41 protein-coding genes (1 of these 41 running past the window's edge) are annotated in these 57671 nt (G+C 72.4%); 30 read left to right on the forward strand and 11 right to left on the reverse strand.

All coding sequences use genetic code 11. The features are described 5' to 3' along the window. From ACIGXE_RS32115 to ACIGXE_RS32125, 3 genes are all read left to right on the forward strand, one after another. Positions 1-4820: type I polyketide synthase (locus tag ACIGXE_RS32115; protein ID WP_399752967.1), on the forward strand; the 4820-nt coding region annotated here is incomplete at its 5' end. 1 nt (position 4821) lies between these two features. Further along, positions 4822-11136, forward strand: coding sequence for a type I polyketide synthase (locus tag ACIGXE_RS32120; protein ID WP_399753162.1), 6315 nt, complete (start codon positions 4822-4824; stop codon positions 11134-11136). Positions 11137-11343: 207 nt separating this feature from the next. Continuing rightward, positions 11344-11982: a hypothetical protein gene (locus tag ACIGXE_RS32125; protein ID WP_399752969.1), complete on the forward strand. Its 639-nt coding sequence runs from the start codon at positions 11344-11346 to the stop codon at positions 11980-11982. A gap of 36 nt (positions 11983-12018) precedes the next feature. On the opposite strand, the gene ACIGXE_RS32130 is transcribed toward ACIGXE_RS32125, so the two are convergent. The 3 genes from ACIGXE_RS32130 to ACIGXE_RS32140 all read right to left on the reverse strand — a co-directional run bounded on the left by ACIGXE_RS32130 (position 12019) and on the right by ACIGXE_RS32140 (position 16399). Next, positions 12019-12738 (reverse strand): response regulator, encoded by a 720-nt coding sequence (locus ACIGXE_RS32130; protein ID WP_399752972.1) that lies wholly within the window; start codon positions 12736-12738, stop codon positions 12019-12021. Between the two features lie 212 nt (positions 12739-12950). Further along, complete coding sequence (locus tag ACIGXE_RS32135; RefSeq protein WP_399752974.1) at positions 12951-14696, reverse strand: fatty acyl-AMP ligase; 1746 nt, start codon at positions 14694-14696, stop codon at positions 12951-12953. A 17-nt stretch (positions 14697-14713) separates the two neighbouring features. After that, positions 14714-16399 (reverse strand): flavin monoamine oxidase family protein, encoded by a 1686-nt coding sequence (locus ACIGXE_RS32140; RefSeq protein WP_399752977.1) that lies wholly within the window; start codon positions 16397-16399, stop codon positions 14714-14716. 254 nt (positions 16400-16653) lie between these two features. Here ACIGXE_RS32140 and ACIGXE_RS32145 point away from each other — a divergent pair, with 254 nt between their 5' ends. From ACIGXE_RS32145 to ACIGXE_RS32185, 9 genes are all read left to right on the forward strand, one after another. Continuing rightward, entirely contained in the window at positions 16654-18501 is a 1848-nt protein-coding gene (locus ACIGXE_RS32145) for an MDR family MFS transporter (RefSeq protein WP_399752979.1), read from the forward strand. Continuing rightward, positions 18498-19538, forward strand: a complete 1041-nt coding sequence (locus ACIGXE_RS32150) for an aminoglycoside phosphotransferase family protein (RefSeq protein ID WP_399752981.1) — start codon at positions 18498-18500, stop codon at positions 19536-19538. The genes ACIGXE_RS32145 and ACIGXE_RS32150 overlap by 4 nt, the downstream gene beginning before the upstream one ends. 247 nt (positions 19539-19785) lie before the next feature. Continuing rightward, the gene (gene ccrA / locus ACIGXE_RS32155) at positions 19786-21048 is read left to right on the forward strand and encodes a crotonyl-CoA carboxylase/reductase (protein WP_399752984.1); all 1263 of its coding nucleotides are present in this window, start codon (positions 19786-19788) and stop codon (positions 21046-21048) included. Positions 21049-21098: 50 nt separating this feature from the next. Continuing rightward, on the forward strand, positions 21099-22334 hold the full coding sequence (locus ACIGXE_RS32160; RefSeq protein WP_399752986.1) for a glycosyltransferase: 1236 nt from the start codon (positions 21099-21101) through the stop codon (positions 22332-22334). Next, complete coding sequence (locus ACIGXE_RS32165; protein ID WP_399752988.1) at positions 22331-23074, forward strand: PIG-L deacetylase family protein; 744 nt, start codon at positions 22331-22333, stop codon at positions 23072-23074. Before ACIGXE_RS32160 ends, ACIGXE_RS32165 begins: the two co-directional genes overlap by 4 nt. Positions 23075-23126: 52 nt before the next feature. Next, positions 23127-24377 (forward strand): nucleotide sugar dehydrogenase, encoded by a 1251-nt coding sequence (locus tag ACIGXE_RS32170; protein WP_399752990.1) that lies wholly within the window; start codon positions 23127-23129, stop codon positions 24375-24377. A gap of 186 nt (positions 24378-24563) precedes the next feature. Beyond that, positions 24564-24851, forward strand: coding sequence for a hypothetical protein (locus tag ACIGXE_RS32175; RefSeq protein ID WP_399752992.1), 288 nt, complete (start codon positions 24564-24566; stop codon positions 24849-24851). After that, the gene (locus ACIGXE_RS32180) at positions 24851-25012 is read left to right on the forward strand and encodes a hypothetical protein (protein WP_399752995.1); all 162 of its coding nucleotides are present in this window, start codon (positions 24851-24853) and stop codon (positions 25010-25012) included. The genes ACIGXE_RS32175 and ACIGXE_RS32180 overlap by 1 nt, the downstream gene beginning before the upstream one ends. A 71-nt stretch (positions 25013-25083) precedes the next feature. Next, positions 25084-26235: a sensor histidine kinase gene (locus ACIGXE_RS32185; RefSeq protein WP_399752997.1), complete on the forward strand. Its 1152-nt coding sequence runs from the start codon at positions 25084-25086 to the stop codon at positions 26233-26235. Between the two features lie 19 nt (positions 26236-26254). Here the strand turns inward: ACIGXE_RS32185 and ACIGXE_RS32190 are convergent, their stop codons facing one another. Further along, positions 26255-26452, reverse strand: coding sequence for a hypothetical protein (locus tag ACIGXE_RS32190; protein ID WP_399752998.1), 198 nt, complete (start codon positions 26450-26452; stop codon positions 26255-26257). 247 nt (positions 26453-26699) lie between these two features. Here ACIGXE_RS32190 and ACIGXE_RS32195 point away from each other — a divergent pair, with 247 nt between their 5' ends. Continuing rightward, positions 26700-27845 carry a calcium-binding protein gene (locus tag ACIGXE_RS32195; RefSeq protein WP_399753000.1) on the forward strand — a complete coding sequence of 382 codons (1146 nt, stop codon included), beginning with the start codon at positions 26700-26702 and terminating at the stop codon, positions 27843-27845. A gap of 186 nt (positions 27846-28031) precedes the next feature. Here ACIGXE_RS32195 and ACIGXE_RS32200 read toward each other — a convergent pair whose 3' ends face one another. The 3 genes from ACIGXE_RS32200 to ACIGXE_RS32210 all read right to left on the reverse strand — a co-directional run bounded on the left by ACIGXE_RS32200 (position 28032) and on the right by ACIGXE_RS32210 (position 30901). After that, the gene (locus ACIGXE_RS32200) at positions 28032-29561 is read right to left on the reverse strand and encodes a helix-turn-helix domain-containing protein (protein WP_399753002.1); all 1530 of its coding nucleotides are present in this window, start codon (positions 29559-29561) and stop codon (positions 28032-28034) included. Between the two features lie 50 nt (positions 29562-29611). Next, the gene (locus ACIGXE_RS32205) at positions 29612-29968 is read right to left on the reverse strand and encodes a VOC family protein (RefSeq protein ID WP_399753004.1); all 357 of its coding nucleotides are present in this window, start codon (positions 29966-29968) and stop codon (positions 29612-29614) included. Between the two features lie 333 nt (positions 29969-30301). Beyond that, positions 30302-30901 (reverse strand): sigma-70 family RNA polymerase sigma factor, encoded by a 600-nt coding sequence (locus ACIGXE_RS32210; protein ID WP_399753006.1) that lies wholly within the window; start codon positions 30899-30901, stop codon positions 30302-30304. Between the two features lie 66 nt (positions 30902-30967). Here ACIGXE_RS32210 and ACIGXE_RS32215 point away from each other — a divergent pair, with 66 nt between their 5' ends. Beyond that, the gene (locus tag ACIGXE_RS32215; protein ID WP_399753008.1) at positions 30968-31810 is read left to right on the forward strand and encodes an alpha/beta fold hydrolase; all 843 of its coding nucleotides are present in this window, start codon (positions 30968-30970) and stop codon (positions 31808-31810) included. 163 nt (positions 31811-31973) lie between these two features. On the opposite strand, the gene ACIGXE_RS32220 is transcribed toward ACIGXE_RS32215, so the two are convergent. Together ACIGXE_RS32220 and ACIGXE_RS32225 are read right to left on the reverse strand one after the other, a co-directional pair. Further along, positions 31974-32129 (reverse strand): hypothetical protein, encoded by a 156-nt coding sequence (locus ACIGXE_RS32220; RefSeq protein ID WP_399753010.1) that lies wholly within the window; start codon positions 32127-32129, stop codon positions 31974-31976. Between the two features lie 64 nt (positions 32130-32193). Beyond that, complete coding sequence (locus tag ACIGXE_RS32225; RefSeq protein WP_399753012.1) at positions 32194-32478, reverse strand: DUF6193 family natural product biosynthesis protein; 285 nt, start codon at positions 32476-32478, stop codon at positions 32194-32196. Positions 32479-32876: 398 nt separating this feature from the next. On the opposite strand from ACIGXE_RS32225, the gene acnA reads away from it, so the two are divergent. From acnA to ACIGXE_RS32290, 13 genes are all read left to right on the forward strand, one after another. Next, complete coding sequence (acnA, locus tag ACIGXE_RS32230; protein WP_399753014.1) at positions 32877-35591, forward strand: aconitate hydratase AcnA; 2715 nt, start codon at positions 32877-32879, stop codon at positions 35589-35591. Positions 35592-36326: 735 nt separating this feature from the next. Continuing rightward, positions 36327-37628 carry a hypothetical protein gene (locus ACIGXE_RS32235; protein ID WP_399753016.1) on the forward strand — a complete coding sequence of 434 codons (1302 nt, stop codon included), beginning with the start codon at positions 36327-36329 and terminating at the stop codon, positions 37626-37628. A 372-nt stretch (positions 37629-38000) separates the two neighbouring features. Then, positions 38001-39335 carry an acetyl-CoA carboxylase biotin carboxylase subunit family protein gene (locus tag ACIGXE_RS32240; protein WP_399753018.1) on the forward strand — a complete coding sequence of 445 codons (1335 nt, stop codon included), beginning with the start codon at positions 38001-38003 and terminating at the stop codon, positions 39333-39335. Continuing rightward, positions 39332-40051, forward strand: a complete 720-nt coding sequence (locus ACIGXE_RS32245; protein WP_399753019.1) for a tryptophan 2,3-dioxygenase family protein — start codon at positions 39332-39334, stop codon at positions 40049-40051. The genes ACIGXE_RS32240 and ACIGXE_RS32245 overlap by 4 nt, the downstream gene beginning before the upstream one ends. Next, positions 40048-41190, forward strand: coding sequence for an aminotransferase class V-fold PLP-dependent enzyme (locus ACIGXE_RS32250; RefSeq protein WP_399753021.1), 1143 nt, complete (start codon positions 40048-40050; stop codon positions 41188-41190). The genes ACIGXE_RS32245 and ACIGXE_RS32250 overlap by 4 nt, the downstream gene beginning before the upstream one ends. Positions 41191-41325: 135 nt before the next feature. Beyond that, positions 41326-42588, forward strand: coding sequence for a tryptophan 2,3-dioxygenase (locus ACIGXE_RS32255; protein ID WP_399753023.1), 1263 nt, complete (start codon positions 41326-41328; stop codon positions 42586-42588). Further along, entirely contained in the window at positions 42585-44204 is a 1620-nt protein-coding gene (locus ACIGXE_RS32260) for an FAD-dependent monooxygenase (RefSeq protein ID WP_399753024.1), read from the forward strand. The genes ACIGXE_RS32255 and ACIGXE_RS32260 overlap by 4 nt, the downstream gene beginning before the upstream one ends. Further along, a complete protein-coding gene (gene ilvE, locus ACIGXE_RS32265) occupies positions 44204-45178 on the forward strand; it encodes a branched-chain-amino-acid transaminase (RefSeq protein WP_399753026.1) in 975 nt (324 codons plus the stop codon). Before ACIGXE_RS32260 ends, ilvE begins: the two co-directional genes overlap by 1 nt. Beyond that, on the forward strand, positions 45175-45948 hold the full coding sequence (locus ACIGXE_RS32270) for a cyclase family protein (RefSeq protein ID WP_399753028.1): 774 nt from the start codon (positions 45175-45177) through the stop codon (positions 45946-45948). The genes ilvE and ACIGXE_RS32270 overlap by 4 nt, the downstream gene beginning before the upstream one ends. Before the next feature lie 2 nt (positions 45949-45950). Next, positions 45951-46640: a methyltransferase gene (locus tag ACIGXE_RS32275; RefSeq protein WP_399753030.1), complete on the forward strand. Its 690-nt coding sequence runs from the start codon at positions 45951-45953 to the stop codon at positions 46638-46640. A gap of 31 nt (positions 46641-46671) precedes the next feature. After that, the gene (locus ACIGXE_RS32280) at positions 46672-47109 is read left to right on the forward strand and encodes a PPOX class F420-dependent oxidoreductase (RefSeq protein WP_399753032.1); all 438 of its coding nucleotides are present in this window, start codon (positions 46672-46674) and stop codon (positions 47107-47109) included. A 49-nt stretch (positions 47110-47158) separates the two neighbouring features. Then, on the forward strand, positions 47159-48406 hold the full coding sequence (locus tag ACIGXE_RS32285) for an ATP-grasp domain-containing protein (RefSeq protein WP_399753034.1): 1248 nt from the start codon (positions 47159-47161) through the stop codon (positions 48404-48406). Then, complete coding sequence (locus tag ACIGXE_RS32290; protein ID WP_399753035.1) at positions 48393-49631, forward strand: MFS transporter; 1239 nt, start codon at positions 48393-48395, stop codon at positions 49629-49631. The genes ACIGXE_RS32285 and ACIGXE_RS32290 overlap by 14 nt, the downstream gene beginning before the upstream one ends. A gap of 164 nt (positions 49632-49795) precedes the next feature. Here the strand turns inward: ACIGXE_RS32290 and ACIGXE_RS32295 are convergent, their stop codons facing one another. Then, entirely contained in the window at positions 49796-50269 is a 474-nt protein-coding gene (locus ACIGXE_RS32295) for a MarR family winged helix-turn-helix transcriptional regulator (protein WP_399753037.1), read from the reverse strand. 209 nt (positions 50270-50478) lie between these two features. Between ACIGXE_RS32295 and ACIGXE_RS32300 the strand changes: the two genes are divergently transcribed. After that, entirely contained in the window at positions 50479-51057 is a 579-nt protein-coding gene (locus ACIGXE_RS32300; RefSeq protein WP_399753039.1) for an NADPH-dependent FMN reductase, read from the forward strand. 197 nt (positions 51058-51254) lie between these two features. Here ACIGXE_RS32300 and ACIGXE_RS32305 read toward each other — a convergent pair whose 3' ends face one another. Next, the gene (locus ACIGXE_RS32305; RefSeq protein ID WP_399753041.1) at positions 51255-55073 is read right to left on the reverse strand and encodes a GH92 family glycosyl hydrolase; all 3819 of its coding nucleotides are present in this window, start codon (positions 55071-55073) and stop codon (positions 51255-51257) included. A 378-nt stretch (positions 55074-55451) separates the two neighbouring features. Between ACIGXE_RS32305 and ngcE the strand changes: the two genes are divergently transcribed. Further along, positions 55452-56891 (forward strand): N-acetylglucosamine/diacetylchitobiose ABC transporter substrate-binding protein, encoded by a 1440-nt coding sequence (gene ngcE / locus ACIGXE_RS32310; RefSeq protein ID WP_399753042.1) that lies wholly within the window; start codon positions 55452-55454, stop codon positions 56889-56891. A gap of 55 nt (positions 56892-56946) precedes the next feature. Then, positions 56947-57671 carry the 5' portion of a carbohydrate ABC transporter permease gene (locus ACIGXE_RS32315; protein WP_399753044.1) on the forward strand. Its footprint extends 205 nt past the window's final position, so the window shows 725 of its 930 coding nt (coding positions 1-725); the start codon lies at positions 56947-56949; its stop codon lies beyond the right edge, outside the window.

Here is a 57671-nt window from a genome sequence, read left to right on the forward strand (position 1 = left end):
CGGTCAACCAGGACGGTGCGTCGAACGGTCTGACGGCCCCGAACGGTCCCTCGCAGCAGCGGGTGATCCGCCAGGCCCTGGCGAACGCGGGCCTGACCACCTCCGATGTGGACGCGGTCGAGGCGCATGGCACGGGTACGACGCTCGGTGACCCGATCGAGGCGCAGTCCCTGCTGGCCACGTACGGTCAGGACCGTCCGGAGGGCGCGGACCCGCTGTGGCTGGGCTCGATCAAGTCGAACATCGGTCACACCCAGGCTGCCGCCGGCGTCGCGGGCATCATCAAGATGGTCATGGCCATGCGCCACGGCACCCTGCCCAAGACCCTCCACGTCGACGAGCCCACCCCGCACGTCGACTGGTCGGCCGGCGCCGTCGAGCTGCTCACCGAGCGCCGTGACTGGCCCGCGACAGGCCGCCCGCGTCGCGCGGGCGTCTCCTCCTTCGGCATCAGCGGCACCAACGCCCACGTCCTCATCGAGCAGGCCCCCGCGCCTGCGGCGGCCGTGACGGACGCCGTACCGCCGGTGGACACGCCGGTCGCGCCGGTCCTCGTGTCCGGCCGGACGTCGGAGGCCCTGCGCGGCCAGGCAGCGAGCCTTCTCTCGTACGTCCAGAACCACCCGGAGGCGGCCGTCGCCGACCTCGGGCTCGCCTCGGCGGTGACGCGTGCGCAGTTCCAGCACCGGGCGGGTGTCATCGCGGGCGACCGCGCCGAGCTGCTGCGCGGGCTGGCGGCGCTCGCCGCCGGCACGGCGGCTCCGGGTGTGGTGACCGGTCAGGCGGTCGGTGGTCGGACGGCGTTCCTGTTCACCGGTCAGGGTGCTCAGCGGGTCGGTATGGGTCGTGAACTGTATGCGGCTTTCCCGGTGTTCGCGGAGGCTTTGGACGAGGTCTGCGCGGTCTTGGACGAGTGGACCGAGTACCCGACGCGTGAGGTCGTGTTCGCTGAGCCGGGTAGCCCGCAGGCTGGCCTGATCGACCGTACGGGTTGCACGCAGGTGGCGTTGTTCGCTGTGGAGGTGGCGCTGTTCCGGCTGGTGGAGTCGTGGGGTCTGAGGCCGGACTTCGTGGCCGGTCACTCGGTGGGCGAGCTGGCCGCCGCGCATGTCGCGGGGGTGGTGTCGCTCGCGGATGCTGCGCGGCTGGTGGCGGCGCGGGGTCGGCTGATGGAGGCGTTGCCGGACGGTGGGGCGATGGCGGCGCTGGAGGCGACGGCCGAGGAGGCCCTGGAGCTGATCGGTGGCCGGGGCGAGGTGGTGTCGATCGCTGCGGTGAACGGTCCGACGTCGGTGGTGGTGTCGGGTGTCGAGTCGGTGGTGGAGGAGATCACGCAGGCCTGGAAGGCGGCCGGTCGCCGCGCCCGGCGGTTGACGGTCTCGCATGCTTTCCATTCGCCGTTGATGGAGCCGATGCTCGCGGAGTTCGCGCGGGTGGCGGAGCAACTGGAATACCGGAAGCCCCGCATTCCGGTGGTGTCGAACGTGTCGGGTGAGCTGGTGGTGTCGTTCGACGCCGGCTACTGGGTCCGTCATGTGCGTGAGGCCGTGCGTTTCGCCGACGGCGTCCAGTTCCTCGCCGGGCAGGGTGTGACGGCGTTCGTGGAGCTGGGTCCCGACGGGGTGTTGTCCGGCATGGGTCAGGGTTGCCTGCCGGAGGACGACCGGGTCTTGTTCGCCCCCGTCTTGCGCAAGGACCGCGATGAGGTCCGTACGCTCACTACGGCGCTCGCGCAAGCCCACACCCATGGTGTCGCTGTCGACTGGCAGGCGGTGTTCGCGGGGCGTGCCGCCCGGCGGGTCGACCTGCCGACCTACGCCTTCCAGCACGAACACCTCTGGCTGCTGTCGGGGACGAACCCCGGTGACCCGGCGAGCCTGGGCCTCGACGCCGCGGGCCATCCCCTTCTGGGCGCGGCGGTCGTCCTGCCGAACGGCGACGGCGCGGTGCTGACGGGGCGGCTGTCGCTGCGGTCGCACCCGTGGCTGGCGGACCACACCGTCATGGGCAACGTGCTCCTCCCGGGCACGGCGTTCGTGGAGCTCGCTTTGCGCGCGGGTGACGAAGTGGGCTGCGACCTGGTCGACGAGCTCACCCTCGCCGCCCCCCTGGTCCTGCCGGAGCAGGGCGCGGTCGACCTGCGGGTCGTCGTCGGCCCGGCCGACGAGGCCGACCGCCGCACCCTCACCGTCCATTCCCGCCGGGAAGGCTCCGAGGCCGACGCGCCCTGGGTCCTCCACGCGACCGGTCGCGTCTCCGAGGCCGGCGGCGGCCAGGCAGGGCTGCCCGAGGTGCTCACCGAGTGGCCGCCGGCCGGTGCGGTCGCGACCGAGGTCGAGGGCGTCTACGACGAGCTGGCCGGTGTCGGTCTCGACTACGGGCCGCTGTTCCAGGGCCTGCGGGCCGCCTGGCGCGGGACGGACGGTGCGGTGTTCGCCGAGGTCGCCCTCCCCGAGGGCACCGACGCGGCCGGCTCGTACGGCATCCACCCGGCGCTGCTCGACGCCGCGCTGCACGCGATCGGCCTCGGCGACCTCGTCGCGGCCGAGGGGGACGACGCGAAGCTGCCGTTCTCGTGGAGCGGCGTGTCTCTCCACGCCACCGGAGCGACGGCCCTGCGCGTACGGATCACCCGGGCCGGCAGCGACAGCGTCACGCTCGCCGTCGCCGACGCCGACGGCGCGCCGGTGGCCACCATCGGCGCCCTCGACCTCCGCACCGTCTCCGCCGAGCAACTCTCCGCGGCCGGCGACGACGGCTCCGCGCGCGACGACCTGTTCCGACTGGAATGGGAGCCGCTCCCGGTGGCACCCGCGTTCCCCTTCGGGCAGTGGGCGGTGCTCGGGGAGGACGGTCTCGGTCTGCTCCCCGCGCTCAAGGGCGTGGAGATCGAGGCCGTGGACCGGGCGACGATCGCCTCGCTCCGCGAGGGCATCGCCGCCGGCGCCCCCGTCCCGTCCGCGGTCCTCGTGCCGCTCGGACATCGTGACGGTCTCGGCGTCCCGGCGGACGCGGGTTCGGGCCCGGACGCGGACATGGACGCGGAGACGGCCGTCAGCGCCCGGTCCGCCGCGCACCACGTGCTCGGTCTCCTGCACGAGTGGCTCGCCGACGACACGTTCGCCGAGACGCCGCTGGTGTTCGTGACCTCGGGCGCGGTCGCGGCAGCGGCCGGCGAGAGCGTCACCGATCTGGTGCACGCCCCCGTCTGGGGTCTGGTCCGTTCGGCGCAGGCCGAGAACCCGGGGCGCTTCCTGCTCGTGGACATGGCCCTGGACATGGCCCTGGACGCGGCCGTGGACGTGGACGTGGACGTGGACGTGGATGCGGCCCTGGACGTCGCCGCCGACGACCTCGCCTCCGTCGACCTCGCCTCCGTCGCCGGGCTCGCCGCGGCGGTCGGTGGCGGTGAGCCGCAGCTGGCGCTCCGCGGTGGCCGAAGCCTCGCGCCGAGGCTCGTACGGGCGGCTGCCACCGGTGACCTGCCGGTGGAGTCCGCAACGGGAGCGTTCGGCGGGGGCACGGTCCTGGTGACGGGTGGTACGGGTGCGCTGGGTGCGCTGGTGGCTCGTCATCTGGTGGCCGAGCACGGGGTGCGGAGTCTGCTGCTGACCAGTCGCCGCGGCGCCGAGGCGCCGGGCGCGACGGAACTGGCCGAGGAGCTGCGGGAGTCGGGTGCGGAGGTCGCCGTCGTCGCCTGCGATGCCGCCGACCGTGAGGCGCTCGCGGCACTGCTCCGGGGAGTCGACCTGTCGGCGGTCGTCCACACCGCCGGCGTCCTCGACGACGGCGTGCTGTCGGCCATGACGCCGGAGCGCCTGGACGCGGTGATGCGTCCGAAGGTCGACGCGGCCCTGAACCTGCACGAGTTGACCCGCGACCTGGACCTGTCCGCCTTCGTCCTCTTCTCCTCCGCCGCCGGCGTGTTCGGCAACCCGGGGCAGTCCAACTACGCGGCCGCCAACACCTTCCTCGACGCCCTCGCCGCCCACCGCCAGTCCCTCGGCCTGCCCGGCCTCTCGCTCGCCTGGGGGCTGTGGGAGAAGGACAGCGGCATGACCACCGACCTGGGCGGCGGCGATGTGCGGCGGATGGCCAGGGACGGTGTGACCGCCCTGCCCGACCGCGACGGCCTCGCCCTCCTGGACGCCTCTCTCGCCGACTCCGGTGCGGCGGCGCTCGTCCCGATCCGGCTCGACCTCGCGGCGCTGCGTGCCGCGGGCGGCGCGGTGCCGCCGCTGCTCGGACGGCTCGTGAAGACCCGGGCCAAGCGCGTGGCGGGCGCGGCCGGCACCGGCGGGGCGGCGCTGCGGGAGCGGCTGGCCGGGCTCACCGGCCCCGAGCGGGAGGCGGTGCTGCTGGAGACGGTCACGTCGGAGGTGGCGGCCGTGCTCGGCTACGCCGGGGCCCAGGAGGTCCAGGCCGACCGGGCCTTCCGCGACCTCGGCTTCGACTCGCTGACGGCGGTGGAACTGCGCAACCGGCTCGGTGAGATCACCGGCCTGCGGCTGGCCGCGACGCTGGTCTTCGACCACCCGTCGCCGGCGGAGCTGGTCGCCCACATCGCGGCCGAACTGGACGAGGCGCAAGGCGAGTCCCCGGTGCTCGCCGACCTCGACCGGCTGGCCCGGACCCTCGAGGAGGCGCGGCCCGACAGCGGACAGCGGGCCCGCGTCACGGCCCGGCTGCGAGCCCTGCTCGTGAGCTGGTCCGAGGGCGGTGAGCCGGAGGACGCGGAGGGCGACATCAGCGGAACGATCGAGTCGGCGAGCGACGACGAGATCTTCGAGTTCATCGGCAAAGAGTTCGGTATCTCCTGACCTGCGAACGACGAGGACGAGACAGACCATGGCGAACGAAGAGAAACTGCGGCACTTCCTCAAGCAGGTCACGGCCGATCTGCACCAGACCCGCCGGCGGCTGGACGAGGAGGAGGCGAAGGCCCACGAGCCGATCGCGATCGTCGGCATCGGCTGCCGCTTCCCCGGCGGGGTCGAGTCGGCCGAGGACCTGTGGGAGCTGGTCGAGCAGGGGCGCGACGGCGTCGTGCCCTTCCCGACCGACCGCGGGTGGGACGTCGACAACGGCGTCCGGCCCCTGACCTGCCGCAGCGGCGGCTTCCTGGAGGACGTGGCCGGGTTCGACCCGGTGTTCTTCGGGATCTCGCCGCGCGAGGCGGCGGCGATGGACCCCCAGCACCGGCTGATGCTCGAAGTGGCCTGGGAGGCCTTCGAACACGCCGGCATCGACCCGACGTCGCTGCGCGGCAGCAGCACCGGCGTGTACGCCGGGCTGATGAACAACTCGGACTACGTGTCGGCGCTGACGACCGTCCCCGAGGGCGTCGAGGCCTTCCTCGGCACCGGCAGCACCGGCAGCATCGTCTCCGGCCGCATCGCCTACACCCTCGGCCTCGAAGGCCCGGCGATCACCGTCGACACGGCCTGCTCCTCGTCGCTGGTGACGCTGCACCTCGCCGTGCGGGCGCTGCGGCAGGGCGACTGCTCCCTGGCGCTGGCCGGTGGTGTCACGGTGATGTGCACCCCGACGACGTTCTTCGAACTGAGCCTGCTCCAGGGCCTCGCCCCCGACGGCCGCTGCAAGTCCTTCGCCGATGCGGCCGACGGCACCGGCTTCGCCGAGGGCGCCGGCATGCTGGTGCTGGAACGCCTGTCGGACGCCCGCCGCAACGGCCACCGCGTGCTCGCGGTGGTCCGCGGCACCGCCGTCAACCAGGACGGCGCCTCCAACGGACTGACCGCCCCCAGCGGCCCGTCCCAGCGCGAGGTCATCCGCGCCGCGCTCGCCGACGCCCGTCTGGCAGCCGATCAGGTCGACGCCGTCGACGCCCACGGCACCGGCACGACGCTCGGCGACCCGATCGAGGCGCAGGCGCTGATGGCGACGTACGGCGCGAGCCGCCCGGAGGGCCGGCCGCTGTGGCTGGGCTCCCTCAAGTCGAACATCGGCCACACCCAGGCCGCGGCCGGCGTCGCCGGCGTGATCAAAATGGTGCAGGCGATACGACACGGGGTGCTGCCCAGGACCCTGCACGTGGACGCGGCCTCGACCAAGGTCGACTGGGCGGACGGCGGCGTCGAGCTGCTGACCGAGGCCCGCCCGTGGCCCGAGACCGGCGCGCCGCGCCGCGCCGGCGTCTCCTCCTTCGGCCTGAGCGGCACGAACGCCCACGCCGTCCTCGAGCAGGCCCCGGACGAACGGGCCCACGCCGGGCAGGCCGCCGCCCAGCCCGCGGCTGCCGGGTCGGCGGCCGCCCGGCCGGCTGTCGCCCCCGAAGGCCAGGCCACCGCTGCCTCCACCCTCGAGAGCCCGGCCGCCGCGCCCGAACCGGCACCCGCGCCCACCCCCTCCCTCCTCCCCACCCCCGTCCTCCTCTCCGCCAAGTCCCCCGAAGCCCTCCGCGGCCAGGCCCGTGCCCTGCGCGTGCATCTGCGCCGGAACCCCGACATCACCCCGTACGAGGCGGGGCGGGCGCTCGTACGGGACCGGGCGGCGTTCGACCACCGGGGCGCGGTCGTCGCCGCCGACCGGGACGAGCTGCTGCGCGGTCTCGCCCTGCTCGCCGACGACGAGACCGGTCCGAACGTGGTGCGCGGGACGGCCCGGCCGGGCACCCGGCCGGTGTTCGTGTTCCCCGGGCACGGCACGCAGTGGGCGGGCATGGCGCTGGGGCTCCTGGAGTCCTCGCCCGTGTTCGCGGAGTCGGTCGCGGCCTGCGACGCGGCGTTCGCCGAGTTCCAGGACTGGTCGGTCGAGGCCGTGCTGCGGGGCGACCCGGCGGCGCCGACCCTGGACCGGATCGACGCCGTGCAGCCCGTGCTGTTCACCATGATGGTGTCCCTGGCCGCCCTGTGGCGTTCGTACGGGATCGAGCCCGGGGCCGTCGTCGGGCACTCGCAGGGCGAGGTCGCCGCGGCCTGTGTGGCGGGCGTGATCAGCCTGCGCGACGGGGCCCGGATCACGGCCGCGCGCAACACGGCCCTGTGCTCGCTGGCCGGCAAGGGCGCCATGGCGTCCGTGCTGGCCGGGCAGGACGAGGTGCTCGCCCGGATCGCCCGCTACGAGGGCCGGCTGTCGGTCGCGGCGGCCAACGGCCCCTCCGCGTGCGTGGTCTCCGGCGACCCGGACGCCGTGGACGCCTTCGTCGCCGCGTGCGACGAGGACCGCGTCCGGGCCCGCCGGATCCGCGGCGCGAACGCGGCCGGCCACTCGGCCCAGGTCGAGGCGCTGCGCGAGCGGCTGCTCGACGAGCTGGCCGTACAGCCCGCCGCCGCCGCGCTGCCGCTCTACTCGACGGTGACCGGCGGCCCGGTCGACACCACGGAGATGGACGGCGACTACTGGTACCGCAACGCCCGGCAGACCGTGCGGTTCGACGCCGCCGCCCGGGCGCTGCTCGCCGACGGCCACCGGGTGTTCGTCGAGGTCGGCCCGCATCCGGTGCTGACCGTCCCGCTCCAGGGCATCGCCGACGACGCCGGTGTCCCCGTCGCCCTGGTCCCCACGCTGCGGCGGGACGAGGGCGGGCCGGACCGGTTCCTCGGCGCGCTCGCCGAGGCGGCCGGCTGCGGTGCGGTACCCGACTGGGACACCGTGTTCCCCGTCGACTGCCGGCCCGTGGAGCTGCCGACGTACGCCTTCCAGCGCGACCGCTACTGGCTCGACAGCGCCCCGACCGCCGGCGACGTGTCGGCCGCGGGGCTCCAGTCCGCCGGGCACCCCCTGCTCTCGGCGGCCCTCACCGTGGCCGACGGCGGCCACACGGTGCTCACCGGGCGCCTCTCGCTGCGCACGCACCCCTGGCTCGCCGACCACGCCGTGGACGACACCGTGCTCGTGCCCGGCACCGCGTTCGTCGAGATGGCCCTGAGCGCGGGGGAGCGGGCCGGCTGCCACCGGCTCGACGAACTGACTCTGGCCGCACCGCTGGTCCTCGCCGCCGACGAGGGGGCCGCCGTGCAGGTCGTCGTCGGCCCGCCGGACGGCGCCGGACGGCGTCCCGTGTCGGTGCACTCCCGCCCCGACGGCGCGCCGGAGGAGCTGCCGTGGACGGCGCACGCCACCGGCGAGCTCGCGCCCGAACCCGTCGCACCCGACTTCGACCTCGCCCCGTGGCCGCCGGCCGGAGCCGAGCCGCTCGCCGTCGACGGCCTCTACGAGCGGCTGCACGCCGCGGGAGTCGGCTACGGCCCGGTCTTCCAGGGCCTGCGTGCCGCCTGGCGGTCCGGCGACGACACCTACGCCGAGATCACCCTGCCCGAGCAGGCCGCGTCCGACGCCGCCCGGTTCGGGCTGCATCCCGCCCTGCTCGACGCGTCCCTGCACGCCGGGATGGTCGGCGCGGAGATCTCCGGTGCGGCGCCGCTGCGGCTGCCGTTCTCGTGGACGGGGGTCTCGCGCCACCGGGACGGCGCCGACCGGCTGCGGATCCGGCTGACCAGGACCGGCGAGCACGCCGTCTCCCTGCGGGCCGCGGACGGCGACGGCACGCCGGTGCTGTCCGCCGACGGACTCGTCGTGCGCGAGGTGCCCGCGGAGGCGCTGCGCGGCGCGGCGGGCCGGCACCACGACACCCTGTTCGCGGTCGACTGGACGCCGGTGGCCACCGCCGGCCGGGCGGACCTCGGCGACTGCGTCGTCGTCGGCCACGACCCGTCCGGCGGCGCCGCCGGCACGCGCCACGAGACGCTCGACGCCCTGATCGAGGCCCTGGAGGCCGGTACTCCCGCCCCGGACCTCGTGCTCCTTCCCCTGCCGGAGACCGCCACGGGCGTTCCGGCGCCCACCGACGTCCACGAGCGCACCACCGAGGCCCTGCGCCTGCTCAAGGCCTGGCTGGCGTGTGCGGCCGCCGCCGGGACCCGGCTCGCGTTCGTCACGCGGAACGCCGTCGCCGCCCGGCCGGGGGAGGAGGTCGCCGGTCTGGCCCACGCGGCCGTGTGGGGACTCGTACGGTCCGCGCAGTCGGAGAACCCCGGCCGGTTCGCCCTGGTCGACCTCGACGTGGCCGTCGGCGACGCCGCTGCCGGGCGGGCGCTCGCCGCCGCACTCGCGAGCGGGGAGCCGCAGACCGCGGTGCGGGACGGCGCCGTCAGCGCGCCGAGGCTGGTCCGGCCCGCCGTCGACGTCCCGGGGGCCGGCCCCGTGGTCGATCCCGCGGGCACGGTGCTCGTCACCGGGGCGAGCGGCACCCTGGGTGCGCTGGTCGCCCGGCATCTGGTGGCCGAGCACGGGGTGCGCCACCTGCTGCTGACCAGCCGGCGCGGCGCGGCCGCCGAGGGCGCCGCCGCGCTGCGCGACGAACTGGCCGCGCTCGGTGCCGAGGTCGCGTTCGAGGCCTGCGACACCGCGGACCGCGAGGCGGTGGCGGCGCTGCTCGCGGGGATCCCGGCGGACCGTCCGCTGACCGCCGTCGTGCACAGCGCGGGCGTACTCGACGACGGTGTCCTCGACACGCTGACGCCCGAGCGGCTGAGCGCGGTCCTGCGGCCCAAGGTGGACGCCGCCCTGCACCTGCACGAGCTGACCCGCGACCTGGACCTGTCGGCGTTCGTCCTGTTCTCGTCCGCCGCCGGTGTCGCCGGTAACCCGGGCCAGGCCAACTACGCCGCCGCCAACGCCTTCCTCGACGCGCTCGCCGCGCACCGGCAGGCGCTCGGGCTGCCCGCGAGCTCCCTCGCCTGGGGCCTGTGGAACGAGCGCAGCGGCATGGCCGGCGACCGCGACGACGAGGAGCTGAAGGCGGCGCTGCGGACCGGCATCGCCGGGCTCGACACCGAGGAGGGGCTCGCGCTCTTCGACCTGGCGCTGCGCTCAGGGCGGGACCATCTGGTGCCGATGCGGCTGGACTTCGGCGCCCTCCGCGCCCGACTCGACGAGGTGCCGCCGCTGCTGCGTGGCCTGATCAGGGTGCCGCCGCGGCGCTCCGGACCGACGGACGGCGCAGCACGGGAGTTCCAGGACCGGCTGGAGCGCTCCGGCGAGGCCGAACGGCCCACCGTGGTAATGGAGTTCCTGCGGACGCAGGTGGCCTCCGTGCTGGCGCTGCCCGACGCCGGATCGGTCGACCCCGAGCGGCCTTTCCTGGAGATGGGCTTCGACTCGCTGACCGCGGTCGAGCTCCGCAACCGGCTGGCCAGGGCGGCCGGTGTCCCGCTGCCGCCGACGGTCGTCTTCGAGAACCCGACGCCGGCCGCGCTCGCCACGTACATCGCGGGCGCCGTCGCCGCCGCACAGGCCGCCGGACCCCACGCCGGCGGCGCGGCGGCCGTCGCGCCGGCCGCCCCGCGGGACACGAGCGTGTTCGGACCGATGGCCCGGGTCGCCGTCCGGACGGACCGGCTGGCCGAGTTCACCGGGCTGCTGTCCGCCGCCTCGGAGTTCCGGCCGGTGTTCACCTCCGGCGACGAACTGAGCGGTGAGCTCGACGTCGTACGCCTCGCGAAGGGACCCGCCGGCCCCGGCCTGGTGTGCATCCCGTCCGTCCTCGCGATGTCGGGGCCGCACGAGTACGCGCGGTTCGCGGCCGCGCTGCGCGAGGTGCGGGACGTGTCGGTGCTGCCGGCGCCCGGCTTCCTTGCCGGGGAGCTGTTCCCGGCGAGCGTGGCGGCCCTCGCCGCGGCGCACGCGGACGCCCTGCTCGCCCACGCCGGCGAGGCGCCGTTCGCGGTCGCCGCGCACTCCTCCGGCGGACTCCTCGCCCACGCCCTCGTACGGGAGTTGGAGGGCCGAGGGGTGCGTCCCGAGGCGCTGGTGCTGATGGATGTGTACGCGCCGAGCCGGAAGGCGTTCGACGGCATCGAGAGCCGGCTGGCCGACGGCCTGGGCGGGGACACGGGTGGCTTCCTGCCCATGGACGACGCGCGTCTGACGGCCATGGGCGGCTACTTCCGGCTCTTCGGGCAGTGGCGTCCCGAGCCCGTCGAGACCCCGACGCTGCTGGTGCGCGCCGAGGCGCCGCTGGCGGCCTGGGCGGCGGGCGACGACTGGCGTTCGCGCTGGGAGCACCCGCACGACGTCGTCGACACCGCCGGCGACCACTTCTCGATGATGGAGGACCACGCCGCGAGCACCGCCGTGGCGGTGGACCGATGGCTCGCCGCTCGGGCCGGCTGAGGAACCGGGGAGCGCGGCCGGACGGTCCGGGTCCACCCCGGGTCCACCCCGGGTCCACCCCCGAGGTGGACCCGGGGGTGGAGAGAACTCCCCTCCCGTCCGGTCCCGTTCCTCCACCACCGGGCCCAGGAAACCGTGGCCGCCCGGACGTAATTTCGATCTCGACGAGAAAAGCCCCTGTCCCTGGGGCGGATGAAGGGGGCTCACATGAGTGACGCCATGCAGGAGGCGCTGCTGCTCAGCGGCGCGCTGTTCGCCATCGTGATGCTGACGCAGGTCGGCCGGCACAGCTTCGGCTGGATCAAGTTCAGCGTGTCCATGGGCTTCACGCTCTACCTGTACTGGGACACGTACGAGCGGACCCCGTACACCGCGGCGAACTACACGGCCGCGCTGGTCGGCACCCTGATCGGCGCCGGCATCGGGTACTTCCTGATGCGGACCATGGTCGTCTACCGCAACGAGCAGAAGAAGAACAAGGTCTACACCCGCGCCGGCTGGGCCTACCTCGGCATCTGGGTCGCCGTCCTGGTCCTGCGCACCTGCTTCCTGCTGGGGCTCGAGAACTCCGACGCGTTCGCCGAGCGGGTCGGCAAGTTCATGATCGAGAACAACCTGGGTTCGGACGGCATCGCCGCCTTCTTCGTCATGATGGCGATGACGATGGTCGGCTACCGCACCCTGGTCTGCCTCATCCGGGCCCGGCGCCTGCCGCCGGCCCCCCAGACCCCGTCCGGCGAGTCCGCCGGTACGGACACGACGCCCGCGACGGGCCCGGAGCGAACCGGGGAATCCCCCGTCACCGGTTCCGCCGCCGTCGCGCGCGACGGGGCGACGACCGCCTGACGGTCCGCCCCGCCCCGCTGACCCGGCTCTGACTCCTCAGGGCCGGGTCAGCCCTTGTTGGAAGGCGTAGCGCACGGCGTCGGCCCGGTTGCGCGCGTCGATCTTCGCGAACGCGTTGTTGATGTGGGTCTTGACGGTCGTCTCCTCGATGAACAGCGCGGAGGCGATCTCGCTGTTGCTCAACCCCTCGGCGATCAGCCGCAGTACGTCCACCTCACGGGCCGTCAGACCGTCGGGGAAGACCCGTCGGCGGTTCGACCGGGGCTGCTCCGGCGCGGCCGGTGCGGCCTCCACCGGGGCCGGCGGCGGGGACGCGGCGAGCGCGGCCGCGAGCCGGCGGGTGATCGTGGGATCGAACGTGGACTGGCCGTGCGCCGAGTTCCGGATCGCCATCGCGATCTGCTCACGGTTGGCGTCCTTGGTGAGGTAGCCGCGTGCGCCGGCGCTCAGCGCGGCGGCGATCGACTCGTCGTCGGCGTAGGTGGACAGGGCGAGGACGGTCACGTCCGGGTGATCGGCGAGGATGCGGGCGGTCGCCTCCGCGCCGCCCATCTTCGGCATCCGCAGGTCCATCAGGACCACCCGCGGCCGGGTCTCCGCGACCATGCGGACCGCTTCGGCGCCGTCCGAGGCTCCGCCGACGACCTCGATGTCGTCCATCAGGTCGAGCAGGGACATCAGTCCCTCGCGGACGAGCTGCTGGTCGTCCACGACCAGGACCCGGACCGGCCCGCCCGTCTGTTCCGTCTCGCTCACGCGCAAACCCCCGTAGTCGTGCTGTTCGTTCCGTCGTCGGTGCGTCGTGCAGCGACGAACCTATCGCGTGGACGACGCAGGGCACGGGCCCGCGGCTCCCGGAGGACGTCTCCGGCGAAGCGGCGGGCCCGTGCCCTTGGTTGTGCCCTTGGTTGTGCCCTTGGTCGTGCCCTTGGTCGTGCTCTTGGTCGTGCTCTTGATAGAGGGGCGGTTCAGCGGCCGGCGGCCTGCGCCAGCTCGCCCGCCAGGTACAGCGCACGGCAGGCGCGTCGCTGCACCTTGCCGCTGGTCGTGCGCGGCAGCGCGCCGCGGCGGATGAGGAGCACCTCGTCCGCCCGCAGCCGCTGCCCGTCCCGGACGGCGGCCCGCACGTGCTCGCGGACCTGCTCGGGACCGTGGGAGCGCAGCACCCGGCCGTCCGTCTCCACCACGACCACCAGGCGCTCGGTGGCGCCGTCGTCGACGGAGAACGCGGCGGCGCAGTTGGGGCGCAGCCCCTCGACGGCCTTCTCCGCGGACAGCTCGATGTCCTGCGGGTAGAAGTTGCGGCCGTTGCGGATGATGACGTCCTTGAGGCGGCCGGCCACGAACAGTTCCCCGTCGTGCGTGAAGCCCAGGTCGCCGGTGCGCAGGTACGGGACACCGGGCTCGCCCGCCACCTCGGCGCCGAAGGTCTCCCGGGTCTCCTCCGCGCGGTCCCGGTAGCCCCGGGCCACGCACGGTCCGGAGATCCAGATCTCGCCGATCGCGTCCTCGGGCCGGGCCTCACCGGTGGCCGGGTCGACGATCCGTACGCGGGTGGGGGACGCGGCCGCCCCGGCGCCGACCAGCGGCTGGGCGCCGTCCGCGGCGGCGTCGCGCGGCTCCGGGCGGCCCTCCAGGAGCGCCTCGCTGTCGACCCACAGCACGGTGGGCGGCCGGTCGGCGGGGGAGGCGGTGGCCTTGAGGGTGTTCTCGGCCAGTCCGTAGCCGGGGCACATGGCCTCCGGTGCGAAACCGGCCGGGGCGAAGGCCTCGGTGAAGGCGCGTACGGCCCGGTGCCGTACGGGCTCCGCGCCGTTGGCGGCCACCCGCCAGGCGGACAGGTCCAGGGGCGCGCGGGGACCGTTCTCGGCGAGGTCGGCGACGCACAGCTCGTACGCGAAGCTGGGCGCGGCGGCGTGCGTGCCGCGGTAGCGGGTGAGCGCCTCCAGCCAGCGCAGCGGCCTGCGGATGAACGCGGCCGGCTCCATCAGGTAGGCGGGTACGCCCGAGCACAGCGGCAGCAGCACGCCGAACAGCATGCCCATGTCGTGGAAGAGCGGCAGCCAGGAGACGACGACGCCGTCCGGGCCGGTCGGCCAGATGTCCTCGGTCTCGGCCACGTTGTGCAGGAAGTTGGCGTGCGTGACCAGCACGGCCTTGGGGTGCCCGGTGGAGCCCGAGGTGTACTGGAGCAGGGCCACGTCGTCCGGTCCGGGCGCGGGCCCGTCCCAGCCGGCAGGGCCCGCGGGCAGCGACTCGGTGTCGACCAGACGCAGTCCGGCGAGCTCCGGCACACCGGCGAAGCGTTCCTCCAGGTCCTGCTTGATCGCGCCGGTGGTGAGGATCGTGGTGGTCCCGGCGTCGTCGGCGATCCGCCGGAGCCGGTCCAGGCCGCGGCGCCGGGTGGGCACCTGGACGGGGGCCGGGGCCACCGTCGCGTACATGCAGCCGAGCAGGGTGCGGACGAACTCGATGCCCGACGGGTACAGCAGGACGGCGCTGTCGCCGGCGCCGAGTCCGACGGCGGCCAGGGCGGCGGCCCGGGCGCGGGCCTCCGTCTCCAGCGCGCGGTAGGTGATCGTGTCGTCGGGTGTCTCGCCGTCCCGTAGGTAGACGTAGGCGGTCTCGTCCGGCTGCTTGACGCTGCGCAGGGCGAGGGCCTCCGTCACGGTGAGCGCGGGGGCCGGAGGATGGTCCGGGCGGAAGAGGGACATGTGGTGGGTCCTGTTCTTCAGTCGTAGGGGAGTACAACCGGAGCGAGGAGGTCGAAGAGGTCACCGGGGCCGGGGTTCGCGGGATGCGTGCGTCCGCCGAGCCGGTGCAGGACGCCCCAGACCGCGTTGAGCGCGGTGGTCACCGCGCCCTCGGCGAAGCCGGGGGTCCAGGAGATGCCGTCGCCGCAGAGGAAGAGCCCGCCGTGCCCGGAGCCGGCGGCGTCGCCGGCTCCGTCGGTGCCGCGCGCCTCGTGCGCGAACTGGGTGAACAGACGCCGCTGGTAGCGGTACTGGCCGGGCAGGCCGGCGCGGAAGGCGCCCATGAAGTGCGGCTCGGTCTCCCAGGTGACGCCGACCGGGCCGTCGATGATGTGCGAGCGGATGTCGACGCCCGGGTAGATGTCGGCGAGCCGGGCGAGCAGCACGTCGAGCCGCTCCCGCTCCGACAGGGTCGCGAACTTCAGCGAGTCGTCGTTCCACGTGTACGACAGGCACATCACGCCGGGCCGGTCGGGGCCCTGGTCGAAGAGGTACACGCCGCGGGCGGCGCGGTCGGTGAGGGTCATGCCCATGGTCTCCCGGCCGGTGCGCGGGTCGATGTCGCGCCAGAACGGGCGGTCGGTGAGCACGAACAGCTTGGAACTGCCCATGTAGTGGGTGCGTTCGACGGCGATCCACTGGTCGGTGGAGAGCAGCGACGGGTCGCAGTCGACGCGGTTCAGCAGGGTCCACACGTGGGGCGTGAACACGACGGCGGAGTGCCGGTGGACCGCGCCCGAGGCGTCGGTGAGCTCGATCTCGGGGCCGTGGGCCCGCAGGGCCGTCACCCCGGGCCGGGGGGCGCCGCCGTGCAGGGAGGCGAGCGTCGTGCCGGCCGGCCAGTGGACCAGGTCCTCGGGGGAGCGGGTCCACAGCCCTCGCGGAACCCGCTCGGAGCCGCCGTCGATGAGCAGGTGATCGGTGTCGGCGTCGGTGACGACGACCCGCAGGATCTCCAGCATCGAGTTGGGGAAGTCGGTGTCCCAGCCGCCGCTGCCGAAGCCGACCTGGCCGAAGATCTCGCGGTACCGGAACGAGCGGAACGCGGGCGAGGTGGCCAGGAAGCCGTGGAACGACGTGTCGTCGTACTCGCCCACGAGCCGGTTCCACACGCTCTTCAGGGTGGCCGTGTCCCGGTCCTGGACGGCGCCGCGCAGCACGGAGAGCTCCGCGCGCTCCTGCAGGGACTTGTCCCAGGCGGTGGACACCTCGTGGAAGACGGACGGGAGGTCGGCGGCGGTCCGCGCCCACTCCCGCCGTCCGGCGAGGTCGATCACCGTCGTCGGCGTGCCCGCGGCGAGCGGGTTCGGGAACGGGCGCGTGCCGAGGCCGAGCAGGTCGACGTAGTGGAACAGCGCACGCGCCGACACGGGGAAGCGCATCGCGCCCATCTCGGCCACGCTCGACGGGTCGCTCGGGAACGGCACGGACCGCATGCGGCCGCCGATCCGGCCCGCCTCGTACACGACGGGGCGCAGCCCGAGCCGCAACAGCTCGTGGGCGGCCGTCATGCCGGCCATGCCGGCGCCGACGACGGCGACCTCCGTGCCGTGGACTTCCGGCGGCAGCGAGCCGAGGCCCGCCGGATGGCGGAGCCAGTCGTCGTAGGCGAAAGGGAAATCCGGTACGAGCATGGTCACCGGAGGGGAACTGGCTGGCATCATCGAGAACACCTCTCGGGCCGTGCACGAAATCCGGATCGGAAGGCGGCGGAATCCGGCGGACGTCCTAAATTGAGCCGAGTCGGTCCCCGCCCCCACAACCCCTAGTCGCCCCAGTGCCAAAGGCCCCGATAGGGGCTTGCCCCGCCGTATTGCCTCCCTTCACTCTGAAGGCTCAGACCGTCGGGGAATTCCGTGTGAAGCGCGCAGTCGGAATGCGCGGCTGTCCGGCGGCGGACACCGAGGGGGACGCACGCATGACAACGGCACCGCGCGACGAGGGGACTCCGGGCGGGGAGGGCCCGCCGCACCTCGCGAACCCGGGGCTCGTCGCCGAGCCGCCGGCCGTCGCGAAGGCCGCGAAGGAAGCGAACGCCGCGAAGGAAGCGGACGCCGCGAAGGGAGCGGACACGGCGGAGGAAGCGGCCGCGGCGGACGCGGCGCCCGTCGCGGCCCGACAGGCCGCCGAGGACGGGGTGTCGCAGGAGGAGCGCGAGCGCAACCACCGGCTGATCATGGCGGTCATGCCCGGCCTGATGGCCGGCATGTTCCTGTCGGCGCTCGACCAGATGGTCATGAGCGCCTCGATCCGCACGATCGCCGACGACCTCGGCGGCCTCCAGCTGCAGGCCTGGGTGACCACCGCGTACCTGATCACCTCCACGGTGACCACCCCGCTGTACGGCAAGCTGTCCGACATCTACGGCCGCAAGCCGCTGTTCGTCGCCGCCGTCGTGCTGTTCACCGCAGGCTCCCTCGCCTGCGCCGCGGCCGACACGATGCACCAACTGGCCCTGTTCCGGGGCCTGCAGGGCCTCGGCGGCGGCGGACTCACCGCCGTCGCCATGGCGATCACCGCCGATCTCGTACCGCCCAGGGACCGGGCCCGCTACCAGGGCATGTCGATGGGCGTCTGGCTGTCCGCGAGCCTCCTCGGCCCGCTGATCGGCGGCCTGTTCGCCGGCGCCGGCGACGTCCTCGGCCTGTCCGGCTGGCGCTGGATCTTCCTGATCAACGCGCCCGTCGCGGCCGTCGCGCTGGTGGTGATCGTGCGGGTGCTGAACGTGCCGCACCACGTCCGGTCGCGGCGCATCGACCACTGGGGCGCCACGACCATCACCGGCGGCACCGTCCCGCTGCTGCTCCTCGCCGAGCAGGGCCAGGAACGCGGCTGGACCTCCGCCTGGTCGCTGACCTGTGCCGGGCTCGGCGCCGTCGGCTACCTCGGATTCGTGCTGGTGGAACGGCGGATGGGCGCGGACGCGCTGATCCCGCTGCACCTCTTCCGGATCCCCACGTTCAGCGTCGCCGTCGCCGTCTCGATGCTGGTCGGCGGCGGCATGTTCGGCGCGATCTCCGTCGTCCCGCTGTACCTGCAGATCGTCGGCGGCCACGCGCCCGTCACAGCGGGCCTGATGATGCTGCCGATGATGGCCGGCGTCGTCATCTCGACGATCTGGTCCAGCAAGGTCCTCAAGAGCGGCGGCAGTTACAAGATGTTCCCGGTGATCGGCGCGGTCGTCACCGGCGCCGGCATGCTCGTCTTCCGCACGGCGGGACCCGACACCCCGGCCTGGGTGCCGATGCTGGTCCTCGTCGCCTTCGGCATCGGCATCGGCAACTGCACCCGCACCCTCATGGTCGCCGCGCAGAACTCGGTGCCGGTCGCCGACATCGGCACCGCCACCGCCTCGCTCACCTTCTTCCGGCAGGTGGCCGGGGTGTTCGGGGTGGCGCTGTTCCTGTCGGTGCTGTTCGCGGCGCTGCCCGGCCGGCTCGCCGAGGCCGCCGCCCGGCCCGAGGTCGCGGCCGTCGCGGCCGACCCGGCCGTCGCCCGCGATCCGCGGAACGCGCCGTTCTTCGAGATCGAGGACGGATCCCGGCGCCGGCTGGAGGACTCCTCCTTCCTCGACCACGCCGACGCCCGGCTGACCGGCCCGTTCCGTGCGGCCTTCGACGACGCGACCGACCTGGTGTTCCTCATCGGAGGCGGCGTCATGGGCGTCACCGCCGTCCTCGCCCTGTTCCTCAGGGAAGTCCCGCTGCGCGAACTGAGCGCGGCCCAACTCGCCGAGCGGGAAACCGCCGCCAAGGAGTACGCATGACCCTCGCAGAAGCCGTCGACCAGCCACTGGGCCGGATCACGGAGACCGACACCGCCGGCTTCGACGCGGTGACCCCCTGGGCCGAGGACGCCTGGCGCGCCGAGGCGATGGCCTGGGTCGCCGAGAACCTCGCCCGGCGCGGCCTCACCCCGGCCGCGGACGGACTGCGGGTGCGGCTGCGCCCCTGGTCCGTCCTGGTGCGGGTGCCCGTCCGGGGCGGCTCGTGCGTCTGGTTCAAGGCCAATCCGCCGGCCTCCCGCTTCGAGGCACGACTCGCCGAGGCCCTGCACACCTGGGTGCCCGGCCAGGTCCTCGCCCCGCTCGCCGTGGACACCGAGCGCGGCTGGACCCTCCACCCCGACGGCGGCGAACTCTTCGGCGACCTCGCCGCAGACCCGCAGGCCTGGCAGGACGCGCTGCTCCAGTACGCGGTGCTCCAGCGCACGGTGGCCGCGCACCACGACGAACTCCTCGCCTTCGGGCTCCCCGACCTGCGGCCCGCCCTGCTCGGCCCGGTCTTCGGCATGCTGACGCACCGCACCGGCGGCCTCGACGACCAGGTGCACGGCGCCCTCAAGCGGCTGGCCGGCCGGTTCGCCGGCTGGTGCGCCGAGCTCGACGCCTCCGGCATCCCGGCCACGCTCGACCACTCCGACCTCCAGGAGGGCCAGATGTTCCGGGCCGGCGGCGGCTCGTACGTCTTCCACGACTGGGACGCGGCCTCGGTGGCCATGCCCTTCACCAGCCTGCTCGTCGTGGCCCGGGTCGTCCGCGAGCGCTTCGGCGACGAGGCGCCCGCCGTGCTCGCCCGGCTGCGGGACGTCTACCTGGAGCCGTGGACCGACGACGGCCACTCCCTGACCGAGCTGCGCCGGCTCGCCGACCTCGCCACCCGGGTCGGCCCCATGGGCCGGGCCGTGCGGGCCCTCGCCCCGGGACGCATGTTCCCGGGCAGCGAGCTCGACCTGCGGGCCATGCACTCGGTCGGCGTCCAGGAGGGTCTCGCCGCCGCCTGCGGTCTGATGCTCGCCGACTGAACCACCAGGCACGAGGCCCCGCGGCCCGGTATCCGCCCCTGCGGCGGGATACCGGGCCGCGCTGCTTCCCACCCGCATTAGCCCATTCCCGGCGCAGATCCTAGGGGCGATTAGGGGGTTGTTGCCGAACTCGCGTCCTCGATAGCGTCCGAAGCCGAAGATCCCGCTCGGCGATTCACGAATTCGCCTGACGAAGGGGATCCGTTCCAATGCCGGCTCTCGGCAATCGACCTCGGAATACCTGGGAATGGTGGACGTGCCCAAGTCTCTTTATGAAATAGGCGAGTTTCCCCCGCTCGGTGAAGTCCCCGAGCGCATGTACGCCTCGGTGATCCGCCAGGACCGCTTCGGCGAGCCGAAGCAGGCCTTCCGGACCGAGGTCGTCGACACGCCGAAGCCCGGCCGCGGCCAGGTCCTGGTGTACGTCATGGCCGCCGGCATCAACTACAACAACGTGTGGGCCTCGCTCGGCAGCCCCATCGACGTCATCGCCATGCGGCAGAAGATGTTCGGCGCCACCGAGGACTTCCACATCGGCGGCACCGACGGCTCCGGCGTCGTCTGGGCCGTCGGCGAGGGCGTCAAGGACGTCAAGGTCGGCGACGAGGTCATCATGTCCGGCGCCAAGTGGGACGAGACCGCCGCCGACGTGCGGCTGGGCGCCGACCCGCTGTGGTCCACCTCGCTCAAGGCCTGGGGCTACGAGACCAACTACGGCTCGTTCGCGCAGTACGCCCTGGTCGACGAGTACCAGTGCCACCCCAAGCCCCGCACGCTGTCCTGGGAGCACGCCGGCAGCTTCATCGTCACCGCCGCCACCGCGTACCGGCAGCTCTGCGGCTGGGAGCCGCACACCGTGCGCCCCGGCGACCCGGTCCTGATCTGGGGCGGCGCCGGCGGTCTCGGCTCCATGGCCATCCAGATCGTCCGCTACCGCGGCGGCATCCCCATCGCCGTCGTCTCCGACGAGGAGCGCGGCCGCTTCTGCATGGAGCTCGGGGCCGAGGGCTTCATCAACCGCAAGGACTTCCAGCACTGGGGCAGGCTGCCCGACGTCACCGACACGGCGGCCACCGAGGCCTGGAGCGCCGAGGCCCGCCGCTTCGGCAAGAAGATCTGGGAGATCCTCGGCGAGCGCCGCGCTCCCCGGATCGTCCTGGAGCACTCCGGCCAGGACACCCTGCCCACCTCGATGTTCGTCTGCGACTACGGCGGCATGGTCGCCATCTGCGGCGGCACCAGCGGGTACAACGGCGACCTCGACCTGCGCTACCTGTGGATGCGCTCCAAGCGCCTGCAGGGCTCGCACGGCTCGGACACCGCGCAGAACCGCGAGGTCATCAGCCTGGTCGGCAGCGGCCGCATCGACCCCTGCGTCACGTACTGCGGCACCTTCGAGGACATCGGTCCCGCCCACCAGATGCTCTACGACAACGCTCACCCCGCGGGCAACATGACCGCCCTCGTGAACGCCCCGCAGCGCGGGCTCACGTCCTTCGCCCGGTCCTGACGCGTCCGGCGCCACCCCGCACACCGATTCCGCCGAAAGGTTCCACCGCCATGCGCGTTCTGTCCACCGTCACCGGCTCGCAGGGCCACGCCCGTGCCGTGCTGCCCCTCGTCCGGGCCCTGGCAGCGGCCGGCCACGAGGTCGTCGTGGCCCTCCCGCCGCACCTCGCCGAGGTGTACGCCGACTCCGGCGCCCGCGTCGAGCCCGTGCTGCCCGACTTCATCGCCGCCATGCAGGAGATGCGCCAGCTCCGCGACAACCTCGAGAACATGGCCCCCTCACTGCTCGGCCCGAACGGGGAGGTCGACGAGCGCGCCCAGCTCATCGGCTTCGCCGGCGGCCCGCAGGTCGCCAGCGCCTACCGCGCCGTGCTGCCACTGGCCGAGGAGTTCGGCCCCGACCTGGTCCTGCGCGACGGCGGCGAGCTCTCGGGCTGCCTGATCGCCGAGAAGCTCGGCATCCCGCACATCTCCGCCCCGTCCGGAGCCGGCAACCTCATCGACCCGGCCGGTCTCCTTCCGCTCCTCAACCAGCGCCGCGAGGAGCTCGGCCTGCCCGTCCAGGACGACAAGTGGTCCATCTACGCCCACGGCCGCATCGACTGCATGCCGGAGGGCTACGCCTTCAACGCCTTCGAGTCCCCGGAGCCGTTCCGCTACAGCCAGCCGATGCTCACCGACGGAGTCGGCGGTCTGCCGCCCGAGTTCGCCGAGCTGTCCGGCGACAAGCCGCTGATCCTGGCCTCCGTCGGCACCTCGCTGCCGGTCGTCATGGGCATGCAGCTCATGGGCATCGAGCTGCCCGACGGCATGATGGACCCGGCCGACACCCTGCGCGCCATCGTCGGCGGGCTGTCCGCCCTCGACTGCCACGGCATCGTCTCCAGCGGCGGCCTGCCCGTCGAGGACCTGAACCCCGGCCCCAACGTCCACGTCGTCGACTGGGTCCCGCAGCCGCTGCTCCTGCAGTGCGCCCAGGTCTTCCTCACCCACGCCGGCTACAACGGCATCCGCGAGGGCATCAAGGCCGGCGTCCCGATGGCCACCCTGCCGCAGTACGCCGACGAGCCGCACAACGCGGTCCGCATCGGCGAACTCGGCCTCGGCGCCCCCATCGAGGACGTCACCCCCGAGGGCATCGCCGCGGTCTGCGAGCGCCTCCTCACCGACGAGAAGATCATCGCCAACGTCCGTACCGCACACCGCAGGATGCTGGGCCTGCCCGGCGTCGACGCGGCGGTCGCCCACCTGGAGCGGCTGGCGGGACACGAGCGGGCCGAGGCGTGAGCACCGACCCCAGGGGCGGGCCGGCCGGGCCGGCCGTGTTCGGGCTGCGACCGGGCGACCGCGCCCTGGTCGTGGCCCCCCACCCGGACGACGAGACCATCGGCCCGGGCGGCACCGTCGCCCGCCTGGCGGCCGAGGGCGTCGAGGTCCACGTGCTGTGCGTGACGGTCCGCGCCGCCCGGATGTACGGCAGCGTCAGCGATCCGTCCACCCGCCTCTCGGAGTTCGAGAAGGCGTGCGCGGCGCTCGACGTCACCCGCGCGGCGATCGCCTGGGTCGACGAGACCGGCGAGCTCGACATCACCACCCGCATGCGGGCCCTCGTCGACCTCGTCGAGCGGCACGAGGAGGCGTCCCTGGCGGCCACCCGGCCGCGGCTGATGCTGATGCCCTCCGCCGGCGGTTTCCACCAGGACCACCAGGCCGTCCACCAGGCCGCGTTCGCGGCGGCCCGGGTCCAGGCCTCGGGCCTCAAGCCCACGCCGGAGCTGGTGCTCGGCTACCGGGGCGTCGAGGACCGCTGGTCCGCGCACAACGAGTCGTGGTGGGTGCACGTCGACACCACCCGGTTCTGGGGCGCCAAGGAGGAGGCCCTGCGGGCCTACGGCAGCCAGATGCGTGCCGAGGGCCCCCGCTCGATCGAGCAGATCCGGCTGGTGGACACCGTCGCCGGCTCCTCCCTCGACTTCGGCTGCGCGGAGTCCTTCGTCCCCTACCGGATGGCCTACAGGCAGTCATGACATCCCCGCCGGCCCCGCAAGGGCCCGCGTCCTCACAGCAAGGAGACAGCACATGAGCGGTCAGCGCGTGGGCATGGTCGGCATCGGGTACGCCGGACTCCCGCTCGCCGTGGAGCTGGCTCGCGTGGGCAACCACGTCACCGGCTTCGACATCGACGCACACCGGGTGGACCAGGTCAACGCCGGCCGTTCCCCGGTGGACACCGTCACCGACGAGGACATCCGCGCCCTCGACGGCCGGCTGGACGCCTCCACCGACGCGTCCGTCCTCGCCGGCTGCGAGGTGATCGTCGTCTGTGCGCCGACCCCGGTCCGCGGGGACCGCCCGGACCTCGGACCGCTGCTCGGCGCCATCGCCTCCGTCCGGGACAACCTGCGTCCCGGGCAGCTGGTGGTCGTCGAGTCCACCACCCACCCCGGCACCACCGACAGCCTCGTGCTGCCGGTGCTCGAGGAAACCGGGCTCAAGGCGGGCACCGACTTCAACCTCGCGTACTCGCCCGAGCGGATCGATCCGGGCAACACCCGGTACGGCATCACCACCACGCCCCGGATCGTCGGCGGCCTCACCGAGGCCTGCGCCGACCGTGCCGTGGCGCTGTACCGCCAGGTCACCCGGGTCCACCGGACCCGCGGCATGCGGGAGGCGGAGGCCGCCAAGATTCTGGAGAACACCTACCGCCAGGTCAACATCGCACTGGTCAACGAGTTCGCCCAGCTGTGCCACAGCATGGACATCGACGTCTGGGACACCATCGAGGCGGCCGCGACCAAGCCGTACGGATTCACCTCCTTCCGGCCCGGTCCCGGCGTCGGCGGCCACTGCATCCCGGCCGACCCGCTGTACCTGGTGCACCATGTCGCCACCATGGGGCTGCCGTTCCACATGGCCGAGACGGCGCACCGCGTCAACGAGGGCATGCCGCCGTGGGTCGCCGACCGGATCGTCAAGGAGCTGGAGTCGGCGGGCACGCCCGCCGACACCGCCACGGTGCTGCTCCTCGGCGTCACGTACAAGGCGGACACCGCCGACACCCGGCACACCCCCGCCGCGCCCATCGCCCAGGCGCTCCTGGAGCGCGGTGTCCGGGTCGTCTGCCACGACCCGTACGCCGACGGCCTCAGCTGGCCGGAGGGCCGTATCGAGTCCGTGCCGGACCTGGACGAGGCCCTCGGCGCGGCCGACATGACCGTGCTGCTCCAGCGCCATCAGGAGTACGACACGGCACACCTCGGCCGTACCGCCCGCCGGCTGTTCGACACCAGCGGCGCCGCCACCGACGTCGCCGGCGTCGTCCTCTGACCGGTGCGGGCCTCCCGGCCGCGGGTGCGGCCGGGCCGGAGAGGCCCGCACCTCCGCCGGGCGGCATCCCACCCCGGTGGAGGCGGGGCGGAGAGCGTTTCTCCGTCCTGATCTCCACCGTCGGGTGGGTTTGTCGTATCCAGGCCCTCCCTACGCTGAGGGCAGTCGTCAGAAAGGAGTTCCGACATGCAACTCGCCCTGGACCTCGACACGGTCATGACCGTCATGCTGGTCCGCTTCGCCCTGGTGGTCGCGGCCGTCTCGGTGCTGCTGATCATCGGGTTCGCCATCGTCGTCACCCTGAAGCGGAAGGGCCGCCTCGGTGACGTGCAGAAGCACGTCGGACCCGCCGCCCGGGCCCTGAGCCGGAGCCGCATGCTGAACACCGACCGGTACGGTCGCCGCCCCGGCCTGCGGCGCAGCGCACTGATCTCGGTCCTCGACTACATCGGACGGCAGGGAGACCGCAAGTGATGCCGCGACTGACCGCCCTCGCGTCGGGCGACCCCGAGAAGGACGAGATCCTCCACCACCTGATCCGGGACCACCTGTGGAAGGTCGGTATCGTGATCGTCGCCGCGGTGGTCGTCCTGACCGCCATGGTCGTCATCTACAAGAAGGTCGGCGTCAAGTAGCGGACGCCGACGCCTCCCTGGCGATGCGGCCCGACAGCGGGCCGCGCCCCACCCCTCCCGGAGCAGTGCGCATGACACCCCCGCACGACGGCGGCCACTTCATCGACCGACTCGCCCCCGGCTGGCTGGTCGTCCAGTTCCTCGGCACGGGCATGGTCGTGGTGGCCCTGGTCACCGCGAAGGAGGACAGCCTGTGGATCTGGGGGGTCTACGCCCTCGGCGTCATCGCGTGGCTCCTCTTCGTCGCCCTCCACTCCTGGCACCCGCGTACCGCCGCCACCATGCTCGCCCTCAGCGCCCTGCTGCCGGCCCTCGTGGTGGGCGCGGCGGACGACACCACCGCCGTCATCCTGCTGTGCGTCGCCCTCGGGCGCTTCACCTCGCTGACGGCCCCGTCCGGTCAGCTGATCGCCGGCGTGACCACGGTCTGCCTCCTCCTGACGTGGATCAGCTGCACCGTGGCGGACCGCCCGCTGAGCGACGTCCTCGGCTATCCGCTGCTGATCCTGGTCCTCACCCTCATCGGCCTCAACCGCCGCCAGTCGCAGCTCCGGGCCGAACAGGCGGAGCAGCTCCTCGACCAGTCGCGGTTGGTCCAGCGGGAACAGGCCCGCGCCGCCGCGCTCGCCGAACGCACCAGGATCGCCCGGGAGATGCACGACGTGCTCGCCCACTCCCTGGGTGCGCTGTCGGTCCAGCTGAAGGTGGCCACGGCCCTCATCGAGAAGGGCGACACGGAGGCGGCCCTCGCCCGGGTCCGCCGCGCCAACCGCCTGGCGGACGAGGGCCTCACGGAGGCCCGCAACGCGGTGGCGGCCCTGCGGGACGACGTCCCGTCCCTCCCCGAGGCCTTCGAACGTCTGGTGACGGACCACCGCCAGAACCACCCCGGTGAGGTCGCTCTGAGCATCACGGGGGAGCAGCGCCGGCTCGAACCGGCCGCCGCGGTCACCCTGTTGCAGGCCACCCGCGAGGCCCTGACGAACGCGGCGAAGCACGCGGCGGGGGAGCGGGTGGCGATCGTGGTGGACTTCGGCCCCGACGCCGTACACCTCAGGGTGGAGAACTCCACCACGTGCCCCGGGCCCCCGGACGCGGACCACGTGCCCGGCTACGGCCTCACGGGGATGCGGGAGCGGCTCGCCCTGGTCGAGGGCACGCTCACGGCGGCCAGGGAGGACGACGGCAGGCTCTGGGTGGTGCAGGCCCAGGTCCCCGCCTAGTGACGGCCCGACCGGACCGTCAGAACTGGATCTTCCCGATGAGCCCGGCCAGCGTCGAGGTCCCGCTCAGCAGCCACGGCCCGATGCTGGCGGTCTGTCCGAGGAACAGGCCCATCAGCACACACAGAACGGCGTGGCCGAGCTTGAGACCGCCGCCACGCCAGACGAAGAAGATGATGACTCCGAGTAACAGCAGAACCACGACGGAGACGGCCACGGGGAATCTCCTCCTGTCCGAGGTAGACACGATTGCCCCGAAACGCTACTGACGCGGCCCCGCACCCCACCTGGTCCCAGGGGTGGAGACCCGGGTGGAACCGCCAGGTGGAGCCCCGTCCGACCGCATATCGGAATCCGATCGGATGAAAACACCGGTACGGCCTTCGGCGAGCGTCCGCCGGCCGGCGTCTCACCAGCACAGTGAGCGCCAGGCAGCAGTCGCCCATCGAAGGAGAGGCACACCCATGCGCGCAGGACAGGACGGCCACGACCCGGGCCGACGACGGACCCGCGGCCGCCGGACGACGGCGGCCCTCGGCGCCCAGGCGCTGGCCGCGGCGGCCCTGGTGGGGCTGGGGGCGGGAGAGGCGGGGGCCCAGCCGGTGACCTGCTTCGGGGCGGTGGCCACGGTCACCGGCACGCAGGGGACGCCGGGCGACGACGTCATCGTCGGGACCGCCGGCACCGACCGCATCGACGGCGGGGGCGGCCGCGACAAGATCTGCGGCCTGGGCGGCGACGACGTCCTGACCGGTGGCGACGGCGACGACAGCGTGGCGGGAGGCGAGGGCGACGACCGGGTCGACGGCGGGCTCGGGGACGACCTGCTGGTGGGCGACGCCTCGGCGGTCGGCGACGCCACGGGTGCCGTCGGACGCGACCACGTCGACGGCGGTGCGGGTGCCGACACCGTCATCGGCGACAACGCGGCCGGCGGAGAGGCCTCGGGGGGCGCACCCGACACGCTGAACGGCGGCGACGACGAGGACGCCATCACCGGCGACAGCTCCGGCGAGAGCGCGAGCGGCGGCGCGAGCGACATCATCACGGGAGGCGACGGCTCGGACTTCGTCGTCGGGGACTCGTACGCCGTCGTCCTCGCCCGGGGCGCCGGCGACGATGTGATCCTGGAGGGCCCCGGCGACTTCGGGTTCGTCGTGGGCGACAGCCGTGCCGACGACGGCGACGCCGGCGGCGCGGGCGGCGACGACGTCATCGACCTCGGCCCCGACGGAGGCTTCGGCGCCGTGGGCGATCACGTGGCGCACTTCGGCCGGACCACCGGCGCGGGCCGGGACCGGCTGACGGGCGGCTCCGGCGACGAGATCGTGCTCGTCGGCGACAGCGTCGCGAGCGTGGCCACCGGGACCACGGCCGCCGACGACGTGGTCAACGGCAGGGGCGGCGCCGACCGGATCTTCGGCGACAACGTCGACGGCCAACTGGAGGCCACCCTCGGCACGGCGGGCGGCACCGACACCCTCGCCGGCGGCGACGGCCCCGACCACCTCCGCGGCGGCCCCGGCCCGGACCGCCTCAACGGCGGCGCCGGCACCGACGACTGCGACGGCGAGACGGGCGCGGACCTGGAGACGTCCTGCGAGGTCTGAGCCCGGGACGGCCTCCGGAGCAGAGCGAAGGCCCCGCACCCGACAAGCGGGTGACGGGGCCTCGGACGGCCTTGCGGCGCGGCGACCACCTCCGGGACGACCGTCCGCGAGACGGCCTCTGGAGGGGATCACCCCTAGGGAATCCCCCGTGGAGGCTCTTCAGGGGAAGTCCCTCAGGAATGCTCCCTAGATGTCCCGGAAGATCTCGATCTGTGCCCCCACCGAGTTCAGCCGCTCCGCCAGGTCCTCGTAACCCCGGTTGATGACGTAGACGTTCCGCAGCACCGACGTGCCCTCCGCCGCCATCATCGCCAGCAGGACGACCACCGCCGGGCGCAGGGCCGGGGGGCAGATCATTTCGGCGGCGCGCCAGCGGGTGGGGCCCTCGACCAGGACGCGGTGGGGGTCGAGGAGCTGGAGACGGCCGCCGAGGCGGTTGAGGTCGGTGAGGTAGATGGCGCGGTTGTCGTAGACCCAGTCGTGGATCAGGGTCTTGCCCTGGGCCGTGGCCGCGATCGCCGCGAAGAAGGGGACGTTGTCGATGTTGAGGCCCGGGAAGGGCATCGGGTGGATCTTGTCGATCGGCGCCTCCAGTTTGGAGGGGCGGACCGTCAGGTCGACCAGGCGGGTGCGCCCGTTGTCGGCGGGGTACTCGGCCGAGCGGTCGTGGTCGAGGCCCATCTCCTCCAGCACGGCGAGCTCGATCTCCATGAACTCGATCGGGACCCGGCGGATCGTCAGCTCCGACTCGGTGACGACGGCCGCCGCCAGCAGGCTCATCGCCTCGACCGGGTCCTCGGAGGGGGAGTAGTCGACGTCGACGTCGATCCGGGGGATGCCGTGCACGGTGAGGGTGGTGGTGCCGATGCCCTCGACCCGTACGCCCAGCGCCTCCAGGAAGAAGCACAGGTCCTGGACCATGTAGTTGGAGGAGGCGTTGCGGATGACGGTGACGCCGTCGTGGCGGGCGGCCGCGAGGAGGGCGTTCTCGGTGACGGTGTCGCCGCGCTCGGTCAGGACGATCGGGCGGTCGGGGACGACCGAGTGCTCGACCTGGGCGTGGTAGAGGCCCTCGGTGGCGGTGACGTCGAGACCGAAGCGGCGCAGCGCGATCATGTGCGGCTCGATCGTGCGCGTACCGAGGTCGCAGCCGCCGGCGTACGGCAGCTTGAAGCGGTCCAGGCGGTGCAGCAGCGGGCCGAGGAACATGATGATGGAGCGCGTGCGGATGGCGGCCTCGGCGTCGATGGACTCCATGTCCAGCTCGGCCGGCGGCACGATCTCCAGGTCGACGCCCTCGTTGATCCAGCGGGTGCGCACGCCGATCGAGTTGAGGACCTCCAGGAGGCGGAAGACCTCCTCGATCCGGGCGACCCGGCGCAGCACCGTGCGGCCGGAGTTGAGCAGCGAGGCGCACAGCAGCGCGACGCAGGCGTTCTTGCTCGTCTTGACGTCGATGGCGCCGGAGAGCCGGCGGCGGCCGACGACCCGCAGATGCATCGGGCCGGCGTAACCGAGAGAGACGATCTCGCTGTCGAGGGCTTCGCCGATGCGGGCGATCATCTCAAGGCTGATGTTCTGGTTGCCGCGCTCGATCCGGTTGACGGCGCTCTGGCTCGTGCCGAGTGCCTCGGCCAGCTGCGTCTGGGTCCAGCCGCGGTGCTGGCGGGCGTCACGGATGAGCTTGCCGATGCGTACGAGGTAGTCGTCTGCCATGGCGTCACGTTATCTCAGATATGAGATGACACTCGCGCTGGGGTAGGCCATCAGGGTGACAGGCTGTGGGCAACCGGGTGATGCGGTTGGTAGAGCGGCAGTTCGGTCCCGCTCGGCAGTCGTACGGCGCAGACCCGGCCCCACCCCTCGTCGGTGACGGGCCGTGGGGCGACGGCCCCGCGGTCCTCCAGCGCGGCCAGCGTCGCGGCGATGTCGTCGCACATCAGATAGACCTCGCTCTTGGGCTCCCCGTCCGTGGGGTGCACCGCGATCTCGGCCGGCGGGAGCTTGAAGATGAGCCACCCGCGCCCCGCGTCGACGTGGTCGAAGCCGAGAACGTCCTTGACGAAGGCGCGGTCCGCCTCCGCGTCCCGGCTGTAGAGGATCACATGCGCGCCGCTGAACATGCCTCAATCGTCCGTGTCCATGCGCTTTACGGCAATTGCGCCGCCATCGTATGGGTCAAGGGGCGCCGCCGTACGGGTCAGGGGTCCCGCCGTACGGGTCAGCCGCAGGCGTACGGGTCAGGGGCGTCGCCGTACGGGGCAGGAGCCGCTCCCGTACGGGGCAACCGTCGTCGTACGGGGCAGGAGCCGCTCCCGTACGGGGCAACCGTCGTCGTCCGGGTCAGGCGCCCCCGTATAGGTCAGGCACCCCTGTCCGGGTGGCCGTCGTCGTACGGGTCAGCCGCCCCCGTCCGGCGCAGCCGTCGCCGTACTGGGCAGCCGCCCCCGTGCAGGTCAGGCGTCGGCGCCCCGCAGGCGTACGCGCTGGATCTGGCACGCGAGCGCGCGCCGCGCCGACGCCGAGCCGGCCGGGCCGTCGTCCTTCTGGTCGGGGGCTCCCACGTCGAGGCCGCGGGCGATTCCGTCGTACACCGCCCGGTATGCCGGAAACGCCGGCTCCGTCGCGTGGTCCCGCAGGTCCTCCTCGACCAGCCGTCGCAGCGCGTCCACGTTCTGCTCGGTGAACCGCTTCCGGCCGCGGGTCAGGACGTGCACCAGGCGCGAGCAGCGGGCGTTGCCGTCCAGGGCCTCCGAGATCTCCTCGGCCAGGCCCCACAGGCGTCCTTCGAGCCAGGGGGTGTCGTGCTGGTCCAGCGAGACGTCCACCGGTTCCTCGGGCCGGGGCTTCGCGACCTGCTTGGAGACGGCCGGCTGGCTCATGCCGGCCAGGCGCGCGAGCCGGTCCTGGGTCCAGCCGAGGCCGGCGAACACCTGGATCATCTCGGCGCGCAGGCGGCGCATCTCCTCGCCCGCGCGGATGACCTCGTTCATCCCCGCGAACATCCGTCCGACCTGTTCCTCGGTCATGCCCGCGTCGGTTCCGTTCGCTGTCACAACTCAGTTATACCCCGCCCGGCCCGGGGCTCGACAGATCTCATAACCGGGTTGTACAACATGGTTATGGAACTGCGCGACACCTTCACCGCACCCGACGGCACCCGGCTCGCCCACCGCCTCACCGGCTCGGGCGCGCCCCTGCTCTGCGTCCCCGGCGGCCCCGCCGACTCCGCCTACCTCGGCGACCTCGGCGGACTCTCCGCCCACCGCACCCTCGTCGTCCCCGACCTGCGCGGCACCGGCGCCTCCGGGCGGCCCGCCGACCCCGTCACGTACCGCTGCGACCGGCTCGTCGACGACGTCGAGGCGCTGCGCGCGCACCTCGGTCTCGACCGGGTCGATCTGCTCGGCCACTCGGCCGGGGCGAACATCGCCCTCCAGTACGCCGCCCGCCACCCGCACCGGGTGGCCCGGCTCGTCCTCGTCACCCCCGGTCTGCGCGCGGTCGGTGTGGACGTCCCGGCCGATGCCCGGCTCGCCCTCGCCCGCCGGCGTGCGCACGAACCCTGGTTCCCGGCCGCCTTCGCGGCCCTGCGGGCGATCAACGACGGCACCGGCTCCGACTGGGAGGCCGTCGCGCCCTTCCGGTACGGCCGCTGGGACGAGGCCGCCCACCGCCACCACGCCGCCGGCCGGCCGGAGAACCCCGAGGCCGTCGCGGGATTCGGAGCCGAGGGCGCCTTCACCCCGGCCGCCACCCGCGCCGCGCTCGCCCGCCTCGACTCACCCGTCCTGCTGCTCGCCGGGGAGCTCGACCTCAACAGTCCGCCGAGCGCGGTGGCCGAGCTCGTGGCCCTCCTGGCCGACGCCGCCGTCCGCGTTCAGCCCGGCGCCGGGCACTACCCGTGGCTCGACGACCCCGGCGCCTTCGAGGCGGCGCTCCTCACCTTCCTGGCGGCGGCCTGACCGCGGGGAGCTGGAGGCGTTCGGGGCCCGGGCCGCCGGGGCCAGGATCTGCCGCCATGTACACAGGTGGGGACCACATGCGGGACGCGACCGCGCGGGACACCGCCGCCGTCACCTTCGTCCACGAGCCGACCGAGGCCGACTACCGCGCCGCGGTGTGGCGTTACTCCTTCGGGACGCGGTCCGGACTGACCGGCGTGCTCGTGCCCGTCGTCGTGGGCGTCCTGCTGGCGGCGTTCTTCGCGTGGCGCAGGGGGTTCTCGCCCGCGACGGCGGGCGGGACGGGTCTCGCCGCCCTGATCGCCATGGCCGTCGTCATCCCGTGGGTCCTGAGGCGCGTCGCGCGCGCCGACGGGTACGGCGGCTGCGGCTGTGCGGCTGGTTCAGTCGCTCTCCGGCGGGGGCCACGGCCCTTCGAAGGCCGGCCCGCAGTCGTCGGGCAGGTGGCTCACCACCAACGCGGCCGCCTCCTGCGGTGTGAGCGACTCACCCAGGACACGCTCCGACGCGTGCAGCGGCGCGTAGACGATGCACGCCTGCGCGTCGCCGACGATGGACGGAAGGTCGTTGCTCCACGGGAACTGCGTGTTCCGGTGAAAGGTGAGCGCACCATGGCTCGGGAACGGGAACAGGGCCCGCAACCGAGGTTCGGCGTAGGCGGCCTCCATGACTGCAGGCTCGCCCCTTCGGGCCCGGGAAGGCCCTCCAGCATCCCCCGCCAGGTCTTCTCGACCACCGTCTCGTCAGTCATCCCGCGATCATGACGTCCGGGCTCGACCCTCACAACCCACCCCGTCCGGAGGGTCGGACCTCGAAGAGACGGACCCGCGCCGGTCACGCTTCGCCGAGACCCGCCACACTTCGCCGCACCGGATCGGACGCATGCCGGGCATGACCGACCGCCGGTGATGTACTAGAGTTATCTCGACATCGAGATATCTGCCGAGGCGCACCGCAGCCGCCACCACGGTAAGGGTTACCTAACTTAGCCTTACCTTAGCGGATCGACGACGTGTACGTGGCGGCAGGATGTGGTGGAACGCGCACATATATGAAGGAGACCGTCGTGTCGGCGAACAGCTTCGACGCCCGCAGCACGCTGCGCGTGGGCGACGAGTCCTACGAGATCTTCCGCCTGGACAAGGTGGAGGGCTCGGCCCGGCTTCCCTACAGCCTTAAGGTTCTCCTCGAGAACCTGCTCCGCACCGAGGACGGCGCGAACATCACCGCCGACCACATCCGGGCCCTCGGCAGCTGGGACTCGCAGGCCCAGCCGAGCCAGGAGATCCAGTTCACGCCGGCCCGCGTGATCATGCAGGACTTCACCGGTGTCCCCTGTGTCGTGGACCTCGCCACCATGCGTGAGGCCGTCGCGGCGCTCGGCGGCGACCCGGCGAAGATCAACCCGCTGTCCCCGGCCGAGATGGTCATCGACCACTCCGTCATCGCCGACAAGTTCGGCACCAACGACGCGTTCGCGCAGAACGTCGAGCTCGAGTACGGCCGCAACAAGGAGCGCTACCAGTTCCTGCGCTGGGGCCAGACCGCCTTCGACGACTTCAAGGTCGTCCCGCCCGGCACCGGCATCGTCCACCAGGTGAACATCGAGCACCTGGCCCGCACCGTCATGGTCCGCAACGGCCAGGCCTACCCCGACACCCTCGTCGGCACCGACTCGCACACCACCATGGTCAACGGCCTCGGCGTCCTCGGCTGGGGCGTCGGCGGCATCGAGGCCGAGGCCGCCATGCTCGGCCAGCCGGTCTCCATGCTGATCCCGCGCGTGGTCGGCTTCAAGCTGACCGGCGAGCTGCCCGCCGGCACCACCGCCACCGACCTGGTCCTCACGATCACCGAGATGCTGCGCAAGCACGGCGTCGTCGGCAAGTTCGTCGAGTTCTACGGTGAGGGCGTCGCCGCCACCTCGCTCGCCAACCGCGCCACCATCGGCAACATGTCGCCGGAGTTCGGCTCCACCGCCGCCGTCTTCCCGATCGACGGCGAGACGCTGAACTACCTCAAGCTCACCGGCCGCTCCGAGCAGCAGGTCGCGCTCGTCGAGGCGTACGCCAAGGAGCAGGGCCTCTGGCTCGACCCGGCCGCCGAGCCCGACTTCTCCGAGAAGCTGGAGCTCGACCTCTCCACGGTCGTCCCGTCGATCGCCGGCCCGAAGCGCCCGCAGGACCGCATCGTCCTCGCCAACGCCGCCGAGCAGTTCGCCCAGGACGTCCGCAACTACGTCGACAGCGTCGACGAGGCGGGCCAGGAGTCCTTCCCGGCCTCCGACGCCCCGGCCGTCAGCAGCACGGTCCCGTCGAACCCGGTCCAGGTCACCGCCCCCGACGGCACGACCTACACCCTCGACCACGGTGCGGTGACGGTCGCGGCCATCACCTCCTGCACCAACACCTCGAACCCGTACGTCATGGTCGCCGCCGCGCTCGTCGCGAAGAAGGCCGTGGAGAAGGGCCTGACCCGCAAGCCGTGGGTCAAGACCACCCTCGCCCCGGGCTCGAAGGTCGTCACCGACTACTTCGACAAGGCGGGCCTCACCCCGTACCTCGACAAGGTCGGCTTCAACCTCGTCGGCTACGGCTGCACCACCTGCATCGGCAACTCCGGCCCGCTGCCGGAGGAGGTCTCCAAGGCCGTCAACGAGCACGACCTCGCGGTCACCTCGGTCCTCTCCGGCAACCGGAACTTCGAGGGCCGCATCAACCCCGACGTCAAGATGAACTACCTGGCCTCCCCGCCGCTGGTCGTCGCGTACGCCCTCGCCGGCTCCATGAAGGTGGACATCACCAAGGACGCCCTGGGCGTCGACCAGGACGGCAAGCCGGTCTACCTGGCCGACATCTGGCCGTCGGAGGCCGAGGTCAACGACGTCGTGGCCAGCGCCATCGGCGAGGACATGTTCTCCAAGTCCTACCAGGACGTGTTCGCGGGCGACGCCCAGTGGCAGGCGCTCTCGATCCCGACCGGCAACACCTTCGAGTGGGACCCCGAGTCCACCTACGTCCGCAAGCCCCCGTACTTCGAGGGCATGACGATGGAGACCACCCCGGTCACCGACATCACCGGCGCCCGCGTGCTGGCGAAGCTCGGCGACTCGGTCACCACCGACCACATCTCCCCGGCCGGTGCCATCAAGGCCGACACCCCGGCCGGCAAGTACCTCACCGAGCACGGTGTGGAGCGTCGTGACTTCAACTCCTACGGCTCGCGCCGTGGCAACCACGAGGTCATGATCCGCGGCACCTTCGCCAACATCCGCCTGCGCAACCAGATCGCGCCGGGCACCGAGGGCGGCTTCACGCGTGACTTCACGCAGGAGGGCGGCCCGGTCTCCTTCATCTACGACGCCTCGCAGAACTACCAGGCCGCCGGCACCCCGCTGGTCATCCTGGGCGGCAAGGAGTACGGCTCCGGTTCGTCCCGTGACTGGGCGGCCAAGGGCACCGCGCTCCTCGGCGTCAAGGCCGTCATCACCGAGTCGTACGAGCGCATCCACCGCTCGAACCTCATCGGCATGGGCGTCCTCCCGCTCCAGTTCCCGGCCGGCCAGTCGGCCGACTCGCTCGGCCTGACCGGCGAGGAGACCTTCTCCATCACCGGCATCACCGAGCTGAACGAGGGCACGACCCCGAGCACGGTCAAGGTCACCACCGACACCGGTGTCGAGTTCGACGCGGTCGTCCGCATCGACACCCCCGGTGAGGCGGACTACTACCGCAACGGCGGCATCATGCAGTACGTGCTTCGCCAGCTTGTCAGTTCCTGACCTGACGTGAACGAGCGCCCTGCCCCTGCGTCTCGCGCGCGGGGGCAGGGCGCTCGCGCGCCACGGGGCGAATGAGCTGCGCATCCCATGACGACGAAGAACCCCGCACCTGGTACCAGGTGCGGGGTTCTTCGTCCTTGCGAACAGTCCCGACATCGCCCCATCACGTTCAGTGGCGTCGCAGCGGGGCTCGGGCAGCCGTAGAAGCAGGGGGTTTCCGGCCAACAAGCAGGCAAAGGCCACCCCAAGGCGCACGGCCGCTCCCGCGGCGTCCGCACGGAAGCGGAATGTCCGAGTGCCGGGGCGCTCCACCGGTCGACCGGGGCAGTCCTGCGGAAACATCTCGGGAGCGGGCCGTTCGACGGTGGTGCCGGAGCGAAAAGCAAGGAGGGAATGTCCGATTCATGGCAGGGGCGGGATCACGTCACCGTGCGCCCGGTGTCGCGCGGGCCCCTTGACGGCCTTATGCGGCTGCGCTTCTATGTGGCCCGCTTAATGATCTGTTCACAAACACGGGGGATATTTTGAAGACGCCGGTGATTCCGCAAGAATTCATCCACCTGACTCCTCATGCCGCGAGTCGCGCCGACACCTGAGGGCTTTCGTCCTCCACTTCCTGCCGGTCCCTCTCGCCCCGCGGTGCAGAAAAACTCTGCCTCAGCTCTGCCCGCACATTGCTGTAAGGAGTTTCTACAGGTGTCCAAGCGCGTCTCCGAAAAATACGTCGCCGAATGTATGGGAGAGGCTTCACGGCTTCGCCACGCGGCACGTGGACTGTCCCTGCCCGAGACCTACGCGAATTCCTACGGGAAGCTGCTGCTCGACCGTCCTCTGTTCGTTCCGGAAGCCGAGATCTCCGCTTTCGCCGACGACCTGAGGGCCGTATTCGACATCCTGGTGTCGCTGCCGGCACGGCTCTACGACGGCGATCCGCTGCGCTACTGCGCGGCCCTCGGCATGGACCCGGAGCTCGCCGAGCTGATGTCGCGCGGCGCGACCGGGCAGCCGCCGGCCTACGCGCGGGCCGACGCCTATCACGACGGCAGCTCGTTCCGGCTGCTCGAGCTCAACATCGGCAGCCAGCTCGGCGGTACCGACTCCGCCCAGCTCAACCGCGCCTTCCTCCAGTCGGAGGCCTTCCGGGAGTTCACCGAGGAGCACGGCCTCGGCCACGTCGACACCGTCGAGCGGCTCGCGCGCACGCTGCGCGCCGCGGCGCGGCCGGTCGCCTCGGGCGAGCCCGTGGTCGCGCTCGTCGAGGCCAACGGCGGACTGGCCGCGTACCGGCACGTCTTCGCCGCCCTGCAGGAGGCGATGCTCGGGCACGGGGTCCGGCTGCTGCTCGGCGAGATCGGAGACCTCGGCGAGGAGAACGGCAGGATCACCCTGCACGGCACCCCCCTCGACGTCGTCCTGCGCTACTTCGTCGCGAGCGAGATCGTGGCCGACCCTTCGGCCCGCGCTACCCTCGATCTGCTGCTCGCCGCCCACCGGGCGGGCCGCACGGTGCTGTTCACCGGCCTCGAAGGCGCCATGTTCGCCAGCAAGGGCAGCCTGGCGCTGCTGCACGACCCGCAGGTGCGCCGCACGCTGTCCGCGGCCGAGTGCGCGGTCGTCGACCGGGTCCTTCCCTGGACCAGACTGCTCGGCGCCGCGGGCCGGCGTGCCGACGACCACGCCGCACTGCTGGAGCGCTGCCTCGCGGACCGGGAGAACCTGGTCCTCAAGCCGGGTGTCGGCCACGGCGGAGTAGGCACCGTCGTCGGCCACGAGGTCACCGACGAGCAGTGGCGGCAGGCCCTCGCCGCCTCCGCCGACGGCGACTACGTGGTACAGGAGCGGGTCCGCCCGGCCGTCGAGGTCGTGGTCGACGCGGACACCGGCGCGCCCCGCGACTGGGTCGCCAACTGGGGCGTCTTCTTCGACGCCGAGGGCTACGCGGGCGCCTTCGTGCGCGCCCTGCAGCCCCATGACGGCGCCGTCGTCGCCTACGCCAACCCCGGCACGCGCGGCACCTGCGTCTTCACCACCCCCTGACCTACGCCTGACCTACGCCTGACCTCCGCCTGATCTCCTCCCGACCTTCCCCCACCTGCGTCTCCCCCTCCGAGCCCCCCACCTGCGTCTCCCCCTCCGAGCCCCCCACCTGCGTCTTCCCCCCTCCGAGCCCCCACCTGCGTCTTCACCCGCCACCTCATCCCCCCTGACCTCCCCCACCCGCGTCTTCATCCCCCCGACCTCCGGCGCAGAGCGCCGTCGCACAACGCCGAGTCCTCGGCACGGCCGCCGCCCGTGGCCGCGCCCTCGTTCCGACTCCGCGCTCCGTGTCCATCCCGGCCCGGGAATCACTCATGCTCCCGGGCCGCACCACGACGCCGCACCCGGCGTCGTGCGAAGGGAGCCCACGGCATGACCGGACACCACCCGGATGCCGACGAGCGACCGCACGTCGTGGTCGTCAATCGCTGGCAGGAGAGTTACGCCGACTACGCCCGCTACGTGGATCACGCCGCCCACCGCGTGAGCTACGTCACCACCCATGTCGGGTGCGGCAGCGTCCCGCCCACCGCGGCGGACGTCGTCATCGTCACCGCCACGGACGACCTCGCCGAGGTCAGTGCCGCGGTGGCCGTGCTCGCCCGGCGGCACGGCCGGCCCGACGGAGTCGTCGCCCTGAAGGAGGGCGACCTGATGACCGGCGCGCGGCTGCGTGAGGAGTGGGACCTGCCCGGGCCGCGCACCGCCGACCTGGTGGCGTTCCGCGACAAGTACGTGATGTGCCGGGCGGTGTCCGATGCGGGGCTGCCGGTGCCCGCGTTCACCGCCGTGGACGGGCCCGAGTCGGTGCTCGCCCTGGCCCGCCGCGCCGGCTGGCCGCTGGTGGTCAAGCCGCGGGTCGGCGGCTCCAGCGACGGCGTCGTGATCCTGCGCGGCCCCGGCGACCTGGCCGCGCTGCCCGATCCCGCCGTACGGCCGCTGCTGGCGCAGGAGTTCAACCCGCACCCGGTGCACCACGTGGACGGCGTCTTCGACGGCCGGGACGCGACCTGTCTGCGTGCCTCCCGGTACGTCAACAGCTGTCTCGGCTTCCGCGACGACGGAACCTTCCTCGGCTCCGTCGAGGAGGACGACCCCGAGATCCAGCGGGCGGTCGCGGAGGCCACCACCGCCTATCTGCGGGCGCTGACCACCGCCGCGACCCCCTTCCACCTGGAGCTGTTCGTCGAACGCCGGGACGGGCGGGTCCGCTGCACCTTCCTGGAGGTCGGCGCCCGGGTCGGCGGCGCGGAGATCCCCTTCGTCTGGCGCGAGGTGCACGGGTACGACCTGATGCGGGCCGCCTGCGACCTCCAGCTCGGCCGCCGGCCGGCCGACCCGCCCCGCACCGAGGGCGGCGACGTCGCGGGCTGGCTCCTGGTGCCCGCGCCCGCGCAGCGTCCGTGTGTCATCACCGAGGCCACGTCCATGGTCGGCCGCCGCCCCGGGCCGTACGCCGAGGCACTGCTGTCGCCCGGGGAGGTGCTGCCCGACGCGGACGCCTACTACGAGCACGTCGGCGGCCGGTTCCGTTTCCGCGGGGCCTCCAGCGCCGAGGTGGAGACCGCGCTGACCGTCACGGCGTCCCGCTTCCGCGTGCGCGCCGAACCCGCCGAACCCGCCGGGACAGCCGATCCCACCGAATCCGCCGAACCGGCTGATACCGCCGAGCCCACGACCTTACGCATACCCGAGGTGTCACGATGAGGGACTACTCCGAACAGATCCTGGACGGCGAGGGCGCGGACGACTACGCGCGCTACATGCGTACCGACACCCTGCTGTCGCTCCAGCGCCGCCCCGACGAGGTCATCCACCGGGACGAACTGCTCTTCCAGGTCGTCCACCAGTCGACCGAGCTGTGGCTGAAGCTGGCCGGCTCGGAGCTGCAGGAGGCCGCCGAGCGGATCCGGGCCGAGGATCTCGACGGCGCCGTCGGCCTGCTGCGCCGGGCCACCCTCGGCGTCGAACTCGTCACCGGCCAGCTGGAGATGATGCGCCACCTGTCGCCGTGGGACTTCCAGACCATCCGTACGGTCCTGGGCCACGGCTCCGGCGCGGACTCGCCCGGCTGGCGTTCGGTCCAGCGTTGCGGACGCGCCCTCGACCGGGACTTCACCGCCCTGGTCAAGGACCGGGGCATCGACCTCGCCGAGCTGTACCGCGACCGGCAGGGCAGCCCCGAACACCGGCTTGCCGAGGCCCTGGTCGAATGGGACGAGCGCGTCTCGCTGTGGCGGGTGCGGCACTACAAGGTCACCACCCGCATCATCGGCACGCAGGTGGTCGGCACCCAGGGCACGCCGGTGGACGTGCTGGCCCGCCTGATCGAGTACAAGTTCTTCCCCGAGCTGTGGGCGGTACGCACCGAGCTGACGATGACCGGCCCGATGGGCCGCTACCACGAGGCGGAGCCGGCATGAGCCCGGCAGGCTCCGTCGGTCCGGCGGACTTCCGCGGGCGTTTCCCCTCCCTGGAGCGGCGGGTGCACCTGGCCGGGTGCAGTCTCGGCCCCCGGTCGCTGGACCTGGACGCGGCCCTGGCGCGGATGCTGGACGCCATGGCGGACGGCGGCGCGCCCTGGGAGCTGTTCGAGGAGGAGGTACGGCGCTCCCGAGAGGGATTCGCGGCCCTGATCGGCGCCCGCCCCGACCAGGTCGCGGTGGTGCCCAACGCCTCGGTCGGGGCGTACCAGGTGGCGTCCGGGCTGGAGTGGGGGGACCGGCCCCGCGTGGTCACCTCCACGCTGGAGTTCCCCTCCGTCGCGCAGGTGTGGCTCGCCCAGCGTCCCCGTGGCGCCGACGTCGTCCACGCCGAACAGGCCGAACAGTACGTCGAGTTGACGGACGAGCGGACCCGGATCGTGTCCGTACCGCTGGTCGGTTACCAGGACGCGGAACTGCTGCCGGCCGAACGGATCGCCCGGGCGGCCCACGCGGCGGGTGCGGACGTGTTCGTCGACGCGTACCAGGCCGTCGGGGTCACTCCCGTCGACGTGACGCGGCTGGACTGCGACTACCTCGTCGCCGGCACGGGGAAGTACCTGCTCGGCCTGCCGGGCCTGGCCTTCCTGTACGTGCGCGACCCGGACCGCCTGCCGCGCATGCCGCGCCTGACCGGCTGGTTCGGCCGCGTCGACCCGTTCGCCTTCGACCCCAGGGGCCTGGACTTCGCGCCGACGGCGGCCCGGTTCGAGACCGGCACGCCGGCGGTCCCCGCCTGCTACGCGGCGAACGCCGGTCTCGGCCTGGTGCGCTCCTTGGACCTCGGCGAGGTCCGCGCGCACGTCCTCGACCTCACCGACCTGGCGGCCGAACGGCTGGCCGGTCGGGGGCACCGGGTGCGGGCGCTGCCCCGCGAGCGGCGCGGGGCCCACATCGGGCTGCTCGCCGCGGACCCCCCGGCCCTCGCCCGACGGCTGGCCCGACGCGGCATCGCGGTGAGCCCCCGCGGCGACGTCGTACGCCTCTCCTTCCACTACTACAACAACGCCGACGACGTGGACGCGCTGTGCGCGGCCCTCGACGGCGTCACGGTCGCACCGGCCACGGCAAGATCCTGAACGCGCACGGCCCCCACGCTCGGCCCCCACGCACGTCCCGACGGTCCCACGGGCAATCCCCCACGGACGGTCCCCGCTTCCTTCGCAGCACGACACCAACCCACCAGTTCCGATCACCGATCGAACGGCAGGCCCATGTCACAAGCAGAACTGCAGTGCTGGCTCCACGAACCCGACCCGATGAAGTTCCCCTACGACGTCGTGGTCCGCCACTACCAGCAGGTCGGCAAGCACTTCGTCGACCCGCAGGTGCTCCGTCTCCTCGGCGAGGCGCGCGAGAGACTGCCCGCCCTGAGCGCCCCCTGGCCGCAGATACAGATGCTCGCCTCGTTCCTGAGCACGGCCCTGGACAAGGCGGACGAACGCTACGACTACCCCACCTACCTGGCCCTCGGCCTGCTCCAGCTCCCCGCGGTGGACGACCCGGAGGAGCAGGCGCCCTTCGCCCGCTCGCGCTGCGACCGGCTGGTGGCGCAGCTGGTGACCGACGCGCTCGCCTTCGAACTGGCCGCGCTCGACCAGACGACGACCCTGCTGCCCCGGATGCGGCCGACGCCCGACCTGGTGGGCAAGCGGTGCCGGCACGGGCTGCGGGCGATCCGGCCCGCCCTGGCCCGGATGGCCCTGGACGGCGGCCTGGTCGCCGCCGACCCCGTGGAAGTCGTCCGGCAGGCCTGCTCCATCGTGACGGCCGACATGTCGCTCGCCGAGCGGCAGGCCGTCCGGCTGGGTGTGCTGCCCGTGGACACCTGCCACGACGAGTACCTCTTCCTGCGGGTGCTGCAGGCGTTCGAGACGACGTTCGCGCTGCTCGCCGTACAGCTGCGGGCCGCGATCTCGGCGCTCGGCGAGCGCCGGGAGGACCGCGCCCTGCACTTCATCAACAGCTCGGAGGCGGCGCTGCGCGAGTCCGCCCCGCTGTTCTCGATGCTGGCGACGATGCAGGTCGAGTCGTTCCGCACGTTCCGCGAGTTCACCGAGGGCGCGAGTGCGATCCAGTCGCGGAACTACAAGATCATGGAGTCGCTGTGCCGCACGCCCGACGGCGAGCGCCTCGATTCCCCCGCCTACCTCTCCGTGCCCGAGGTACGGGCCCGGGTGCTGCGCGCCCCGCGCACGCTCGACGACGCCTACCAGGAGGCCTGCGGCTCCGGTGACCTGACGCCGGAGCAGTGCGAGCGGCTGCGCCAGGCGATGGCCGAGTTCGCCCGCACCCTGATGCGCTGGCGGCAGACCCACTACCGCCTGGCGGTCCGCATGCTCGGCACGGCCAGCGGCACCGGCTACACCGAAGGCACGCCGTACCTCAGGTCCGTCCGCGACATCCCGGTCTTCCAGGGCGTTGATGTCGACGTGCCGGGCGCCGTCACGGTCGAAGAGGCGGTGGCGACGTCGTGACCGGACTCGACGCACCCGTGGGCATCGTCGGCGCCGGGCCGATCGGCCTGGTGGCCGCCATGCGCCTGGCGACGCTCGGCGTGCCGTGCATGGTGCTCGAAGCGGACCCCGACCTGGTCAAGCAGGGCTCGAAGGCCTGTCTGATCCAGGGGGACGTCCTGGAGGTCCTGGACAAGTTCGGCTGTGGGCAGCCGATCAAGGACGAGGGCGTGACCTGGACGGTCGCCCACACCTATGTGCGCAACAAGGTGATCAGGTCGGCCGAGTACCCCCACGGCCCCGGCTTCGGGCCCTTCGTGAACATCTCCCAGTACCGCATCGAGCAGATCCTGCTGCAGGCCGCCGAGGCCCATCCGGACTGCGAGATCCGCTGGGGCCACGAGGTGACCGCGGTCGAGCAGGACGAGGACGCGGTCACCGTGCGGGCGCGCACCGCCGACGGCGAGCGCACCCTGCGCTTCGGACATCTGGTCGCCGCCGACGGGGTGCGCAGCACCGTGCGCGACCTGGTCGGGGTGGCCTGGACCGGCTACACCCACAAGGACCGGTTCCTGATCACCGACATCCGGGCGAAGCTCCCGCTGGCCAAGGAACGGCACTTCCACTACGACCCCTCGTTCAACCCGGGCCGCCAGCTGGTGATGCATCCGCAGCCGGACGACATCTGGCGCATCGACTGGCAGCTGCCGCCGGACACCGACATCGACGCCGAACGCGCCGACGGCCGGTTCGACCAGCGGGTGCGGGCCGTCATCGGCGACATCCCGTACGAGGTGGACTGGGTCAGCACCTACCGCTTCCACCAGCGGGTGGTGGAGCGGCTGCGCGTCGGCCGGCTCCTGTTCGCCGGCGACGCCGCGCACGCCCTGCCCCCGTACGGCTCCCGCGGGATGAACAGCGGCATCCAGGACGCCGACAACCTCGCCTGGAAGCTCGCCCTCGTCCACGCCGGCCAGGGCGGGGAGGAACTGCTGGAGTCGTACCACACCGAGCGGTACGCGGCGGCGCGGGAGAACCTGCGCGTCACCGAGGCCACCATCCGCTTCATGGTGCCGCCCAGCCGCATGCGCCGCCTGGCGCGCTCGACGATCCTGGCGCTGTCGCACCGCCTCAGCGGCGCCCGCGACCGGGTCAACAGCGGCCGCATGGCGGAGCCGTACGTCTACGCGGACTCCCCGCTGGTGCAGTCCGCCGCCGACGAGCCCCTGCTGGGCGCCTTCGCGCGGGACGGGATCGTCGACGCGGACGGGCGGCGCACCCGACTGCGGCAACTGCTCGGCGACGGCTTCGTCGCCCTGTGCTTCGCCCCCGACACCGCGACCGCCGCCGACCTGGTGGCCGAGGTGCGCGCCCACGCGGCGGAACCGTCCGTGCGGACCGTGGCGGTGCTGCCCATGACCGCCCCCGCCGGCCCGCTGCCGTCCGGCGTCGCGGTGGTCCGCACCGCGGACGCGGAGCTGCTCGCCGCCTACGGAGCGGCGACCGGCCGCTGGTGGCTGGCCCGGCCGGACGGCCACCTCGCCGCCCGCGGGCGCACCGGCGCCGAGTTCACCGCCGCCCTGCACCGGGCCGTCGGCTCCCCGGCGGAGCGGCCCCTAGTGAGAGGAACCCGCTGATGACCGCGACCACCCCGCCCTACGCCTGGCTGGACGGCCGGCTCGTCCCCTGGGACCAGTGCCTCGTGCACGCCCGCAGCCAGGGCGCCTTCTGGGGCGCCAACGTCTTCGAGGGCATCCGGGTCTACACCGGCGACGACGAGCGGCTCTACGCCTTCCGCGTCCAGGACCACCTGGAGCGGCTGTGGCGCTCCATGAAGAGCCTGCGCATGGAGATCGCGTACACGCCCGAGGAACTCGCGCGGGCGTGCTCGGACCTGGTGCTCGCCAACGACTTCGGCACCGACGCGCACGTGTGCGTGGTCGGCTACTTCGGCATGGGACCGAACTTCGACCCGATGACCACGACCGTCGAGACCGGCGTCCACATCACCTCGACGCCCGTCCCGCGCTCCCTCGCCCACGACCGGGGCGTGGCCGCCTGCATCTCCTCCTGGCGGCGCATCAGCGACGACGCCATGCCGCCGCGCATCAAGGCGGGTGCCAATTACCACAACAGCCGGCTCGCCCACCACGAGGCGCTGCGCAACGGCTACGACACCACGCTGCTGCTCAACGCCCGCGGCACCGTCTCGGAGGCGCCCGGCTCCTGCGTGGTCATGGTCCGCGACGGCGAACTGGTCACCCCGCCGGGCACCAGCGGGGTGCTGGAGGGACTCACCGTCGACACGGTCGCCACCCTGGCGCAGGAGCACCTCGGCCTGCCGCTGCGCCGCCGGGAGATCGACCGCACCGAGCTCTACGTCTGCGACGAGCTGTTCCTGTGCGGCACGATGTCCGAGCTGCTGCCGATCACCAGCATCGACCGGATCACGGTCGGGGACGGGCGGCCCGGCCCGCTCACCCAAGCCCTGCAGCGGCACTACGACGACGCGGTGCGCGCCCGCGGGAAGCACCCGGAGTGGTGCACCCCGGTCACCGCCGACACCGCCTCGCCGGCCGGCCCGGCCGCGCCCGGGGGGAGTGCCGCATGAGCGTGCTCGCCACCCTCCTCACGGCCCTGCGCGGCGGCACCGTGCAGGTGGTCGACCTGACCGCGCCGTTGTCCGAGCGCACCCCGATCATCTGCCTGCCGCCCGAGCGCGGCCAGCCGTGGCCCTTCAGCCGCGAGGTGATCAGCAACTTCGACGAACCGGGCCCCACGGTCTACTGGAACAACATCCGGCTCTCCGAGCACACCGGGACGCACTTCGACGCCCCCGCGCACTGGCTCTCCGGCCGTGGCGGCCAGGACGTCGCCCAGGTGGCGCCGACGCGGCTGATCGGTCCGGCCGCCGTCATCGACATGAGCGCGGAGGCGGAGAAGGACCCGGACTTCCTGCTCCGGCGCGAGCACGTCGAGGCGTGGACGGCCGCGCACGGGGCGCTGCCCGAGGGCGGGTGGCTGCTGTACCGCACCGGCTGGGACGCGCGGGCCGACGACCCGGAGCGCTTCATCAACGACCGGCACACCCCCGGCGTCGCCCCCGACTGCGCCCGCTGGCTCGCCGAGGAGACCCCGCTGGCCGGTTTCGGCGTGGAGACGGTCGGCACGGACGCCGGGCTCGCGGGCGACTTCGAGCCGCCCTACCCGTGCCACTGGTATCTGCACGGCGCCGGCAAGTACGGCCTGACCCAGCTGCAGAACCTCGCCCTGCTCCCGCCCACCGGCGCGCTGCTGGTGGCGAGCCCCCTGCCGATCGTCGGCGGATCCGGCAGCCCGGCCCGGGTCCTGGCCCTCGTCGAGTCCCGAGAAGGAGCGTGACGGTGGAGGACACCGGATTCCGGCGCGGCAGCGCTCTGCTGCGCCGCCACCAGGAGGACCGCACCCGCCCCGCCGAGTTCAGCCTGCTCGGCCGCGAATGGGAGCTGCTCGACGACGTCTTCAGCCCCACCTACACGCCGATCACCGAGCTGCTGTCGTCGTGGCTGCCCTATCCGCCGGACGGGTCCTTCCTGGAGGTCGGCTCCGGCGCCGGGGTCACCGCCGTGACCGCGGCCCTGTCCGGCTGCCGCGCGGTGACGGCGCTGGACATCAGCCCGGCCGCCGTCGAGAACACCCGTCGCAACGTCGAACGGCACGGCGTCGGCGACCGGGTACGGGTGATGCACAGCGACCTGTTCTCCGCCCTCGGCCCCGAGGACACGTTCGACGTCATCTTCTGGAACTCCAACTTCGCCGAGGCGCCGGGGGAGTTCGTCAACGAGACGGACCTGCACCACGCGTTCTTCGACCCGGGCTACGAGGCCCACCGCCGGTACGTGCAGGAGGCGCCGTCCCGGCTCGCCCCCGGCGGGCGGCTCTTCCTCGGCTTCTGCAGCATCGGAAACGCCCCGCTCCTCGCCGCCCTGTGCGAGCGGGCAGGCCTGACGGTGGAGCTGGTGCGCAGCGAGCGGCGCAGCCCCGACCCGGACACCACCCTCGACTTTCAGCTGCTTGAACTGCACCGCCGCTGAACCACCGCACCCGGCGAAAGGAATCACCACCGTGCCCCACTCCACCGGCCCGGACCGCTATCTGCCCCTGCTCGGCGAACGGGGGCGCGGAGTGCTGTGCACGCTCAAGGCCGACGGCAGACCGCAACTGTCCACCATCGACTACTGGTACGACGCCGACGCGGGCTTCGTGCGCCTGTCCACCACCGCCGACCGGGCCAAGGCGCGCAATCTGCGCCGCGACCCGCGGGTCAGCCTCCACGTGAGCACGCCCGGCGGTGGGGCGTACGCGGTGTTCGAGGGCCTCGCCACGCTGTCCGCCGTCGCCGCGGAGCCGTGCGACGCGGCCGTGGAGCAGCTCGTCGCCGTCTACCGGGGTGTCCAGGGCGAGCACCCCGACTGGGAGGAGTACCGGACGGCCATGGTCGCCGACCGCAGGCTGGCCGTCGGCTTCCGCGTCGAACACGCCTACGGCTGGGTCCCGGCCTGATGTCCGCCGCCCCCCACCCGCACCCGCACACCGAACGGAAGGGACGGTCATGCCCGAAGGCACCCCGCATCTGACGATCGTGGGCAGCGGCAATGCGCCGTACCGCCGCTACGCCATGCGGTCGCTGGCCGAGCGGTACCGGCTGTCCGCGCTGCTGCCGGCCGAACCCACCTGGCAGCGCCCGTACCTGGCCGACTGGAGGGTGGCCGACCCGGCCGACGAGGAGGCGCTGACCCGGGCGCTCGCCGAGCTGACCGGGTCCGGCCCGGCCGTGCTGACCTGGGGCGAGACCGTCCTCGAGACCACCGCGCGGGCCGCCGAGAAGCTGTCCCTGCGGCACATGTCGGCCCGCTCCGCGGCCCGCTGCCGCGACAAGTACCAGACCCGGACGCTGCTGGCGGAGGCCGGTGTCTCTGCCGTCCGGCACGGTCTGGCGCACACCGCCGACGAGGCCTCGCGGATCGCGGCGGCGATCGGCCATCCGGTCGTGCTCAAGCCCCGCGCGCAGGCCGGCAGCATCGGCGTCGTCCTGGCCGAGGACGAGGCGGCGGTGCGGGAGGGGTTCGCGCTGGCGGCGGGCGCCGGCTACCGGGAGCTGCCCTCCGGCGTCGGCGTGCTCGTCGAGGAGTACCTGACGGGGCCGGAGATCAGCGTCGACAGCGTGGTGCGGGACGGCGCCGTGACGCCGGTGCACGTCGCCCGCAAGCGGTTGGGCTTCGCCCCGCACTTCGAGGAGGTCGGGCATCTGGTGACCGGCTGGGAGGACGAGCCGTGGGCCGAGGAGGCGCGGGCCCTGGTGATCGCCGCGCACCGGGTGCTCGGCGTCGAGCTGGGGGTCACCCACGCCGAGCTGCGGCTGACCCCGGCCGGGCCGCGCCTGGTGGAGCTCAACGGGCGCCTCGGCGGCGACCTGATTCCGTACGCCTCCCGGCTGGCCACCGGCGTCGACCTCGTCGTCGCCGCGGCCGAACTCGCCCTGGGCCGCACCCCCGACCTGCGGCCGGACCGCGCCGGCTGCGCCGAGGTCCGCTTCGTCTATCCGCCGCACGACGGCACGGTGGGCCGGGTGGACGTGGAGCGGGCCGCGGCCGTGCCGGGCATCGCGCACGCCGAGGTCCTTGCCCCACCTGGCACCCGGTTGCTGCTGCCGCCCCGGCAGGTCATCCCCCGGCTGGCCGTCCTGGTGGCGTCGGGGGACGACGAGAAGGCCTGCGCCCACGCCCTCGACGAGGCCGTGCCCCTGGTCACGGCCGAGGTCGAGCCGCTCGGAGAGGTGGAGATCCATGCGGTGGCCTAGCCGCTGGCGGCCTGTCGACGGGCTGATCGCCGCGCACGGACTGTCGTCGTTCTGCCTCGGCCTCGCCATGCCCTACACCTCCGTGTACCTCGCGGGCCGGCCGGGCGTCGGCACCGCGGGCGTGGCGCTGTTCTACGGCTTCAGCGGCGGCGCCAACCTGGCTGTCGCCCTGCTGCTGTCCACCGGGGCGCTGAAGGTCGGCCGGATCCCACTCGGCATCGCCGGCACCCTGCTCTGGCTGACCGGCTACCTCGCCGTGCCCGGCGCCGGCTCGCTGGTCGCGGTGACGGCCGCGGGCATGGCCGTCGGCGCGGGGCAGGGCGGGTTCATGGCCGCGATCGTCCCGCTGGTCAACGCCCTGATCACGGCGGAGGAACGGCGGCGGGTGTTCGCCCGGCGCTACGCCGTCCTGAACGCGACGCTCGCGGGTGGCTCGCTGCTCGCCGGTCTGCTGACGCTGGTGCTGCCTCGGGCGGTCATCCCGTACTTCTTCCTCGCGAACGCGGTGGGCATCCTGCCGCTCACCGTCGCGCTGTGGCGGGTGCGCCGCCATATGCCCGCGGCCGCCGCGGACACGGAGGACGACGGGGACGGGCAGCCGCTTCCGGTGCTGCGGCTGTGGCGGGTGATGGCCCCGGTCGCCGTCTTCCAACTGACCGCGGCGCTGTTCGCCTTCAGCCAGTTCGACGCGACCGCGCCGCTGGTGACCACCCGGCTGATGGACATGCCGCTGTTCGCGGTGTCGCTGATGCTCTTCGTGACCGTGGTGGTGATCGCCGTCTTCCAGCGGCCGATGACCCGCCGTCTGGAGAACCTGCCGGAGAGCACCGGCCTGCGCGTCGCGGTCGGACTGTGGGTGGCGTCCTACGTCGTCGTCGGGCTGTTCTCGCTGGCCCCGTACGGCCCACGCCTCGCCGGTCTGCTGCTGTACGCCGTGCTGTTCGGGCTCGGCGAGTGCGCCTACTCGTGCTCGTTCCACCCCTGGCTGATCTCCATGGTGCCCGAGCGCGAGCTCACCCGGGCCACCGCCATGGCCAACTCGATGATGGGCGCCGGCAAGTTCGCCGGCCCCTCGATCGGCGTCGGTCTGGCGGCCTCCGGCAGCGCCACGGTGGTCTGGCTGGGGCTCGCGGCGAGCTGCGCCGTGTTCAGCACCCTGTCCGGCCTGCTGACCGGCAGACAGATCAGGAAGGGGAGCGCCGAGTCGGCCGCGCACACCTCCTAGCTCGCGCCCCGCACCCCCAGGCACACGTACATCCCCGCGGGAGGAGATGTCTCACCGGACCGGGTGCGGGCGCGCATCGAGCAGGTCACGGGAGTGCTGCCGGTCGGATGCCCGGCCCGGCCGGCCTTCGGTTCGTCCTGAACCGGCCGGGCGCCGGGCCTGGATCAGACACCGCCGCCGGTGAGTCTGAGGTGGTCCACGACGCGTTCGCCGAGCGCCGCGAACATGTCGAGCTCCTCGGGCGTCAGCAGGTCGACGAAGTACCGGCGCACCGACGCCACGTGCGCCGGTGCCGCCGCCTCGATGGTGCGCAGCCCCTTGCCCGTGAGGGTGACGACGGCGCCCCGTCCGTCGGTCGCGCACTCCTCGCGGGCCACCAGGCCCCGCTGCTCCATGCGGCCCAGGTGGTGGGAGAGGCGGCTGCGCGACCACAGCATGTGGTGCGCGAGGTCGCTGACCCGCCGCTGGTGGCCGGGGGTGCTGCTGAGGCTGGACAGCACGTCGTAGTCCGGCTCGGACAGCCCGCTGTCGCGGCTCAGGTCGCGGGCGAGCTGAGCATTGAGCAGCAGGAACATCCGGCGGTAGGCCTGCCAGGCCCGTTGCTCCCGGTCGGTCAGCCAGTGGGGTGCCTCGGTCACGGTCACCATTCTACCGATGGTGATTGACGTATCACTCACCCTGTCCTACGGTAATTGCTGACGTGTCAATCACTTGGTGGCGCGAGAAGCCCCGCACCGCGCGGCCCCGTGCGGCCGGTACCGGCATCCGCCACCACTCCGCGCCGGCCCGGATCCGTCCGATCCCCCGTCCGGATCCGGGTCACCTCTTCGACGAAGGAATCGGCACCGTGCCCCGTCTTCACATCATCTCCGCCAGCGTCCGCTCCACGTCGGCCGGCCGTCCTCTCGCCCGGTGGGTCGCCGAACTCGCCGCCCGGCAGGGTGGGTTCGATGTCGAACTGCTGGACCTGAAGGACGTCGCGTTGCCGTTCCTGGACGAGTCCGAGCACCCGGAGAGCGGGATCTACGCGCACCAGCACACCAAGGAATGGAGCGCGAAGATCGACGCCGGGGACTGCTTCGTCTTCGTCATGCCGATGTACAACCGCGGCTTCTGCGCGTCGCTGAAGAACGCGATCGACCACCTCTACCGCGAGTGGCAGAACAAGCCCGTGGGCCTCATCAGTTACAGCGCCGGCAGCTCCGGCGGAGCCCCGGCCATCGAGATGATCCGTCCGGTGCTCGCCATGGTGGGGTTGCGCACGGCCGAACCGACCCTGTCGATTCCCGCTATCGCCGACCACCTCGACGCCGAGGGCCGCTTCCGCGCCACACCCGACCTCGAGACCCGGACGCAGGCCGTCCTCACCGCCGTGGCGGAACTGACCCGGGCCCCCGAGCCGCAGGCGGAGCCCGCGTCGGCCTGACACCAAGGGCACCCCCGGCCGAAGGACTCGCGCTCCGTCTGGGACCGGACGCACCCCTGCGGAACCACCGTGCAGCGGGAGCAGCCGCAGCACGTACTGCGCAACCTGATCCGCGGCCGAGGCCAAGGACCACGACGGAGGGCCCTCTCCCCGACCGACCGGGGAGAGGGCCTTCCTCATGCACGGGCCGTACGGCGTCAGCCGAGCAGCTCCACCTCCGCCAGCTCACCGCCCGGACCGGGCGTCACCAGCCGGTACTTCGCGTACGTCCCCGGCACCGGCACCGAGAACACCCGGGTCTGCCGCGCCCAGGCGAAGGACTCGCCGTCCCGCCGGTCCAGGTCCTTCCAGCTCACGCCGTCCGCGGAGCCCTGGAGCACCCAGCCCGCCGGCGCCTTCGCCCGGTCCGCCGACGAGGTCAGCGTGTACCGCACCGCCTTCACCGGACCGGCCACGGGAAGCTCGACCGGTCCGGTCACCGGCCCCGCCGTCGCCGAGGTGTCGTCGAACAGCGGCCCCGCGGCGCCCGCGAGCAGATCGGTCCGCGGCGCCGGCACCCTGTCGTCCCGGGTGATCGAGACCGGGGCCGCCGAGGCGCCCGTTCCCCAGGCCGAGGGCACCGGACCCAGGTCGAACTTCAGCGTGCCGCCCCGGGCGAGCAGGTCGTGCGGCAGCGCCGTCGAGGTCCACCGCTGCCCGTTCAGCTTCACGCCCTGGACGTAGATGTTGCGGGCGCTGTTGCGCGGGGCCTCCACGACCAGCGTGCGCCCGTTGTCCATGCGTACGGTCGCCTTCCTGAAGAGCGGCGAGCCGATCGCGTACTCCCCGCTGCCCATCACCAGCGGGTAGAAGCCCAGCGCGGAGAACAGGAACCAGGCCGACTGCTCGCCGTTGTCCTCGTCGCCGTGGTAGCCCTGGCCGATCTCGCTGCCCGTGTAGAGGCGGGACAGGACCTCGCGGACCTTCTGCGCCGTCTTCCACGGCTGCCCCGCGGCGTCGTACATGTACGGCACGTGGTGCGCGACCTGGTTGGAGTGCCCGTACATGCCCATCCGCACGTCCCGCGCCTCCGTCATCTCGTGGATGACGCTGCCGTACGAGCCGGCGACCTCGGGGCTCGCCGTCTCCGGGGTCGAGAAGTACGCGTCGAGCTTCTTCCCGAGGCCGGCGCGCCCGCCGTACAGGTTGGCGAGGCCCCGGGAGTCCTGCGGGGCCGTGAAGGCGTAGCCCCAGCCGTTGGTCTCCGTGTAGTCGTAGCCCCAGATCCGCGGGTCGTACGACGCCGAGGGCACCCGCCAGGCGCCGGCGGCGTCGCGGCCCTGGAAGAAGCCGGCCTTCGCGTCGAAGAGGGAGACGTAGGAGCGCGCCCGGTCGAGGAAGTACGCCGACTCCTCCTGGTAGCGCTTCTCGCCGGTCTTCTCGTAGAGCGCCTGTCCCATCCTCGCGATGCCGTAGTCGTTGAGGTAGCCCTCCAGGGACCAGGACAGTCCCTCGTGGGTCTCGGTCGAGGCGTAGCCGGTGAAGGGGGAGGTCTCCATGCCCTTGCGGCCGACGCCCCGGCCGGGCGGCACGACGGTCGCGTTCTTCAGGGCCGCCTCGTACGCCGCCTCCGCGTCGAAGTCGACGCCCTTCACGTACGCGTCCGCGAAGGCCACGTCCGAGGAGGTGCCGGTCATCAGGTCCGCGTAGCCGGGGGAGGACCAGCGGGAGATCCAGCCGCCGTCCTTGTACTGCTGCACGAAACCGTCGACCAGCTCGCCCGCCTTCTCCGGAGTCAGGAAGGAGTAGGCCGGCCAGGCCGTCCGGTAGGTGTCCCAGAAGCCGTTGTTGACGTACGCCTTGCCCTCCACGATCTTCGCGCCGGTACGGGTCGGGGTGTCGGGGCCGACCGGGGCGGAGAAGGGGCTGGCGTACCGGTAGGACGAACCGACCTTTTCGAACGCGGAGTTGGGGTACAGGTAGAGCCGGTAGAGGCTGGAGTAGAGGGTAACCAGCTGGTCGTGGGTCGCGCCCTCGACCGTGACCCGGCCGAGCACCCCGTCCCAGGCGTCCTGGGCCCGCTCCCGCACGGAGTCGAAGTCCGTGCCCTCCGGGATCTCGTCGGCGAGATTGGCCTTCGCCTGGTCGACCGAGATCAGGGAGGTCGCGAGGCGCAGGGTCACCGTGCGGTCGGCGCCCGGGTCGAAGCGGAGGTGCCCCTTCACGCCCTGGGCGGCGGAGTCCGTGACGGGCGCGTCGAAGACGCCGTACACGAACATCCGGCCCGCGCCCGTGGACAGCCCGCTCCTCACGTCGGAGTAGGCGGTGAAGGAGCGCGTCGCCGGGTCGACGGTGAGCCCGCCCTGCTCGGTGACGTTGTCCAGGACGACGCTCGCGTCCTCGCCCGGGTAGGTGAAGCGCATGACGGCCGCGTGGTCGGCCGGGGCGATCTCCGCCTTCAGACCGTTCTCGAACGTGACGCCGTAGTAGTGCGGCTTCGCCGTCTCGTTCGCGTGGCGGAACGGGAGCGCCCGGGCGGCCCGGTCGGTCGGCGGGGGGCCCGCGGCGGCCGAGGGCATCACCTGGAAGGTCTGCCGGTCGCCCATCCAGGGGCTCGGCTGGTGGCTGGCGGACAGCGCCTGCAGGGTGGGCAGGTTGTCGGCGTTGTTGCCGCGCGCGTACTCGTAGATCCAGCTCTGCGTCGCCGCGTTGGTGACCGGCGTCCAGAAGTTGAAGCCGTGCGGCACGGCGGTGGCCGGAAAGGTGTTGCCGCGCGAGAAGGAGCCGGAGGAGTTCGTGCCGCGCAGCGTCGAGGCGTAGTCGGAGAGGCGCTCGTAGGGCTCCTGCGGCGGCTTCGGCGCGATCGTGACGTCGTCGATCCAGCCCTGGAACTTCCCCGGGCCCTTGGGGGAGTCGTAGGCCACCAGGATCCGGTCCACGGTCCTGCCGTCGGCGACCTCGCCGATCCGGGCGGTGACCCGGTTCCACTGGTTGACGTAGAGCCGCTTGGCGGCGCCCTGGCCGCGGGGCGTGAGCGCCCCGCCGTAGGTGTCGGTGGCGCCGAGGTCGCTCAGATAGGTGCCGTCGGTGAAGGCCAGGTCCACCGACACGTTCGTGGCGGGGTAGTTCAGGTCGGTCTCGGACGCCGACATCGACGGGAAGATCGTGTAGGAGAGCTCGGTGTCGCGGACGATCCGGATGTCGGTGTCGAAGACCTTGTTGTACGAGTACGCCCGGCCCTCGCCCCGGTGCGTGCCGGCGTAGCGCAGCGCCCGCCTGCCCGTGAAGCCGGCGCCGGCCTTGGCGGTGGGGGAGCCGCTGGGGCCGCGGTCGACCTGGCTGCGCATGTCCTCCGGGACGGGCTGCGAGGTGTCCCCGTTCGAGAACTGGACGTCGGCGAGCTGGGTGAGGCCCGCGCCCGCGTTCCTGGTGATCTCCAGGCGGTAGTGGGCGTAGGCGGTGGCCCCGCCACCCGGGGTGTCGTACGTCCTCGTCTCGAAGCGCCTGGCGAAGCTCTCGCCGCTCCGGGTGTCGAGGACGGTCCAGTTCTCGCCGTCCGCCGAGCCCTTGAGGGTCCAGTCGCGCGGGTCGCGTTCGGCGGCGTCGTTGGCCGAGGTCAGCGCGTACGTCGCGAGCTTCACCGGCTGGTCGAGGTCGAACTCCAGCCAGGCGGTGGGCTCGAACACCAGCCACTTGGTGCCCGGCTGGAGGTCGATCAGGTTCTCCTTGACCTCGCCGGCGCCCGCGTGCTCGCCGCTGGCGCGCACGGTGGTGACGTGGTCGGTGACGTTGCCCGGGATGCCGGTGACGAATCCGCCGTCGACGCCCGAGGCGCGCTTCTGCCCGTCGGGCCCGGTGTCGACGGTGTTGCGCCAGGTCGGCTGGGTTTCGTCCGGTTCGAAGGAGGTGGAGAACTTCCGTATGGATGCGCCGGATTGTTCCGATCGGCCCGGAAGCGCCTGAGCCACCGCGGGGGTGAGGCTCAGGATCAGCGCCGCCGAGGCCACCAGGGAGACCGCTCTGAGATGGGGGTGCATGCCGTGTCGTCGCTCCTGCCGCGAGTTCTAGACAACGTTGTCAAACAGATCGCGCGAAAACCCAGGAGAAGGGCAAGTGTCAGGGGGTGTCAAGGGTGTTGACGTCAATTCGAGGGAGGAAACGGGGCAGAAACTCCTCCGTCGCCCCGCAGGTCTCAACTCGGAGAAGACTGCCGGAGAAAGCTGGTTTCGATCTTGCTCCGGTGACCGGAAGTGGACTATACCTGTCGGCGTCCCGCCCGTCGTGACACCGACGACGGCCCGACGCCTGCACGACCCAGCTGCAATTGACCGCGGTGGCGGGGCCCTTCGCCTGTGGCGAACTCTGTACGGGCGACCGGTACACCGCCTGAGTCCTGAATGAAGGCGAGGACTTGCATGGGATCCACCTCCGCCCAGCACCCTGAGGGCCTCGGCCGTCGCGATCTGATCAAGCGTTCCGCCGCACTCGGTCTGATCTCGGTGCCGACCATGAGTATCCTGTCCGCCTGCGCCTCCAGCGGGGGCGACAGCACGGACAACGACAAGCCCAAGGGCGAGAAGACGAAGGACAACCCGTTCGGCGTCGCCAAGGGCGGAAAGATCGACGTCGTCGTCTTCAAGGGCGGCTACGGCGACGACTACGCCAAGGCGTGGGAGGCCAGCTTCAACAAGAAGTGGGGCATCACCGCCACCCACACCGGCACCCAGGAGATCACCGGCAAGCTTCAGCCGCGCTTCAACGCCGGCAACCCGCCGGACATCGTCGACGACTCCGGCGCCCAGAAGATCAAGATCGACGTCCTGCACAAGAACGGCCAGCTGCTCGACCTCGCCGAGGTCCTCGACGCGCCGTCCGTCGACGACCCGGCCAAGAAGGTCCGCGACACGCTGATCCCCGGCACGATCGACGCCGGCGTGCTGGAGGGCAAGACCGTCGCCCTCAACTACATCTACACGGTGTGGGGTCTGTGGTACTCCGGCAAGCTCTTCAAGGAGAAGGGCTGGAAGGAGCCGAAGACCTGGGACGAGTTCCTCGCCATCTGCAAGGACGCCACCGCCCAGGGCATCGGCGGCCTCGCCCACCAGGGCAAGTTCCCGTACTACATCAACGTCGCCATCATGGACCTGATCGCCAAGAAGGGCGGTCTGGACGCCATGAAGGCGATCGACAACCTCGACCCCAAGGCCTTCGTCGGCTCCGACGCGGCCAAGGAGGCCGTCGAGGCGATCTACGAGGTGGTCGAGAAGGGCTACCTCATGCCCGGCACCAACGGCCTCACCCACACCGAGTCGCAGACCCGCTGGAACCAGTACAAGGCCGCCTTCATCACCTGTGGTTCCTGGCTGGAGAACGAGCAGCTCAAGCAGACCCCGGCCGACTTCGACATGAAGTTCATGCCGATGCCGCTGCTGCCCGGCAGCAAGATGCCGTACGAGGCGATCCGGGCCGGCTCCGGCGAGCCCTTCATCATCCCGGCCAAGGCCAAGAACCTGGCCGAGGCGAAGGAGTTCATGCGGATGATGCTCTCCAAGGAGTGGTCGACGCTCTTCGCCAAGGAGGCCAACTCCCTCACCATCCTGCAGGACGGCGTGGATCCGAGCGTCAAGCTGCGCCCCGGCACCCAGTCCACGGTCGAGGCCTCCAAGGCGGCCGGCACCAACACGTTCCGCTACCTGTACACCGAGTGGTACAGCGAGATGGACACCGAGATCCAGAACGCCTCCAACGAGCTGATGGCCAAGCGCATCCAGCCCGCGGAATGGCTCAAGCGGGCCCAGGCCGCGGTCGACAAGGCGGCCAAGGACCCGGCGTCCAAGAACAACCACCGCGACTGACACGCGGCACCGAATCGCGTATCAATCCGCCGGGGACATCAGGGACGGGAACGCCATGCGCAAAGGGCAGTACAAGTTCGTCACGGGATTCCTCTTCATACCCGTGGCCCTCTATCTGGTCTTCGTGATCTGGCCGTACATCCAGACGTTCGGCTACTCGCTGACCGACTGGAAGGGCCAGTCGCAGACCTTCTCCTTCGTCGGCCTCGACAACTACGTCGCGCTGTTCGAGGACGACATCTTCCTGGGAGCGGTCTGGCACAACATCCTGTTCCTGGTGTTCATCCCGGTGATCACCATTCTGCTCGCCCTCTTCTTCGCCTTCATGGTGAACGCGGGCGGGCGGAGCCGGGCCGGCGGCGTCGCGGGCGTCGCCGGGTCCAAGTTCTACAAGGTCGTGTACTTCTTCCCGCAGGTGCTCTCGCTCGCGATCCTCGCCGTCCTCTTCGGCGCCGTGTACCGCAGCGACACCGGCGGCATGCTCAACGGCCTCCTGCTGAAGCTCGGCCTCATCGAGGCCGACCGGCCGGTGGAATGGCTGAACGAGCCCGGCTTCGTCCTGTGGGCCCTCGTGGCCGTCGTCGTCTGGCACGGCGTCGGCTTCTACCTGGTGCTGTTCTCCGCGGCCATGCAGTCCATCCCGCGGGACATCTACGAGGCGGCGCTGATCGACGGCGCGGGCCGCGCCCAGTCCTTCTTCCGCATCACGCTGCCGCTGCTGTGGGACGCCGTGCAGACCGCGTGGGTCTACCTCGGCATCGTCGCCATGGACATGTTCGT

The organism is Streptomyces sp. NPDC053431 (genome assembly GCF_044544925.1).
GTDB lineage: Bacteria > Actinomycetota > Actinomycetes > Streptomycetales > Streptomycetaceae > Streptomyces.

Bases quoted from the DNA above. Each gene is read 5' to 3' on its own strand.
- ACIGXE_RS32185 (WP_399752997.1), top strand. From the start codon at position 25,084: ATGACACCCCCGCACGACGGCGGCCACTTCATCGACCGACTCGCCCCC.
- ACIGXE_RS32180 (WP_399752995.1), top strand. From the start codon at position 24,851: ATGCCGCGACTGACCGCCCTCGCGTCGGGCGACCCCGAGAAGGACGAG.
- ACIGXE_RS32245 (WP_399753019.1), top strand. From the start codon at position 39,332: ATGAGGGACTACTCCGAACAGATCCTGGACGGCGAGGGCGCGGACGAC.
- ACIGXE_RS32220 (WP_399753010.1), bottom strand. From the start codon at position 32,129: ATGACGACGGCCATGGCGATCAGGGCGGCGAGACCCGTCCCGCCCGCC.
- ACIGXE_RS32255 (WP_399753023.1), top strand. From the start codon at position 41,326: ATGTCACAAGCAGAACTGCAGTGCTGGCTCCACGAACCCGACCCGATG.
- ccrA (WP_399752984.1), top strand. From the start codon at position 19,786: ATGGTGGACGTGCCCAAGTCTCTTTATGAAATAGGCGAGTTTCCCCCG.
- ACIGXE_RS32270 (WP_399753028.1), top strand. From the start codon at position 45,175: ATGAGCGTGCTCGCCACCCTCCTCACGGCCCTGCGCGGCGGCACCGTG.
- ACIGXE_RS32140 (WP_399752977.1), bottom strand. From the start codon at position 16,399: ATGATGCCAGCCAGTTCCCCTCCGGTGACCATGCTCGTACCGGATTTC.
- ngcE (WP_399753042.1), top strand. From the start codon at position 55,452: ATGGGATCCACCTCCGCCCAGCACCCTGAGGGCCTCGGCCGTCGCGAT.
- ACIGXE_RS32145 (WP_399752979.1), top strand. From the start codon at position 16,654: ATGACAACGGCACCGCGCGACGAGGGGACTCCGGGCGGGGAGGGCCCG.
- ACIGXE_RS32235 (WP_399753016.1), top strand. From the start codon at position 36,327: ATGGGAGAGGCTTCACGGCTTCGCCACGCGGCACGTGGACTGTCCCTG.
- ACIGXE_RS32225 (WP_399753012.1), bottom strand. From the start codon at position 32,478: ATGGAGGCCGCCTACGCCGAACCTCGGTTGCGGGCCCTGTTCCCGTTC.
- ACIGXE_RS32125 (WP_399752969.1), top strand. From the start codon at position 11,344: ATGAGTGACGCCATGCAGGAGGCGCTGCTGCTCAGCGGCGCGCTGTTC.
- ACIGXE_RS32150 (WP_399752981.1), top strand. From the start codon at position 18,498: ATGACCCTCGCAGAAGCCGTCGACCAGCCACTGGGCCGGATCACGGAG.
- ACIGXE_RS32175 (WP_399752992.1), top strand. From the start codon at position 24,564: ATGCAACTCGCCCTGGACCTCGACACGGTCATGACCGTCATGCTGGTC.
- ACIGXE_RS32170 (WP_399752990.1), top strand. From the start codon at position 23,127: ATGAGCGGTCAGCGCGTGGGCATGGTCGGCATCGGGTACGCCGGACTC.
- ACIGXE_RS32240 (WP_399753018.1), top strand. From the start codon at position 38,001: ATGACCGGACACCACCCGGATGCCGACGAGCGACCGCACGTCGTGGTC.
- ilvE (WP_399753026.1), top strand. From the start codon at position 44,204: ATGACCGCGACCACCCCGCCCTACGCCTGGCTGGACGGCCGGCTCGTC.
- ACIGXE_RS32305 (WP_399753041.1), bottom strand. From the start codon at position 55,073: ATGCACCCCCATCTCAGAGCGGTCTCCCTGGTGGCCTCGGCGGCGCTG.
- ACIGXE_RS32215 (WP_399753008.1), top strand. From the start codon at position 30,968: ATGGAACTGCGCGACACCTTCACCGCACCCGACGGCACCCGGCTCGCC.
- ACIGXE_RS32285 (WP_399753034.1), top strand. From the start codon at position 47,159: ATGCCCGAAGGCACCCCGCATCTGACGATCGTGGGCAGCGGCAATGCG.
- ACIGXE_RS32205 (WP_399753004.1), bottom strand. From the start codon at position 29,968: ATGTTCAGCGGCGCGCATGTGATCCTCTACAGCCGGGACGCGGAGGCG.
- ACIGXE_RS32135 (WP_399752974.1), bottom strand. From the start codon at position 14,696: ATGTCCCTCTTCCGCCCGGACCATCCTCCGGCCCCCGCGCTCACCGTG.
- ACIGXE_RS32250 (WP_399753021.1), top strand. From the start codon at position 40,048: ATGAGCCCGGCAGGCTCCGTCGGTCCGGCGGACTTCCGCGGGCGTTTC.
- ACIGXE_RS32160 (WP_399752986.1), top strand. From the start codon at position 21,099: ATGCGCGTTCTGTCCACCGTCACCGGCTCGCAGGGCCACGCCCGTGCC.
- ACIGXE_RS32200 (WP_399753002.1), bottom strand. From the start codon at position 29,561: ATGGCAGACGACTACCTCGTACGCATCGGCAAGCTCATCCGTGACGCC.
- ACIGXE_RS32290 (WP_399753035.1), top strand. From the start codon at position 48,393: ATGCGGTGGCCTAGCCGCTGGCGGCCTGTCGACGGGCTGATCGCCGCG.
- ACIGXE_RS32195 (WP_399753000.1), top strand. From the start codon at position 26,700: ATGCGCGCAGGACAGGACGGCCACGACCCGGGCCGACGACGGACCCGC.